Source organism: Streptomyces ortus, from assembly GCF_026341275.1.
Taxonomy (GTDB): Bacteria; Actinomycetota; Actinomycetes; order Streptomycetales; family Streptomycetaceae; genus Streptomyces; species Streptomyces ortus.
In genome coordinates this window covers 6,998,667-7,055,921 of record NZ_JAIFZO010000002.1, presented here as the reverse complement: position 1 = coordinate 7,055,921, position 57,255 = coordinate 6,998,667, and the positions used below count along the sequence as shown (strand labels likewise).

At 71.6% G+C, this 57,255-nt stretch carries 45 protein-coding genes and 1 pseudogene (1 of these 46 cut by a window edge); 21 read left to right on the top strand and 25 right to left on the bottom strand.

Features of this window, described 5'->3' with window-relative positions:
• Positions 1–137: 137 nt before the first annotated feature.
• From K3769_RS34035 to K3769_RS34020, 4 genes are all read right to left on the bottom strand, one after another.
• Positions 138–1,871 (bottom strand): BCCT family transporter, encoded by a 1,734-nt coding sequence (locus tag K3769_RS34035; RefSeq protein ID WP_267030085.1) that lies wholly within the window; start codon positions 1,869–1,871, stop codon positions 138–140.
• Positions 1,872–1,958: 87 nt separating this feature from the next.
• Positions 1,959–3,281, bottom strand: a complete 1,323-nt coding sequence (locus K3769_RS34030; protein WP_267031655.1) for a M14 family metallopeptidase — start codon at positions 3,279–3,281, stop codon at positions 1,959–1,961.
• Positions 3,282–3,295: 14 nt separating this feature from the next.
• On the bottom strand, positions 3,296–5,272 hold the full coding sequence (locus K3769_RS34025; protein WP_267030084.1) for a Xaa-Pro dipeptidyl-peptidase: 1,977 nt from the start codon (positions 5,270–5,272) through the stop codon (positions 3,296–3,298).
• A gap of 241 nt (positions 5,273–5,513) precedes the next feature.
• Positions 5,514–5,993 carry a hypothetical protein gene (locus tag K3769_RS34020; protein WP_267030083.1) on the bottom strand — a complete coding sequence of 160 codons (480 nt, stop codon included), beginning with the start codon at positions 5,991–5,993 and terminating at the stop codon, positions 5,514–5,516.
• 173 nt (positions 5,994–6,166) lie between these two features.
• On the opposite strand from K3769_RS34020, the gene K3769_RS34015 reads away from it, so the two are divergent.
• Complete coding sequence (locus tag K3769_RS34015; protein WP_267030082.1) at positions 6,167–6,871, top strand: MerR family transcriptional regulator; 705 nt, start codon at positions 6,167–6,169, stop codon at positions 6,869–6,871.
• Positions 6,872–6,910: 39 nt separating this feature from the next.
• Here the strand turns inward: K3769_RS34015 and K3769_RS34010 are convergent, their stop codons facing one another.
• The 6 genes from K3769_RS34010 to K3769_RS33985 all read right to left on the bottom strand — a co-directional run bounded on the left by K3769_RS34010 (position 6,911) and on the right by K3769_RS33985 (position 15,471).
• A complete protein-coding gene (locus tag K3769_RS34010) occupies positions 6,911–7,645 on the bottom strand; it encodes an SDR family NAD(P)-dependent oxidoreductase (protein WP_267030081.1) in 735 nt (244 codons plus the stop codon).
• A gap of 84 nt (positions 7,646–7,729) precedes the next feature.
• Positions 7,730–9,355 carry a thiamine pyrophosphate-binding protein gene (locus K3769_RS34005; RefSeq protein ID WP_267030080.1) on the bottom strand — a complete coding sequence of 542 codons (1,626 nt, stop codon included), beginning with the start codon at positions 9,353–9,355 and terminating at the stop codon, positions 7,730–7,732.
• Positions 9,356–9,530: 175 nt separating this feature from the next.
• The gene (locus tag K3769_RS34000; RefSeq protein ID WP_267030079.1) at positions 9,531–11,735 is read right to left on the bottom strand and encodes a 3-hydroxyacyl-CoA dehydrogenase NAD-binding domain-containing protein; all 2,205 of its coding nucleotides are present in this window, start codon (positions 11,733–11,735) and stop codon (positions 9,531–9,533) included.
• 58 nt (positions 11,736–11,793) lie between these two features.
• Positions 11,794–13,008, bottom strand: coding sequence for an acetyl-CoA C-acetyltransferase (locus K3769_RS33995; protein WP_267030078.1), 1,215 nt, complete (start codon positions 13,006–13,008; stop codon positions 11,794–11,796).
• 40 nt (positions 13,009–13,048) lie between these two features.
• Positions 13,049–14,191: an acyl-CoA dehydrogenase family protein gene (locus K3769_RS33990; RefSeq protein ID WP_267030077.1), complete on the bottom strand. Its 1,143-nt coding sequence runs from the start codon at positions 14,189–14,191 to the stop codon at positions 13,049–13,051.
• Positions 14,188–15,471: a CoA transferase gene (locus K3769_RS33985; protein WP_267030076.1), complete on the bottom strand. Its 1,284-nt coding sequence runs from the start codon at positions 15,469–15,471 to the stop codon at positions 14,188–14,190. The genes K3769_RS33990 and K3769_RS33985 overlap by 4 nt, the downstream gene beginning before the upstream one ends.
• A 231-nt stretch (positions 15,472–15,702) precedes the next feature.
• On the opposite strand from K3769_RS33985, the gene K3769_RS33980 reads away from it, so the two are divergent.
• Complete coding sequence (locus K3769_RS33980) at positions 15,703–16,893, top strand: saccharopine dehydrogenase family protein (protein WP_267030075.1); 1,191 nt, start codon at positions 15,703–15,705, stop codon at positions 16,891–16,893.
• 435 nt (positions 16,894–17,328) lie between these two features.
• Here K3769_RS33980 and mmpA read toward each other — a convergent pair whose 3' ends face one another.
• From mmpA to K3769_RS33965, 3 genes are all read right to left on the bottom strand, one after another.
• Positions 17,329–17,517: a morphogenic membrane protein MmpA gene (mmpA, locus tag K3769_RS41215; RefSeq protein WP_372515183.1), complete on the bottom strand. Its 189-nt coding sequence runs from the start codon at positions 17,515–17,517 to the stop codon at positions 17,329–17,331.
• Between the two features lie 61 nt (positions 17,518–17,578).
• Positions 17,579–18,274, bottom strand: a complete 696-nt coding sequence (locus K3769_RS33970; protein WP_267031654.1) for an endonuclease V — start codon at positions 18,272–18,274, stop codon at positions 17,579–17,581.
• A gap of 52 nt (positions 18,275–18,326) precedes the next feature.
• Positions 18,327–19,511 carry a WD40/YVTN/BNR-like repeat-containing protein gene (locus K3769_RS33965; RefSeq protein WP_372515096.1) on the bottom strand — a complete coding sequence of 395 codons (1,185 nt, stop codon included), beginning with the start codon at positions 19,509–19,511 and terminating at the stop codon, positions 18,327–18,329.
• Positions 19,512–19,733: 222 nt separating this feature from the next.
• Between K3769_RS33965 and ssgD the strand changes: the two genes are divergently transcribed.
• Positions 19,734–20,150, top strand: a complete 417-nt coding sequence (ssgD, locus tag K3769_RS33960; RefSeq protein WP_267030072.1) for a spore wall synthesis regulator SsgD — start codon at positions 19,734–19,736, stop codon at positions 20,148–20,150.
• A 200-nt stretch (positions 20,151–20,350) separates the two neighbouring features.
• On the opposite strand, the gene K3769_RS33955 is transcribed toward ssgD, so the two are convergent.
• Positions 20,351–21,019, bottom strand: coding sequence for a GOLPH3/VPS74 family protein (locus tag K3769_RS33955; RefSeq protein ID WP_267030071.1), 669 nt, complete (start codon positions 21,017–21,019; stop codon positions 20,351–20,353).
• A gap of 389 nt (positions 21,020–21,408) precedes the next feature.
• Here K3769_RS33955 and K3769_RS33950 point away from each other — a divergent pair, with 389 nt between their 5' ends.
• From K3769_RS33950 to K3769_RS33940, 3 genes are all read left to right on the top strand, one after another.
• Entirely contained in the window at positions 21,409–23,037 is a 1,629-nt protein-coding gene (locus tag K3769_RS33950) for an ABC-F family ATP-binding cassette domain-containing protein (protein WP_267030070.1), read from the top strand.
• A gap of 306 nt (positions 23,038–23,343) precedes the next feature.
• Positions 23,344–24,120 carry a dimethylargininase gene (gene ddaH / locus K3769_RS33945; protein WP_267030069.1) on the top strand — a complete coding sequence of 259 codons (777 nt, stop codon included), beginning with the start codon at positions 23,344–23,346 and terminating at the stop codon, positions 24,118–24,120.
• 212 nt (positions 24,121–24,332) lie between these two features.
• The gene (locus K3769_RS33940) at positions 24,333–25,313 is read left to right on the top strand and encodes an acyl-ACP desaturase (RefSeq protein ID WP_267030068.1); all 981 of its coding nucleotides are present in this window, start codon (positions 24,333–24,335) and stop codon (positions 25,311–25,313) included.
• Between the two features lie 67 nt (positions 25,314–25,380).
• On the opposite strand, the gene K3769_RS33935 is transcribed toward K3769_RS33940, so the two are convergent.
• From K3769_RS33935 to K3769_RS33925, 3 genes are all read right to left on the bottom strand, one after another.
• Complete coding sequence (locus tag K3769_RS33935) at positions 25,381–25,629, bottom strand: WhiB family transcriptional regulator (RefSeq protein WP_267030067.1); 249 nt, start codon at positions 25,627–25,629, stop codon at positions 25,381–25,383.
• A 356-nt stretch (positions 25,630–25,985) separates the two neighbouring features.
• Entirely contained in the window at positions 25,986–27,017 is a 1,032-nt protein-coding gene (locus tag K3769_RS33930) for a LacI family DNA-binding transcriptional regulator (protein WP_267030066.1), read from the bottom strand.
• Positions 27,018–27,390: 373 nt separating this feature from the next.
• Positions 27,391–28,368: a multicopper oxidase domain-containing protein gene (locus K3769_RS33925; protein ID WP_267031653.1), complete on the bottom strand. Its 978-nt coding sequence runs from the start codon at positions 28,366–28,368 to the stop codon at positions 27,391–27,393.
• A 347-nt stretch (positions 28,369–28,715) separates the two neighbouring features.
• Between K3769_RS33925 and K3769_RS33920 the strand changes: the two genes are divergently transcribed.
• On the top strand, positions 28,716–31,145 hold the full coding sequence (locus K3769_RS33920) for a ThuA domain-containing protein (protein WP_267031652.1): 2,430 nt from the start codon (positions 28,716–28,718) through the stop codon (positions 31,143–31,145).
• An 86-nt stretch (positions 31,146–31,231) separates the two neighbouring features.
• The gene (locus K3769_RS33915; protein ID WP_267031651.1) at positions 31,232–33,400 is read left to right on the top strand and encodes an OmpL47-type beta-barrel domain-containing protein; all 2,169 of its coding nucleotides are present in this window, start codon (positions 31,232–31,234) and stop codon (positions 33,398–33,400) included.
• A gap of 34 nt (positions 33,401–33,434) precedes the next feature.
• Here the strand turns inward: K3769_RS33915 and ligD are convergent, their stop codons facing one another.
• Positions 33,435–34,448 (bottom strand): non-homologous end-joining DNA ligase, encoded by a 1,014-nt coding sequence (gene ligD, locus K3769_RS33910; protein ID WP_267030065.1) that lies wholly within the window; start codon positions 34,446–34,448, stop codon positions 33,435–33,437.
• A gap of 93 nt (positions 34,449–34,541) precedes the next feature.
• Here ligD and K3769_RS33905 point away from each other — a divergent pair, with 93 nt between their 5' ends.
• Together K3769_RS33905 and K3769_RS33900 are read left to right on the top strand one after the other, a co-directional pair.
• Positions 34,542–35,612: an ATP-dependent DNA ligase gene (locus K3769_RS33905; protein WP_267030064.1), complete on the top strand. Its 1,071-nt coding sequence runs from the start codon at positions 34,542–34,544 to the stop codon at positions 35,610–35,612.
• Between the two features lie 345 nt (positions 35,613–35,957).
• Positions 35,958–36,923, top strand: coding sequence for a DUF3048 domain-containing protein (locus K3769_RS33900; protein WP_267030063.1), 966 nt, complete (start codon positions 35,958–35,960; stop codon positions 36,921–36,923).
• A 168-nt stretch (positions 36,924–37,091) separates the two neighbouring features.
• Here K3769_RS33900 and K3769_RS33895 read toward each other — a convergent pair whose 3' ends face one another.
• Positions 37,092–37,577 carry a MarR family winged helix-turn-helix transcriptional regulator gene (locus K3769_RS33895; RefSeq protein WP_267030062.1) on the bottom strand — a complete coding sequence of 162 codons (486 nt, stop codon included), beginning with the start codon at positions 37,575–37,577 and terminating at the stop codon, positions 37,092–37,094.
• Positions 37,578–37,778: 201 nt separating this feature from the next.
• Between K3769_RS33895 and K3769_RS33890 the strand changes: the two genes are divergently transcribed.
• From K3769_RS33890 to pcaDC, 7 genes are read left to right on the top strand one after another with little or no spacing between them, the layout of a single operon-like run.
• Entirely contained in the window at positions 37,779–38,615 is an 837-nt protein-coding gene (locus tag K3769_RS33890) for a CoA transferase subunit A (RefSeq protein WP_267030061.1), read from the top strand.
• The gene (locus tag K3769_RS33885; protein WP_267030060.1) at positions 38,615–39,286 is read left to right on the top strand and encodes a CoA transferase subunit B; all 672 of its coding nucleotides are present in this window, start codon (positions 38,615–38,617) and stop codon (positions 39,284–39,286) included. Before K3769_RS33890 ends, K3769_RS33885 begins: the two co-directional genes overlap by 1 nt.
• A complete protein-coding gene (locus K3769_RS33880) occupies positions 39,283–40,485 on the top strand; it encodes a thiolase family protein (protein WP_267030059.1) in 1,203 nt (400 codons plus the stop codon). The genes K3769_RS33885 and K3769_RS33880 overlap by 4 nt, the downstream gene beginning before the upstream one ends.
• Before the next feature lie 13 nt (positions 40,486–40,498).
• Positions 40,499–41,305 carry a protocatechuate 3,4-dioxygenase subunit beta gene (gene pcaH / locus K3769_RS33875; RefSeq protein ID WP_267030058.1) on the top strand — a complete coding sequence of 269 codons (807 nt, stop codon included), beginning with the start codon at positions 40,499–40,501 and terminating at the stop codon, positions 41,303–41,305.
• A 2-nt stretch (positions 41,306–41,307) separates the two neighbouring features.
• Positions 41,308–41,889, top strand: coding sequence for a protocatechuate 3,4-dioxygenase subunit alpha (gene pcaG / locus K3769_RS33870; RefSeq protein ID WP_267030057.1), 582 nt, complete (start codon positions 41,308–41,310; stop codon positions 41,887–41,889).
• Complete coding sequence (gene pcaB, locus K3769_RS33865; protein WP_267030056.1) at positions 41,886–43,289, top strand: 3-carboxy-cis,cis-muconate cycloisomerase; 1,404 nt, start codon at positions 41,886–41,888, stop codon at positions 43,287–43,289. The genes pcaG and pcaB overlap by 4 nt, the downstream gene beginning before the upstream one ends.
• Positions 43,286–44,443: a bifunctional 3-oxoadipate enol-lactonase/4-carboxymuconolactone decarboxylase PcaDC gene (gene pcaDC, locus K3769_RS33860; RefSeq protein ID WP_267030055.1), complete on the top strand. Its 1,158-nt coding sequence runs from the start codon at positions 43,286–43,288 to the stop codon at positions 44,441–44,443. Before pcaB ends, pcaDC begins: the two co-directional genes overlap by 4 nt.
• 188 nt (positions 44,444–44,631) lie before the next feature.
• Here pcaDC and K3769_RS33855 read toward each other — a convergent pair.
• Positions 44,632–47,301: pseudogene (locus tag K3769_RS33855) on the bottom strand (ATP-binding protein).
• A gap of 335 nt (positions 47,302–47,636) precedes the next feature.
• Between K3769_RS33855 and K3769_RS33850 the strand changes: the two are divergent.
• Both K3769_RS33850 and K3769_RS33845 read left to right on the top strand, forming a co-directional pair.
• Entirely contained in the window at positions 47,637–48,722 is a 1,086-nt protein-coding gene (locus K3769_RS33850) for an anhydro-N-acetylmuramic acid kinase (protein ID WP_267031650.1), read from the top strand.
• Entirely contained in the window at positions 48,670–49,659 is a 990-nt protein-coding gene (locus tag K3769_RS33845; RefSeq protein ID WP_267030054.1) for a DUF2510 domain-containing protein, read from the top strand. The genes K3769_RS33850 and K3769_RS33845 overlap by 53 nt, the downstream gene beginning before the upstream one ends.
• A 180-nt stretch (positions 49,660–49,839) precedes the next feature.
• Here the strand turns inward: K3769_RS33845 and K3769_RS33840 are convergent, their stop codons facing one another.
• The gene (locus tag K3769_RS33840) at positions 49,840–50,463 is read right to left on the bottom strand and encodes a TetR/AcrR family transcriptional regulator (protein WP_267030053.1); all 624 of its coding nucleotides are present in this window, start codon (positions 50,461–50,463) and stop codon (positions 49,840–49,842) included.
• Between the two features lie 194 nt (positions 50,464–50,657).
• On the opposite strand from K3769_RS33840, the gene K3769_RS33835 reads away from it, so the two are divergent.
• Together K3769_RS33835 and K3769_RS33830 are read left to right on the top strand one after the other, a co-directional pair.
• Positions 50,658–51,536 carry a phosphatase PAP2 family protein gene (locus K3769_RS33835; protein ID WP_267030052.1) on the top strand — a complete coding sequence of 293 codons (879 nt, stop codon included), beginning with the start codon at positions 50,658–50,660 and terminating at the stop codon, positions 51,534–51,536.
• Positions 51,533–52,510, top strand: a complete 978-nt coding sequence (locus K3769_RS33830; protein ID WP_267030051.1) for a DMT family transporter — start codon at positions 51,533–51,535, stop codon at positions 52,508–52,510. The genes K3769_RS33835 and K3769_RS33830 overlap by 4 nt, the downstream gene beginning before the upstream one ends.
• Positions 52,511–52,602: 92 nt before the next feature.
• Here K3769_RS33830 and K3769_RS33825 read toward each other — a convergent pair whose 3' ends face one another.
• The 4 genes from K3769_RS33825 to K3769_RS33810 all read right to left on the bottom strand — a co-directional run.
• Entirely contained in the window at positions 52,603–54,654 is a 2,052-nt protein-coding gene (locus K3769_RS33825) for a phosphocholine-specific phospholipase C (RefSeq protein WP_267030050.1), read from the bottom strand.
• A gap of 190 nt (positions 54,655–54,844) precedes the next feature.
• On the bottom strand, positions 54,845–55,969 hold the full coding sequence (locus tag K3769_RS33820) for a 3-deoxy-7-phosphoheptulonate synthase (RefSeq protein WP_267030049.1): 1,125 nt from the start codon (positions 55,967–55,969) through the stop codon (positions 54,845–54,847).
• Positions 55,970–56,050: 81 nt separating this feature from the next.
• Positions 56,051–57,175 carry an acyl-CoA dehydrogenase family protein gene (locus K3769_RS33815; protein WP_267030048.1) on the bottom strand — a complete coding sequence of 375 codons (1,125 nt, stop codon included), beginning with the start codon at positions 57,173–57,175 and terminating at the stop codon, positions 56,051–56,053.
• Between the two features lie 15 nt (positions 57,176–57,190).
• Positions 57,191–57,255: the 3' portion of a GNAT family N-acetyltransferase gene (locus tag K3769_RS33810; protein ID WP_267030047.1), read on the bottom strand. It continues 463 nt past the right edge of the window; only the last 65 of its 528 coding nucleotides appear in the window; its start codon lies off the right edge, out of view; the stop codon is at positions 57,191–57,193.

The following is a 57,255-nucleotide window of genomic DNA, read 5'->3' as shown; positions in this document are numbered from 1 at the left end:
GAAGCGGTAGGTGCGGGTCAGCCGCGGCCGAGGTCGAGCGGTTCCCCGCACCCCTGGTGATTCAGGGGCGCGGGGAACTGCGCAGTCTCAGCCACGACGGGGCCGCAGCCTGTGTGCGGCCCCCGCACGGGGCGCGGTCACGTGTGGTCGTGGCCCAAGGGGTCGCCGTTGATTTCCGTGCCGGCTCCCGGGCCGACCCGGATCTCGAAGTCCCCGTCGTACTTCTTGTGGCCCTCGATCACGGCCAGTTCGACCGCCTCGGACCCCATCTCGTTGCGGACGATGACCGGATCCCGGCGCAGATCGCGCATGAGGGCGATGCACATGCCGATCATCACGAGGACGAAGGGCGCGGCGGCCAGGATCGTGAGGTTCTGCAGACCGGTGAGCGCGTCCCCGTTGCCGCTGCCGACGAGCAGCATGATCGCGGCCACGGCGCCGGTCACGACACCCCAGAAGACCACGACGAACCGCCCGGGTTCGAGTGCGCCCTTCTGGGAGAGCGTGCCCATGACGATGGACGCGGCGTCGGCGCCCGAGACGAAGAAGATGCCGACGAGGATCATCACGAGCAGGCTGGTGGCCGTCGCGATGGGGAACTCCTGGAGGACGCCGAAGAGCTGGCCCTCGGGGGTCGTCACACCCGCGAGCGCGCCGCCCTCCTTCAGCTTCATCGCCGTACCGCCGAAGATCGCGAACCAGACGAGGCTCACCGTGCTGGGCACGAGGATGACGCCGCCGACGAACTGCCGGATGGTGCGACCGCGGCTGATGCGGGCGATGAACATGCCGACGAAGGGCGTCCAGGAGATCCACCACGCCCAGTAGAAGACGGTCCAGCTGCCGAGCCAGTCGGCGACGCCCTTGCCGCCGCTGGCCTCGGTGCGGCCGGCGAGCTGGGTGAGGTCACCGAGGTAGGAGAAGACCGACGTCGGCAGCAGGTCCAGCACGATGATGGTGGGGCCCGCGACGAACACGAAGAGGGCGAGCACCAGGGCCAGCACCATGTTGATGTTGGACAGCCACTGGATGCCCTTCTCCACGCCGGAGATGGCCGAGGCGACGAACGCCACGGTCAGCACGGCGATGATCGAGACGAGCAGTCCGTTGCTCACCGAGTCCAGCCAGTCCAGCTCGGTGAAGCCGGAGCCGATCTGGAGTGCGCCGAGGCCGAGCGAGGCCGCCGATCCGAAGACGGTGGCGATGATGGCGAGGATGTCGATCGCCCGGCCGGCCGAGCCGTTCGCGTGCTTCTCGCCGATGAGCGGGGTGAAGACGGCGCTGATGGTCTGGCGCCGGCGCTTGCGGTAGGTGCTGTAGGCGATGGCGAGGCCCACCACCGCGTAGATCGCCCACGGGTGCAGCGTCCAGTGGAAGAGGGTGGTGGCCATCGCCGTCTCCATGCGTTCCGCGGAGTCGGCGGGCGTGGTGCCCGGCGGGGGTGTCGAGTAGTGCGAGAGGGGCTCGCTCACACCGTAGAACATCAGGCCGATTCCCATGCCGGCGCTGAACATCATCGCCACCCAGGAGACGGTACGGAACTCGGGCTCCTCGCCCTCCGCACCGAGGTGGATCCGTCCGTAGCGGCTGATCGCCAGCCACAGGGCGAAGACCACGAATCCCGAGGCGGCGAGCATGAACGCCCAGCCGCCGTTGTGGATGAGGCCATTGAGCATGGTGGTGGAGGCACTCTCCAGGGAGTCGGTGGCCACCGCTCCCCAGATCACGAACGCGACGGTGAGTGCGGCGGTGACGCCGAACACCACCCAGTCCGTGCGGGGGCGGGGCCCTCCGGCCGCTGGGGCGTCCGGGCCGCCTGGGACGCCCGACGGATCGCCCCGGCCTCCCCTGTCCTTCAGATCTTCGGTCATCGGCGGCACCTTCCCCGGAAAGCGTTCGGCACACATTCCTGATCGTGTGCCTACGACCTACCACAGGTGCCGCCGATCCCAACCGCCTCAGCAGCGGGTGTCGCGCTCCGCGACCGTCAGGTGGTACGGCGCACGCTCGTCGAGCAGCAACGGGACGAGGGCACGCAGGGACTGGCGCAGCGGTACGCGGGCCCCGGCGCCGTCGGAGTCCGGTCGCGCCGTGACCCCGTGCAGCGCCAGCTCGTCCTTGACGTCCGCGTACTGGTCCGCCGTCAGCCGGTAGGCGCAGGGCGGGTCCGCGATGATCTCGGACGGTTCGGCCGGGTCGTTGTCGGCGCCTGACGTGTAGACCGGTCCGGTGTCCCGGTAGCCGGCCAGCCGGGCCGCCGAGGTGGCGGCCCCGATCCGGCCTCGCCGTTCGTCGGTGAAGTCGAACAGCCCTCCCAGCGCGGCGAGTTGGGAGTGGACACGGCGCCGGTTGTTGAGCGCCTCGTCGGCCTTCTCGGCCTCGGTGAGCGGGTCGACCCGGCTCTCGATGAGCAGTCCGACGCCGTGTTTGACGCCGGACATGTTCCGCAGGATCCGCTCCTGCCCGTCACCGGCGACCTGCCGGATCGGGTCGCCGGTCACCGGGTCGGTCCAGATGCCGTACGTCCCGGTCGAGTGTCCGGCGCTCTGCGCGGCGGGCCGCACGTACGCCTGCGAGAGGGTCTGTGCCTCGTCGTGCACGGCCGCGTCGGTGTTGAGGTTGCGGGGCCAGAGATCGAAGAGGTCCTTGTCGTAGTAGGGGGGCGTGGCTCCGTACTCGTGCAGGTCGTAGACCACGTCGGGCCGCCGGTCGCGGACGACGGCGGCCATCGCGCGCGCCTCGGCCGTCCGCAGCGCGAGGTGGTCGCGGTTGATGTCGACGCCGTCGCTGTTGCCCCGGGTGTCGGCGGCGCGGCCGTCCGGGTTGGCGGTGGGCACGACGAGCAGCGTGGTGCGGTCGAGGAACCTGCGGGTGCCCGGGTCCTTCGCGTACGCGAGATCGCGGACGGTGGTGAGGCAGGCCTCGCGGCCGGACGGTTCGTCGCCGTGCTGACTGCAGACGAGCAGCACGGTGGTGGCGGCGTGCGGGTTTCCGACGCGTACGAGCTGGACGGGCCGGTTCTGTTTCGTGGTGCCGATCCGGCTGAGCGAGACCCGCGCGCTCGTCCGGTCGACGGCGGCGAGGAACGTCTGCTCCTCGGGCTGGGTGGTCCAGCGCGCTCCGGAGGTCCGCTCGAAACCGGTGCGGGGCGGGCCTTCGGCCGCGTGGGCGGGCGCCGCCAGGAGAGGCGCGACGAGGAGGGACGCCACCGTCAGGGCGAGGGCCGCGGCCCGGCGGGATGCGGCCGGCCGCCGCCGGGTCACCGGCTGTCGGCGTGTCATCGACTGTTGCCGTGTCATCGGTTGGTGCCTCCCGGGACGTCACCGGGGACGCGGTGGGTGGCGCGGGGTTCGCCGACCCCGTCGAGGATCGCGCCGGGCGTGATGTACGAGGATCCCGAGGTGGCGCGGGCGAACGCGGCGGCCCCGCCGACGAGCGGCACGGAGGCCGACGTACGGGACAGGTCGACCGTGATCGTCGGGGTGGTCGACGGCGGGTCGATGAGGCCCTGGTCGGTACCGGCGACGATCAGCGCCAGTCGGTGGCCCTTCGGGACGACGTGGTCGCTCGCGTGCAGGTCGAGAGTGATGGTGTAGGCCTTGCCCGGGGTGAGCGGCTCGCCCTTCGTGGCGGAGGAGTGGTTGCCGAGGTCGGCCCAGCCACGGCTGAACACCGTGTACTCGACGTCGGTCGTCCTGGCCGCGGTCTCCTTGTAGCAGGAGCTGTCGCCCGTGGTGCTCGGCCCCCAGCAGGTGCGCTCGGTGAGCGTCGTGATGCCCTCGCCGGCGGCGGCGTAGTCACGGATCGTGTCGGGGCCGAGGTCGACGAGGACCGCGGACAGATGGGCGCTCGTGGTGGTCGGCGTGGCGGTGACGGTCACCTTCGAGGAGCCGGAGAGACGGACGTCGTGGGTGAGCGGCTTGGTGGTGGAGCCGGCCTTGGCGGAGGTGGACCGGTCGATCTCGGCGGCCCAGTCGGTCTCGTCCTGGCCCGGGTCGTCGGTGAAGGTCTCGGTGCCCTTTCCGGTACGCAGTCCGAGGGTGCCGACGCCCGCCTGCTCGCCCTTGGCCGGGCGCAGCTTCACGGTGTCGGTGCTCCGGGGCGGCCAGACGGCCGAGGTGGCCCACTGGTCGGGGGCGCGCTCGATGTCGGCCATCGGCTCGTCGTCGACGCCGTTGTCGTAGCCGAGGAGTTCGTGGTCGAACCAGCGGTGCAGGGTGTCGGCCCAGGCGGCGCGGCGGAAGTCGAAGGGGTCGACGTGGCCGGTCTGGGAGAGCCAGATCCTGCGGTCGACGCCGTTCTTCGCGAGGCCGTCCCACCACTGGCCGAAGTGCTTCGGGCGGACGTTCAGGTCCTGCATGCCGTGGATGACGAAGACGCTGGCGTCCACCTTGCGGACGTCCTTCACGTAGTCGCGCTCGGTCCAGAATTTCGTCCAGTCGCCGGTGCGCGGGGCCCCGTCGACGATCTTCTGCTGGACGGCGGCGCACCTGGCGCGGGCGTCGGGGCTCTCCACGTAGTCGGACAGCCATTCGGGGCCGGAGTCGTAGAGGGGGGCGCCCTTGGCGAAGTAGTAGTCGTACCAGGAGGAGATGGCGGCGATCGGGACGATCGTCTCCAGGCCCTCGACGCCGGTGGCGGCGACTCCGTTGGCGATGGTGCCGTCGTAGCTCTTGCCGATCATGCCGGTTCTGCCGTTGGTCCAGCCGGCCTTGGCCTTCGTGGTCCCCGTACGGGAGGTGTAGCCCTTGCCGCGGCCGTTCAGCCAGTCGACGACGGCCTTCGCGGACTGGACGTCGGAGCGGCCCCCGACGTCCACGCAGCCGTCGGAGCGGTTGGTGCCGGCGAGGTCGACGGCGACGAAGGCGTAGCCGCGCGGCACGAAGTAGTTGTCGTAGTACAGCGGCATCTGGACGACGTTCCCGTCGGCGTCGTACGTCTTGCGCTGGCTCTCGTTGCCCCGGCCGCAGCAGGAGTAGTACGGGCTGGCGTCCATGATCACGGGTACCTTGCGGCCCTGCTGGGCGGGCTCGCTCGGGCGGACGATGTCGACGGCGACCCGGTCGGTCCTGCCGTCGCTGTCACCGTCGAGTCCGGTGTCCACCCAGACGGACTCCCGGACGGCGTTGTCGTACGAGTACACGGGAGTGCTCTCCCGCGGAGCGCTGTGGGCGGCGGCCGGCGTGAGGAGCGTGGCCATCAGGGCGGCGGTGGCCGCCGTCGCGAGCGATCTCCAGGTGATGAGGCGCATGTAGCGCGCAGGTGTCCGCATGCGCGGAAGGTACTCCGGACAACTCCTGTGCAACAGGGGGCCGATGAGGGTGTCGGCGTACGGACCGTGGACAGGAGTGGGCCCACAGCGCGTGCACAGGCTGCCGAACGTGTCCGTTCGTCGTCCATGAACCGCGAGCGATTCTGGGCACGAGCACTGCGTGTGCGGCTGGTGCGGGCTGAGTGGTGCGGGTTGGACGTGGCTGGAGTGCGCAGTTCCCCGCGCCCCTGAGGGGGCGCTCCTAAGGGGACCGCCTCTCCTTGCAGGGGCCGTCCGCCGCGAGGTTCGAGGCCAGTTCCGAGACGGCGATGCGGAGCTGGGTCTCGGCGGCGGCGCAGTGGGCCGCGCGGCGGGCCCGGCCCTCGGCCAGGATGGCGTCGCGCGCGCGTTGCCCCTCGGCACGGGTGGCCGCGAGCGCCGCGGCTTCCTCCTCCGGGGCGTTCGGGGCGGCCGGGGCCTCGGTACCCGCCTCAGCACCCGCTTCGGCATTCATTTCGGCATTCATTTCGGCACGTGCCTCGGCGTCCGCTTCGGCACTGGCCTTGTCGCGCGTCTCGGCGTCCGATTCGGCACGTGCCTTGTCGCGCGTCTTGTCGCGTATCTCGTCGCGTGGTTCCTCGCCCGCGTCCGCGTCGAGTGACTGCCGTGTGCGGGGACCTACCCGGCGGCAGAGCAGAACGGCGACGGCGAACAGCGGCAATGCCACGGGGACCATGGCCATCACTTACCCGATCATGTGTGTGCAGCAACGTACATCTGCGCCACTATTGACCGGAACTCACCGTTCGGCGAACTCCGCCGTCACCCCGAAGAGCTTTCACAACACAGGTGAGACAGCAATACTGTTTCACCGGACCAGGTGGTGGACGCGACGCGGAACGCGAAGGAGCAGGCATGGCGGCGGATATCGGGGAGCCGACGCTCACCGTCGACGAGCTGGCCGCCCGGGCGGGTGTGACGGTGCGGACGGTGCGTTTCTACAGCACCAAGGGGCTGTTGCCGCCGCCCGTGATCGGGCCGCGCCGTGTGGGGCACTACAGCCAGGAGCATCTCGCGCGGCTCGCGCTCATCGAGGAGCTGCAGCAGCAGGGGATGACGCTCGCCGGGATCGAGCGCTATCTGCAGCAGTTGCCGGACGGGCTCAGCGCCCAGGACCTGGCCATCCACCGGGCCGTGGTGGCCTCCTGGGCGCCCGACGCGGCGGAGGAGATGGGCGGGGCCGAGCTGGAGCGCCGGGCGGGGCGCTCACTCGGGCCGGAGGACCTGGACCGGCTCGCCGCGATGGGTGTTCTGAGGGAGGCGGCGGGCGCGGACGCGTACCGCGTGGACCTCGGGCTGCTGCGGCTCGGCGTCCAGCTGCTCGACGTGCCGATGGCCCACGAGACGATCCTCGCCGCCCGCAACGTCATGGTGAAGCACACGCGCGCCGCCGCCCACGAGCTGTCCGTGCTGTTCCGGGACGAGGTGGCCGAGCACGAGTCCGTCGAGGCGGTACGGGATCTGTCCGCGCACATGCAACCGCTGGTCGTACAGGCCTTGCTGACGACCTTTCAGCGGTCGCTGAACGGGGAGGTCCGGGAGTGGCTCAACAACTCCTGAACTTCCCGGGCCCCGGCCCGGTCTCTCCACGCCCGCATCTCACCAGCAGGCCGAGCCGCCCGCCACGTCGAGGGTCTGGCCGGTCAGAAAGCCGCTGCCCTCGTCGACCACGTACAGCAGGGTGGAGACGAGGTCGCACGGCTCCTGCGTTCCGGGGACGGCCTGGTGGGCGCGGACGTGCTCGAACCCGCCGCCCGAGCCGACCGCGCCGCCCGTGCGCTCGGCGGTCCGTGTGCGGACCATGCCCGGCGCGATCGCGTTGACGGTGATGTCGTACGGTCCGAGCGCCGAGGCGAGCGCGCGGGTGAGGCCGATCAGTCCGGCCTTCGAGGCGGTGTACGCCACCCTCGTGGGCGGGGCGGTGGGCACGGCCGCCGACGCGATGTTCACGATGCGGCCCCGGCCCGCCGCCTTCAGGTACGGCAGTACCGCGCGGGCCATCAAGAACGGCGCCTCCAGGTTGACCCGCATCACCCGCCGCCACTCCTCGGGCGTGATGTCCTCGACGTCCGCCTCGGGGTCGGCTCCCGCGTTGTTGACCAGGACGTGCAGGGTGCCGAACTGTTCCAGCACCCGCTCCAGGGCACCGCCGATCTGCGCCTCGTCCGTGACGTCGGCGACCAGCTCCACATAGTCCAGAATGCGGTCGGCCGTCTCCCGCTGCGGAACCAGGTCGAGCCCCGCGACCCGGTAGCCGCGCCCCGCGAGTGCCACGGCGAACTCCTGCCCGAGGCCCTGTGCCGCGCCGGTCACCAGGGCGGTACGCGTCTCCATGCGGCGAGTGTGATGACCCGTCAGACTGCCCGCAAGGGTGCCTTTCCGGTCTCCGGAGCTCTGCCGCGGACTCGCCTTGTGCCGCTACCGCAGGGGCACGTCGACGAGCATCGGGCGGGTCAGTTCGGCCGCGCCCGCGACGAGTTCGCGCAGCTGGTCCGCGCAGCCCACCCGTACAGCGTCGACTCCGAAGAACCGGGCCGCCTGGGTGAAGTCGAGCCGTCCCAGCTCGGTGCCGGGGCAGGTCCCGGTGCCGCCTCTCGCGTCGTAGGTGTCCTGGAGGGTCCGGTAGGCGCCGTTGCTCATCACGACGAACAGCACGGGAGCCGCGTACCGTGTCGCGCTCCACAGGCCCTGGAGGCCGAAGAGGGCGGAGCCGTCGCCGAGGACGGCTACCACGGGCCGGCCCGGTTCGGCGAGGGCCCGGCCGACCGCCGCGCCGATCCCCCAGCCGAGGCCGCCGCCCACGGTGTGCGTATAGCTGCCGGGCCGGTCGAGGTGGACGAGGCCGCGGAGCAACAGGCCCACCGTGATGGCCTCATCGACGACGGCCGTGCCGGGCGGCAGGCCGCGTGCCACGGCGTGGGCGGCGGCCCAGGGGGCCAGCGGCACCGGGGAGTACGCGGCGCACGCGGCGGCTTCCGTACGGGCGCGTTCGGCCGTGTGCCGGTCCCCGGCGCGCAGCACCCTGGCCTTCGCGGTGTGCGCCGGGATCCGCTCGGGCAGCAGTTCGGCGAGCCGGTCCAGGGAGGGCCCGAGCGCGCCCACGAGGCCGTGGTCGGCGGGGAAGTTGCGGCCGATCTCGTCCGGGTCCGAGTCGAGCTGGACGACGGTGATGCCGGGCGGCAGCGCGGGGCCCGGGGTGTAGTGGTGCGGCGTGAAGGCGTGCGCTCCCACGATGAGCACGGTGTCGTACGGGTCGAGCGCGGCCCGGATGGCGTCGTGGCGCGGCGGCAGCATCCCCGCGTACAGGGGGTGGGTGGTGGGGAAGTTCAGCTGGTCCGCCATCGGCTGGTGGTGCACGGGTGCCCCGCAGGCCTCGGCGGTGCGGACCAGCGCCGCTGTCGCGTCCTCGCGGCCCACGCCGTCCCCCGCGACGATCACGGGCCGTGCGGCGCCGCCGAGCAGGACGGCGGCCCGGTCGAGTCCGCCGGCCGGTGCGGGCCGGGGCGCCGGCGTGCGGGCGGGGACCTCGACCTCGGTGTCCTCCGCAAGCAGGTCCATGGGCACGCAGACGAGCACGGGCCCGGCGGGCGGCCGGGTGGCCAGCGCGAACGCGCGGCGCAGCGCGAGCGGCAGGTCGCGGGCGTGCTGGATGTCGTACGCGGCTTTCACGGCCGGTGCGGCGAGCGCGACGAGGTCGGCGCTGAGCATGGGGTCCTGCTGGAGGTGGCGGCGGTCCTGCTGTCCGGCCATCACCACGAGCGGGGTGCGCGAGCGGCGGGCGTTGAGCAGGCCGACGAGTCCGCCCGCGAGACCGGCCGCGATGTGCAGGGTGACGAAGGCGGGCCTGCCGGTGGCGCGGGCGTAGCCGTCGGCCATCGAGACGACCGCGCCCTCGTGGACACCGAGGATGTACTCGGGTGCCTGTTCGGTGTCCGCGAGGGCCGCCAGGAACGGCAGTTCGGTGGTGCCGGGGTTGCCGAAGACGCGGTCCACGCCCTCGCCTCGCAGGATGTCGAGCAGGGCGGAGGCGGGACGGCAGCCCATCGTTGGCTCCTCGTGGGGAAAGGGACCGGTCGCGGGCTCTCAGCGTCGGGGCTGCTCCGGGCGGGCCGCAAGGGGGGCGTAGCACTCGGCGGTACGCGGTGGCACCCCTGGCTGACCCCAGGGGCGCGGTCCCCCGCGCCCCTGGAAAGCGGAACCGTGCCCCGGCAGGAGCCCGTCATCCGTCGGTGAAACGCTCCCCGTTCTCTGCCTTCTCCACGAGCAGTGCCGGCGGGGTGAAGCGGTCGCCGTAGCGTTCGGCGAGTTCTCGTGCGCGGGCGACGAACGCGGTCGGTCCGGTGCCGGATCCGTCCCGGCTCTCGTAGCCGTTGATGTACTGCAGGACGCCGCCGGTCCAGCCGGGGAAGCCGATGCCGAAGATGGAGCCGATGTTGGCGTCGGCGACGGAGGTCAGCACGCCTTCCTCCATGAGGCGGACGGTGTCCAGCGCCTCGGAGAAGAGCATGCGTTCTTGCATGTCCGCGAAGGGGATCCGGTGGCCGGCGGTGGTGAAGTGCTCGCGCAGGCCCGGCCACAGGCCCGCCCGAGCGCCGTCCTGCCCGTACTCGTAGAAGCCGGCGCCGCCGCTGCGGCCGGTGCGGCCGAACTCATCCACCATCCGGTCCACGACAGCCTCGGCCGGGTGGGTCACCCACGTGCCGCCGGCTTCCTCGACGGCCCGCCTGGACTCGGCGCGGATCCGGCGGGGCAGGGTGAGGGTCAGTTCGTCCATCAGGGAGAGCACCTTGGCGGGGTAGCCGGCCTGGGCGGCGGCCTGTTCGACGGAGGCGGGCTCGATGCCCTCGCCGACCATCGCGACGCCCTCGTTGAGGAAGTGCCCGATGACCCGGGAGGTGAAGAAGCCGCGCGAGTCGTTGACGACGATCGGCGTCTTGCTGATCTGCCGGACCAGGTCGAAGGCGCGCGCCAGAGCCTCGTCGCCGGTGCGTTCGCCCTTGATGATTTCGACGAGGGGCATCTTGTCGACGGGCGAGAAGAAGTGCAGTCCGACGAAGTCGCTCTGCCGCTCGACGCCCTCGGCGAGTGCGGTGATCGGCAGGGTGGAGGTGTTGGAGCACAGCAGGGCGTCGGGTGCGACCAGGTGCTGGATCTCCTGGAACACCTTGTGCTTGAGCGCCGGATCCTCGAAGACGGCCTCGATGACCGCGTCACACCCGGCCACGTCCTGCGGGTCGGCGGTGGCCGTGATGCGGGCCAGCAGCGCGTCCGCCTTCTCCTGGCTCGTACGGCCCCGGGAGACCGCTTTGGCGCAGAGCTTCTGGGAGTAGGCCTTGCCCTGGGCGGCGGCCTCGGCGGAGACGTCTTTGAGGATGACGTCGAGGCCGGCGCGGGCGCAGGAGTAGGCGATGCCGGCGCCCATCATCCCGGCGCCGAGGACGGCGACCTTGCGGACCTGGCGGGGTGGGATGTCCTTGGGGCGGTTGGCGCCGGAGTTGACGGCCTGGAGGTCGAAGAAGAAGGCCTGGATCATGTTCTTGGAAATCTGGCCCGCGGCCAGTTCCACGAAGTAGCGGGCCTCGATGACCTGCGCGGTTGCGAAGTCGACCTGGGAGCCCTCGACGGCCGCCGCGAGGATGTGGCGCGGCGCCGGGTAGGGTGCGCCGCCGGTCTGCTTGCGCAGGTTGGCCGGGAAGGCGGGCAGGTTCGCCGCGAACTTCGGGCTGGCGGGGGTGCCGCCGGGGATACGGTAGCCGGGCTTGTCCCAGGGCTGGCTCGACTCGGGGTGGGCGTCGATGTAGGCGTGGGCCTGGGCGAGCATCTCCTCCCGGGTTTCCGCCACTTCGTGGACGAGGCCGTTGTCCAGGGCGCGCCGCGGGCTGTACTGGGTGCCCTGGAGGAGCACCTTGAGGAGGGCGTCGGCGATGCCGAGGAGGCGTACGGTCCTGACGATGCCGCCGCCTCCGGGGAGCAGGCCCAGGGTGACCTCGGGGCAGCCGATCCTGGAGCCCGCCGCGTCGAGAGCGACCCGGTGGTGGCAGGCCAGCGCGATCTCGAAGCCGCCACCCAGGGCCGCGCCGTTCATGGCGGCGACCACGGGCTTGCCCAGGGTTTCGATGCGGCGCAGGTCGCGCTTGATCGCGAGGCCGCCGTCAAGGAGGTCCTGGGCGGTCTCGGGGGTGACCCGGATCAGGTCACGCAGGTCACCGCCCGCGAAGAAGGTCTTCTTGGCGGAGGTGAAGATGATGCCGCGGATGGCCGCGGGGTCGGCCTGGACCTCGGCTTCCAGGCGGTCGGCGATCGCGGTGAGCGACTGCCGGAACGCCTGGTTCATGGTGTTCGCGGACTGGCTGGGATCGTCGAGGACCAGGGTGACGACACCGGTGTCGTCCTGCTCCCAGCGGATGGTGGTGCTCTCGGTCATGAGGGTTTTCTCCGTAGAAGTCCGGGGGTCCACTGAAGTCCGGGGTGTCGCCGGGGAGTTACAGGCGCTCGACGATCGTCGCGATGCCCATGCCGCCGCCCACGCACAGCGTGGCGAGGCCGAACCGCTTGTCCTGGCGCTCCAGTTCGTCGACGAGCGTGCCGAGGATCATCGCGCCGGTCGCACCGAGGGGGTGGCCCAGCGCGATCGCGCCACCGTTGACGTTGACCTTGTCCAGGGACAGACCCATGTCCCGGGCGAACCGCAGGACGACCGCCGCGAACGCCTCGTTGATCTCGACCAGGTCGATGTCGTCGATGGTCAGCCCGGCCTTGGCGAGCGCCTTGCGGGTGGCGGGCGCGGGCCCGGTCAGCATGATCGTCGGCTCGGAGCCGGAGACGGCCGCGGAGACGATCCGCGCGCGCGGGGTGAGCCCGTACCGCTCGCCGACCTCCTTGGATCCGACGGCGACGAGCGAGGCGCCGTCCACGATCCCCGACGAGTTGCCGGCGTGGTGGACGTGGTCGATCTTCTCCACCCAGTGGTACTTCTGCAGCGCCACGGCGTCGAAGCCGCCGAGGTCACCGATGTCCGCGAACGACGGCTTCAGTTTCCCCAGCGAGTCGGCGGTGGTGCCGGGGCGCGGGTGCTCGTCGTGGTCGAGGACGACGAGTCCGTTGCGGTCCTTCACGGGCACGACGGACCTGCCGAAGCGGCCGTCCTTCGCGGCCTCGGCGGCGCGCTCCTGGGACAGCGCCGCGTACTCGTCGACATCGCGCCGGGAGAAGCCCTCGATGGTGGCGATGAGGTCGGCGCCGATGCCCTGGGGTACGAAGTCGGTGGCGAGGTTGGTCATCGGGTCGGCGAACCAGGCACCGCCGTCGGACGCCATCGGCACCCGGGACATCGACTCGACGCCGCCCGCGAGGACGAGGTCCTCCCAGCCCGAGCGGACCTTCATCGCGGCCAGGTTGACGGCCTCCAGGCCCGACGCGCAGAAGCGGTTCTCCTGGACGCCTGCCACGGTGTCCGGCAGTCCGGCCGCGATGGCCGAGATACGGGCGATGTCGGAGCCCTGGTCGCCGACCGGCCCGACGACACCGAGCACGATGTCGTCGATCGCGGCCGGGTCGAGTCCGGGGAAGCGGGCCTGGATCTCGTGGATGAGTCCGACGACCAGGTCGACGGGCTTGGTGCCGTGCAGGGCGCCGTTCGCCTTGCCGCGACCGCGCGGGGTGCGGATCGCGTCGTACACGTACGCTTCGGTGGTCACTCGTGAGCCTTTCAGGAGGAGCCCGGGGGCACTGGGCGGGTCAGCCGAGCAGGGAACGGCCGATGATCTCCTTCATGATCTCGGTCGTCCCGCCGTAGATGGTCTGGATGCGGCCGTCGGTGAAGGCTTTCGCCACGCGGTACTCGGTCATGTAGCCGTAGCCGCCGTGCAGCTGGAGGCAGCGGTCCGCGACGCGTTTTTGCAGTTCGGTGGCCCACCACTTGGCCATCGAGGCGTGCACGGCGTCGAGTTCGCCCGCCGTGTGGTCGACGACGCAGCGGTCGATGAACGTCCGGGTGACGGCGCACTCGGTGGCCATCTCGGCCATCTCGAAACGGATGTGCTGGAGCCTGGACAGGGGCCGGCCGAAGGCCTCGCGCTCCTTGACGTACTCGGTGGTGATCTCCAGCAGGTACTCGGCGGCGGCGATCCCGGCGACGGCGATCCCCATCCGCTCCTGCGCGAGGTTCGTCATCAGATGCACGAAGGCGCCGTTCAGCTCACCGAGCAGGTTCTCCTTCGGGACGCGCACGTCGTGGAAGAACAGCTCCGCGGTGTCCTGGGCCTTCTGGCCGATCTTGTCGAGGTTGCGGCCCCGCTCGAAGCCCTCCGTGCCGCGCTCGACGACGAGCAGGGAGAGGCCCTTCGCGCCGCCCTCCGGGGTCGTCCTCGCGACGACGATCACGAGGTCGGCCAGGATGCCGTTCGAGATGAAGGTCTTGGAGCCGTTGAGCAGCCAGTGGTCGCCGCGGTCCTCGGCGTGCGTCCTGATGCCCTGGAGGTCGGAGCCGGCGCCGGGCTCGGTCATGGCGATGGCCGTGATCAGCGAGCCGTCGCAGAACCCGGGCAGCCAGCGGCGCTTCTGCTCCTCGGTGCCCAGCCCCGTCAGATAGGGCCCGATGATGTCGTTGTGCAGCCCGAGGGCGAGCCCGGCGGCTCCCGCGCGGGTGAACTCCTCGGCGAGCACCGCGCTGTAGCGGAAGTCGGCGTCGCCGCCGCCCCCGTACTCCTCGGGGACGGCGAGACCCAGCAGTCCCTGCCGGCCGGCCGCGAGCCAGGCCTCGCGCGAGACGATGCCGTCCTTCTCCCACTGCTCGTAGTGCGGCAGCACTTCCTTCGCGAGGAAGGTGCGGACGGTCTCGCGGAACGCCTCGTGCTCGGGCGTGAAGATCTGCCGCTTCATTCGGGGGTGCCCTTCGGTTCGGGAGCGCCCGTCGGTCGCGGGGTGCCCTTCGGTGCGGGAAGGTCTTGCGGTTCGGGCAGTTCTTGCGGGTCGGGCCGTTCGTGCGGGTCGGGGATGGCTTGCGGGGCGGGGACGGCTTTCAGCAGGTCCGGGACGTCCCAGTCGCGGGCCACGTCGGCGGTGCCGGTGCCGGGCAGGGCGGGCCCGCCGCGGACGGCGGTGGGGGTGACGGAGAAACGGGGTGCGGGGGCGGGCTGGGTGATGCCGCCGTGCTCGGTGAAGGTGCCACGGGCCGCGAGATGCGGGTGGTGCGGCGCCTCGCGCAGCGACAGCACGGGCGCCACGCACGCGTCGGACCCTTCGAAGACCGCCGCCCACTCGTCGCGCGTACGGGTCCTGAAGCGGGCCGCGACCGCCTCGCGCAACTCGTCCCAGCGGGACAGGTCCTTGCGCGCGGAGGCGTACTCCCCGAGGCCCAGCAGATCGGTGAACTCCTCGTAGAACTGGCCTTCCAGCGCGCCGACCGCCATGTACCGTCCGTCTGCCGTCTCGTACGTGCCGTAGTACGGGCAGCCGCCGTCCAGGAGGTTGGCGCCGCGCCGGTCCTGCCAGCCGCCCGCGGCCAGCATGCCGTGGATCATCGAGGAGAGGTGGGCCGTGCCGTCCACGATCGCCGCGTCCACGACCTGTCCCGCGCCGGTCGCGCGCGCGTGGTGGAGTGCGGCCAGGACGCCCACGACGAGGTACAGGGAGCCGCCCGCGTAGTCCCCGACGAGGTTGGCGGGGACGGCCGGCGGCTCGTCGGGAGCGCCGATCATGCCGAGGGTGCCGGTCAGCGCGATGTACGCGATGTCGTGCCCGGCGCGCGGGGCGAGCGGTCCGTCCTGGCCCCAGCCGGTCATCCGTCCGTAGACGAGTCCCGGATTGCGGGCGTGGCAGGCCTCGGGTCCGATGCCCAGGCGCTCGGCGACCCCCGGCCGGAAGCCCTCGACGAGGATGTCGGCGCGCTCCACCAGTGCGAGCACCCGCTCGGCGCCTTCGGCCGCCTTGAGGTCGACGATCACCGAGCGTTTGTTGCGGTTGGTGACGTCGTGGGCGGGGTCGATGGCGAGGGATCCGCCGCCCGGCCGGTCCACCCGGACGACGTCCGCGCCCAGGTCGGCCAGGAGCATGGCGGCGAACGGCCCCGGCCCGATGCCCGCCAGCTCGACCACGCGCACCCCGGCCAGCGGGCCGCGCCCCGCCGTGCCCGGCGTTCCCGCTCCTGTCGACGCCGTCATCGAACCCCCAGCACTGTGACACAACTGATGTAACATCAGTGATGTTAAGAACGTGTTCCTCTTCGCACAAGCCCCCGGCGAGCAAGCGCTCAGTCAATTTCGAATGCCTGGGCCGATCCCCTGGGTCGATCCCCTGGGCTGATCTCCGCGACGGGGCCCTGCTCCGCTCGCTCCTGTCGCGCGCTAACCTCGGCCACCGACAACGGCGCGGGCGAACGGCTGAGGGGTGCCATGAGCAGGCAGGACAGGACCGGGCGCACGTACGACATCGTGCTCTTCGGAGCCACGGGGTTCGTCGGGAGGCTCACCGCGGAATATCTCGCCGCGCACGCTCCCGAGGGGCTGCGCTGGGCGATCGCGGCCCGCGACACCGCGAAACTGGCACGGCTGCGGGACCGCCTGGCGGCGATCGACCCGGCGTGCGCGGAGCTGCCCGTGCTGCGGGCCGACGTCACCGATCCGGTCTCCCTGCGGGAACTCGCGGAGCACGCGCGCGTGGTGGCCACCACCGTCGGCCCCTACGTGGAGTACGGCGAAGGCCTGGTCGCGGCCTGCGCGGAGGCCGGCACCGACTATCTGGACCTCTGCGGAGAGCCCGAGTTCGTGGACCTCATGTACGTGCGGCACGACGCACGCGCGCGTGAGACGGGCGCCCGGCTGGTGCACGCCGCCGGGTTCGACTCCGTCCCCCACGACCTGGGGGCCTACTTCACCGTGCGGCAGCTGCCCGAGGGGGTGCCGTTGACCGTGGACGGCTTCGTGCGGGTGGGGGCGATGTTCTCGGGCGGCACCTTCGCCTCCGCGCTCAACCAGTTCTCCCGCGGGCGGCACATGCTCGCCGCCGCCCGCGACCGCAGGCGGCACGAGCCGCGCCTGGTCGGACGCCGGGCTTCCGTGCCGCCGAGCGCGCCGCGCTACGCGCGGGAACTCGGCGCGTGGGCGCTGCCGCTGCCCACCATCGACGCGCAGATCGTGCAGCGGTCCGCGCGGGCGCTGGAGCGGTACGGGCCGGACTTCCGCTACCGGCATTACGCGGCGGTGGAGACGCTGCCGTCGGCCGTGGGCGGGGTGGCCGGGGCCGGGGCGCTCTTCGCGGCGGCGCAGGTGCCGCCCGTGCGGCGCTGGCTGTCGGGGCGGTTCGCGCCGGGTGAGGGGCCGAGTGAGGAGCGGCGGGCGGCCAGCTGGTTCTCGGTGCGGTTCGTCGGGGAGGGGGGCGGGAAGCGGGTCTTCACCGAGGTGGCGGGTGGGGATCCCGGGTACGGGGAGACCGCGAAGATGCTGGGCGAGTCCGCGTTGTGTCTCGCCTTCGACGAGCTGCCTCGTGTGTCGGGGCAGGTGACTACGGCTGTCGCCATGGGGGATGCGCTGATCGGGCGGTTGCGGGAGGTGGGGATCGTGTTTCGCGTTGCCGCGACGCGCTAACGCTGCGGGTAGCGCTGCGCTGCCGGGGTGGGTTGAGGGTGCGGGGTTGGTCTGTGCTGGAGTGCGCAGTTCCCCGCGCCCCTTGGGGGGGCCCTTGCGTGGGTGGGTTGTGCGGGTACGTCGTGGCTGGAGTGCGCGGTTCCTCGCGCCCCTTAGGGGCTGCCGCTTGGGTGGGTGGGTTGTGCGGGTACGTCGTGGCTGGAGTGCGCGGTTCCTCGCGCCCCTTAGGGGCTGCCGCTTGGGTGGGTGGGTTGTGCGGGTACGTCGTGGCTGGAGTGCGGTTCCTCGCGCCCCTTAGGGGCTGCCGCTTGGGTGGGTGGGTTGTGCGGGTACGTCGTGGCTGGAGTGCGCGGTTCCTCGCGCCCCTTGAGGGTGCCGCCTGGCGGATGGGCGGTAGCGGTGGGTCTGCGCTGGAGGTGCGGTTCCTCGCGCCCCTTACGGGCTGCCGCTTGGGTGGGTGGGACGGGTGGGGGTCAGGAGTGGCCAGGCTATTAGTGTGTAGATCATGGCGGTTGTCCAGGCGGCGCCAGCCAGCACCGCGAGGGCCAGGCCGGCCAGCACGGGCCGCTCGGCGGACTGGGTGGCGGGGCCTGCGGCGGGCTCGGGAGCGCGGTGTGTCGTCATGCGGCTCAGCCTGTCGATCATGGCCGGCCGGAACATCCGTACGCGTACTCAGAAGACGTACTCATCCCCTCGTCGCCTTCAAGGCCCTGCGGCACAGCGCGTCCGCGTGGCGGGTCGTCTCCGGGAGGCGGAAGTGCGGGGCGAGGTGGAGGGTGTGGGCGCAGGCGGTCTCCAGCGTCACCCGGTGGCCGACCGAGACGAACACCGGCTTGACCCCCGCCCGGGTGCGCAGCGCCCGGCCGACCTCCTCCTCGCCCGCGAGCAGCGGCGAGGAGGAACCGCGCGGCGCGCCCGGCTCCTCGTAAGCGAACGTGAACGGGTTCTTGGCCACCCCGATCGTCGCCAGTCCGGTGAGCACACCGAGATGGCTCGCCAGGCCGAAGCGGCGGGGATGGGCCAGCCCGTAGCCGTCGCACACCACCAGACCCGGCGCGCACGGCAGCGCTTCCAGGGCCGCCATGACCGCCGGGAGCTCCCGGAAGGCGAGCAGCCCGGGGACGTACGGGAAGGACACCTGGCCGACCGCCGTGGATTCCGCGACCACGTCGAGGGTCGCCGCGTCGAGCACGACGGCCGCGGCCACGACGACATCGCGCGCGTCGTCGTAGGCCACGTCGACCCCGGTCACCCGGCCGGTTCCCGGCGGCGGGCCGGGTTCGTCGAGGACCACCCGCTCCCGCAACTCGTCCTGCACGGCCCGCGCCCGCTCCTCGGTGGCGGGCCAGCCCGCGGGGACGCGTACGGTCGTCGTCGTCATCGTCATGGTGCCCCGCAGCGTAGACCGGCCCTCCGGGGCACCGGCGCGCGCGTCAGCGTTCCAGGCGGGCCACCCGGCCCTTCTCCCCGGCGGCCCAGCAGGCCAGGTCCGGGGTGCAGTCCACGGTGTCGTACGAGCCGGTGTCCAGGGTCCGCCAGGTGCGGCCACCGTCGGTGGTGAGGTCGGTGCCGGTGGGGCCCACCGCGAGAGCGGCGGTGCGGCTGTGCGGAAGCCAGGCGACGCCCGAGCGGTAGGCCGGCGGCGGTGTGCCGGCCGTCGTCCAGGTGCGGCCCCCGTCCCCGCTGACCGCCGCCGCCTTCGGCGAGGCCTGATCGGCGCGGTAGTCGCCGCCGACCGCGATGCCGTGCGTCCGGTCGCGGAAGGCGAGGGCGAAGACCCCGCGGGCCGGGTCGCCCGCCGGGACCGGGGTGTCGGTGGCGGTCCAGGTACGCCCGCGGTCGGAGGAGTGCAGCACACGCGCGCGCGACGCCCCGCCCGTGGCGAGCCAGACGTCCCGCGGGCCCGAACCGACCAGGCACTGCCCACTGGCCGCGAACCCCGCCTCCCCCTCCTGTGCGGCGGGCATGCCGTCGGTGGGCAGCACCTTCCAGGAGCGACCGCCGTCGCCGGTCGACAGGATGCGGAACTTTCCGTCCACCGGGTCGCTCATCGCCAGGCCGTGGCGTCCGTCGAAGAAGGTCACGCAGTCGTAGAAGGCCTTGGCGTCGGTGTTGCGGAAGGACTCGGTCCAGCTCGCGCCGCCGTCCTCGGTCCGCAGGATCCTGGACGCCTCGCCCTCCCCGATGGCCAGCACCACGGCGCGCCTGCCGTCGAAGGCCTCGACGTCACGGAACTCCAGGTCGGCGGCCCCGGGCGGCGAGACGTTCCGCCAGTTCGCGCCGCCGTCGGTGGTCCGCAGCACGGTGCCCTTGGAACCCGCCAGCCAGGCGGTGTTCCGGCTCACTGCGGCCAGACCGCGGAACCGCGCGTCCGTACCGCTGCCCTTCAGCTCCCAATGCGCCTTGCCGTTCGGTTTCCCGTCCGGCTTCGTCTGCTGTTGCACGTGCGGCTTCGCGTGCGGTGGTTTTGCGCCACCCAGCCCTTGGTCGAGGGCTCCGTCGGCCCGCGCCGGGCCCGTGAGCGCGGTCGCGAATGCCGCGCCGCACACCCCCACGGCCAACAGGCGCCTTGCGAATCCCTTGTTACTCGTGCGTCGCGTCTTGCCCAAGCCCCTCATGGCGGGCGAAGCTAGCCCACTCCCCGGACCACGTCCAGATGCCCCAGGAGACATCAGCGGTCACTCAGGAAATCAACGATCACTCCCGTGATTGAAGGCGGTGACGGAGGTCACTAGGACTTCATGCGTTTTCGCAGGCACGGATTGGCCGGTTCCGACGTCCTTACAAGTGCCCGGCTCATCCGTCCGCAGTTCGTCCGCACGTCACAAGGGAGCAAGGCGTTGTCCACCGTTATCGAGCAGCCCGTAGAGGCCCGCCTCGTCGCCGCCGCGCCGCGGATGCCGAGTATTCCCGCGACGCTCAGCTACGACCCGCACGATCCCTTCGCCGTCCGCATGTCCTTCCCCGCCCCGTCCACCCTCGAAGGCGTGGAGGTGTGCTGGACCTTCGCCCGCGAGCTGCTCGCCTCGGGTCTGGAGGAGGAGGTCGGCCACGGCGACGTGCGCGTGCGGCCGTACGGATACGACCGCATCGTCCTGGAGTTCCACGCTCCGGAGGGCACCGCCGTGATCCACGTGCGCGCCGGCGAGCTGCGGCACTTCCTGGCGAGTTCGACGGAGCTGGTGCCCGTCGGTCTGGAGCACCTGCACCAGAACCTGGACCACGACCTCGCCGAACTGCTGCGCGACTCCTGCTGACCGGCTCCTGCTGAGCGGCTGTTCCTGAGCGGCTGCTGCGGAGTCGGTGGCGCGTCCCCCGCACTCCGGTTCTTACAGCGCGTCCTGACGGTCCGGCAGGCACACCTGAGGCAGGTGTTCGCCCTGGCCGGGGCCGCCGACGCGCCTGTCGTACGTTCCCGTGTCCGGCAGCGTTCCCGTGTCCGGCAGCAACCGCGCCCTCAGTCACCCGGCGCTCCGGGTGCCGCCATCGTCACGGACACCGCCGACCGCACCTCCTGGACCGCCTGACGCAGCACCGGCACCGCCGTGCCGCTGCGCTCGGTCAGCGCCGCGATCCGCCCTTCGTACCGCCGCCGCTCCCTGCTCGACACCAGCGTGCGCAGTTCGGCCGCCGCGGCGAGGGCGACGAGCGCCGCGTCCCGCTCGGACACCTCGTGCACGGGCAGCGGCCCCTCCAGCACCTGCCGGGCCTCCGCCCGCAGTCCCTCGACGACGGCGACGCGGCCGATCTCGTACTCCACGGACGGGAAGACCCCCAGCACGCGCTTCTTCTCGGCGCGCAGGTATCCGTCCGCGGCGAGCTGCGCCTGTACGGCGTCCAGCGTGATGCGTGCCCGCAGGCCGACCCACGTCTTCCACTTGTGCGGCCGGGACTCCTCGATGAGTTCCAGGAGCCCGTCGAGGGCCGGGTCCCCCGTCCTGCCGTCCGGGTCGGTGGGGGTGGCGACGCCGTCCACGTCGGCCAGCAGTCCGCGCTGCGCCAGCTCGGTGAGGGCACCGGCCCGGACCAGGTGCGGGAGCTGGGAGGAGCTGGTGACCTTGAGCTTCGAGGGGTTCCAGGCCAGCAGGCAGAGACGGGCGGGCAGCGAGAGCGGGCCGATGGGCACGGGGTCTCCTTCGAGCGGTCGGGGGCGGAGGACTCGGGGTTCGACGGACTTGGGGTCGCGGGACTCGGGGTCGGCGGACTCGGGGTCGGCGGACTCGGGGTCGGGGGCGCGTTAATTCGTTGACAGCGGCTGGGTGCCCTCCTACGGTGTAAAGCGGTCCTGTTGTCGCCGAATGGAGTAGGACGTTGCTCGTCTGAGGTCTTGAGACACCGCGTCACCCACGCATCCGTGTGTGCGCAGCGTGCGACCTCGGCTCCGAGCCGTCCCGCGGAACAGGGCTTTTCCCGTGTTCCGCGATCGCCCCGGCGGACTCCGTCCTTCCGGCCGTCGCCGCCTCCCGGTGTCTCGATACGTGTCGCCCTGACCGCATCCAGCCCTGCGAGGCCTGTATGTCCAGTACCCCCACTTCCATCACCTGCACCTCCCTCTCCTTCGCCTGGCCGGACGGCACTCCCGTCTTCGAGGACCTCCAGGTGGCCTTCGGTCCCGGCAGGACCGGGCTCGTCGGCGTCAACGGATCGGGCAAGTCCACGCTCCTCAAGCTGATCTCGGGCGAACTCGTCCCGGCCGAGGGCACCGTCCGCGTCGCCGGCGAGGTCGGCCGCCTTCCCCAGAACGTCACCCTCGACACCGGGATGCGGGTCGACGAGGTACTGGACATCGCGGCCAAGCGCGCCGCGCTGCACGCCATCGAGTCCGGCGACGTGTCCGAAGAGCACTTCGAGGCCGTGGGCGACGACTGGGACGTCGAGGAGCGCGCCGTGGCGACGCTCGGCGAACTCGGCCTCGGCCACATCGGTCTCGACCGCACCATCGGCGAGGTCTCGGGCGGCGAGTCGGTCCTGCTGCGTCTGGCCGCGCTGCTGCTGCGCCGGCCCGACGTACTCCTCCTCGACGAGCCCACCAACAACCTCGACCTGTACGCGCGCCGACGGCTGTACGCGGCCGTCGAGGGCTACTCCGGGGTCATGGTCGTGGTCAGCCACGACCGCGAACTCCTCGACCTGGTCGACCAGATCGCCGATCTGCGCTCCGGGGAGGTCACCTGGTACGGCGGCAACTACTCGGCGTACGAGGAGGCCCTCGCCACCGAACAGGAGGCGGCCGAGCGGATGGTGCGCGTCGCCGAGTCCGATCTCAAGAAGCAGAAGCGCGAACTGGCGGACGCGCAGGTCAAGTTGGCCCGTCGCAAGCGGTACGGGCAGAAGATGTTCGAGCAGAAGCGCGAGCCGAAGATCGTCATGGGGGCGCGCAAACGCGCGGCCCAGGAGTCCGCGGGGAAGCACCGCATCATGCACGAGGAGAAGCTCGCCGAGGCCAAGGACCGGCTCGACGACGCCGTGGAGGCCGTGCGGGACGACGACGAGATCCGCGTCGACCTGCCGTACACGGCCGTGCCGCCGGGCCGTAACGTCCTCACGCTCCTGGACCTGGAGCTGGCGTACGGGGCGAGTGCGGGCTCCTTCGATCTGCGCGGGCCCGAGCGGGTCGCGCTGATCGGGCGCAACGGGGCCGGCAAGACGACGCTGCTGCGGACCATCGCCGGGGAGCTGGCACCCGTCTCCGGGGAGGCGCTGACGCATGTGCCGCTGCGGTTCCTGCCCCAGCGCCTCGACGTGCTCGACGACGAGCTGACGGTCGCCGAGAACGTGGCGCGGTTCTCGCCGGGCGCGACCAACAACCGGATCCGGGCGCGGCTGGCCCGCTTCCTGTTCCGGGGCGGGCGGGCCGATCAGCGGGCGGCGACGCTCTCCGGTGGCGAGCGGTTCCGGGCGGCCCTGGCCGCGCTGATGCTCGCCGAGCCCGCGCCGCAGCTGCTGATGCTCGACGAGCCGACGAACAATCTCGACATGGCGAGCGTGCGGCAGCTCACGACGGCGCTGGAGTCGTACGAGGGGGCGCTGATCGTGGCCAGCCATGATGTGCCGTTCCTGGAGTCGATCGGGATCACGCGGTGGTTGTTGCTGGACGGGGAGCTGAGGGAGGGCTCGTCCGAGGGGGTGGGGTTGCCGGGGTAGCGGGGGGGAGCGCCAGAGGGGGGAGCGGCCGGGAGGGTTGCTTGTACGGTGCGGGCGCGTCGGTGCCGGCCGCGCAGTTCCCCGCGCCCCTAAAAGCAAAAGACTGCGCCGTTCCCTGCGCCCCCAAAGACAAAAGACTGCGCCGTTCCCCGCGCCCCCAAACGCAAAAGATTGCGCCGTTCCCCGCGCCCCTAAACGCACAAGACTGTGCCGCTCCTCGCGGCCCTGGGAGATTGGGGCTGTTGTGGCGTGGGTGGGGGGCTGCATGATGTGCGGGACGCACCCTGCCGAGACGGAGACCCGCACGTGCCCAGCCAGAAGGCCCTCATCCGCCGTCCCAGCCCCCGCCTGGCCGAAGGTCTCGTCACGCACCTGGAGCGCACGCCCGTCGACCTCGGCCTGGCGGTCGACCAGTGGGAGGCGTACGCGGACGCACTGCGTACGCACGGCTGGGAGACCGTCGAGGCGGAGCCCGCCGACGACTGCCCGGACTCCGTGTTCGTGGAGGACGCGGTGGTCGTCTTCCGCAACGTGGCACTGATCGGCCGCCCCGGCGCCGAGTCGCGGCGCGGCGAGACCGCAGGCGTCGAGGAGGCGGTCGCCCGGCTCGGCTGCTCGGTGAACTGGGTGTGGGGACCGGGCACGCTCGACGGCGGCGACGTCCTCAAGGTCGGCGACACGATCTACGTGGGCCAGGGCGGACGTACCAACGGAGCCGGCATCCAGCAGCTGCGGGCCACCTTCGAACCGCTCGGCGCCCGGGTCGTCGCCGTGCCGGTCAGCAAGGTGCTGCACCTGAAGTCGGCCGTCACGGCGCTGCCGGACGGCACGATCATCGGGTACGAGCCGCTGGTGGACACCCCTTCCCTCTTCCCCCGCTTCCTGGCGGTGCCCGAGGAGGCCGGTTCGCACGTGGTCCTGCTGGGCGGCGGAAAGCTGCTGATGGCGGCGAGTGCGCCCAAGACCGCCGACCTGTTCGCCGGGCTCGGTCTCGAACCCGTCCTCGTCGACATCGGCGAGTTCGAGAAGCTCGAAGGCTGTGTGACGTGCCTCTCGGTCCGGCTGCGGGAGCTGTACGTCTGAGTCCCCGGAGGCCGCGGCTACGGGCCCGGGACCTGCGCATCCGCCGGACGGGGGGCCTCCGTATGCACGCGGAATCGATCTTTCCGGAGATCGCTGCTGCTCAGGGCTCTTTACAGCGCGCTTAACCTACGGCACCGTAACCTACGGATACGTAGCCTACGATGCCGTAGGTTTGTTTTACCGCTCAGCACATACGTCCCCCTGGAGCCCCCGTGACGATCACTTCTCCGCAACTCGGCAGCCCGTCCTCCGACTGGACCGACGCCAGGCTGCTGTTCGCTCTGGAAGAAGTGGTGGAGACCGAACTCAACCGGCACCTCAAGGTCGCCAAGGACTGGATGCCGCACGAGTACGTGCCCTGGTCCGACGCCCGCAACTTCCCCGGCATCTTCGAGGACGGGGAGGCCTGGGGCAAGGAGCAGTCCAAGGTCACCGAGCTGGGCCGCATCGCGCTCGTCGTGAACCTCCTCACCGAGGACAACCTCCCCAGCTACCACCACGAGATCGCCTCCCTCTTCGGCCGCGACGGCGCCTGGGGCACCTGGGTGCACCGCTGGACCGCCGAGGAGGGACGCCACGGCATCGTGATGCGCGACTACCTGCTCGCGTCGCGCGCTGTCGACCCCGACCAGCTCGAAGCGTTCCGTATGCAGCACATGAGCGAGGGCTTCGAGTCGGACAACCGGCACTCGATGCTGCACTCCGTCGCGTACGTAGCCTTCCAGGAGCTGGCGACCCGCGTCTCGCACCGCAACACCGGACACCAGTCGGGCGACCCCGTCTGCGACCGCATGCTGGCGCGCATCGCGACCGACGAGAACCTGCACATGGTCTTCTACCGCAACCTCCTCAAGGCCGCGTTCGAGCTGGCCCCCGACCTGACCATGCAGGCCGTGCGGGACGTCGTCGTCCAGTTCCGGATGCCCGGACACGGCATGCCCGGCTTCGAGCGCGCCGCCGCGCAGATGGCCATCGGCGAGGTCTACAACATGCGGATCCACCACGACGACGTGCTGATGCCGGTACTGCGTCACCTCAAGGTGCTGCAGATCGACGGCCTGGGCCCCGAGGGGCTCAAGGCGCAGGAGGAGCTCGGCCTGTACATGGGCGGTCTGGACGCCGAGGCCGCCAAGTTCGACGAGAAGCTCGCGGCCCGCAAGGCCCGCATGGCGGCCCGCGCCGCCGCGGTCTGATCCGCCGCGCGTCCAGCTCGTACGCGTACGCCGCCCCGCACGGTTTCCCGTGCGGGGCGGCGCCGCGTCAGTGCTGGGCGCGTCGGAGGCTGAGGCGCTCCTTTTCGGAGAGGCCGCCCCAGACGCCGAAGCGTTCGTCGTGGTTGAGCGCGTATTCGAGGCACGCGGAGCGCATCTCGCACATTCCGCAGATCTGCTTCGCCTCACGCACCGAGCTGCCCGGCTCGGGAAAGAAGAAGTCGGAGCCGGTCTGGGCGCACAGTGCCTGTTCCTGCCAGGAGAGGTCGGGCGCGGCGGCGGCGGTGTCATTGTGCATGCCGGGATCGTGTCGCGCGCCGAAAAACGTTCGATCAACGCAAGCTCAACGCCGAGGGCAAGCCCCCGCCCCGGCCCCCGATGATGCTCCGGGCACCCCCCCAGAAGCACAGCGGCGCGCGGCGCAATCTTTTAAGGGCGCGGGGAACGGCGCAGTTTTGTGGGGGCGCGGGGAACGGCGCAGTCTTTCGTCCTTGGGGGCGCGGGGAACGGCGCAGTCTTTTAGGGGCGCGGGGAACGGCGCGAGGCCGACCACCACTTGCCCGCACCCGGCAAAGAGCCCGCTTCTCCAGGGGCTCGGGGAACGGCGCGGTCACTGGCGAACCCACACCCACAAACGCACCCCCCGCGGAGCGGTTACGCGGAGCCCCTCCGCACCAGCGTCGTCGGCAGCACAACGCTGGCCGGCACGCCCACACCCACAGCCCCACCCCGCTCCAACCCCCGCAACAACAACCTCGCCATCAGCCGCCCCATCTCCTCGATGTCCTGCCGGACAGTCGTGAGCGGCGGATCGGCCTGCTCGGTGAACGGCAGCATGTCGTCGAACCCGATCACGGCGACATCCTCGGGCACCCGCCGCCCCCGCTCCCGCAGCACCCGCATCGCACCGACCGCCATGAGGTCGTTCGCCGCGAACACCGCGTCCACATCGGGGCACCGGTCGAGAAGTTCCCGCATGGCGCGCTCGCCGCCGCCCGGCGTGAAGTCGCTCTCCACGATCACCCTCGGGTCGGCGTCCCCCATGACGTCACGGAACCCGTCGAGCCGGTCGACCGCCGAGGTCTGGTCGAGGGCGCCGGTGATGTGGGCGACGCGTTCGCGTCCGAGCCCGACCAGATAATGGACTGCCTCGCGGGCGCCGCCCCTGTTGTCGCAGTCGACGTAGACCACGCCGCGTGAGCCGTCGCTCCAGCCGGGGCGGCCCCCGTACACCGTCGGTACGCCGTGGATCAGGCTGGGCAGCGGGTCGTCGAGGTGCAGCGAGAAGACGAGCGCGCCGTCGACGTGGCCGCCGGCGAGATAGCGCGCCACGCGGGCGTGGTCGTCGCGGCCCTCCGTGAGCAGCAGGACGAGTTGTGAGTCGTGGACCGTCAGCTCCTTGCTGATGCCGCGGAGCTGGAGCGCGAAGAAGGGGTCCGCGAAGACGCGGGTCTCCGGTTCGGCGATGACCACGGCGACAGCGTCGTGGCGTCGGGTGACGAGGCTGCGGGCGGCCTGGTTGGGGACGTAACCGAGTTCCTCGACGGCCCGGTTCACGCGCTCCACGAGGGGTTCGCGGACGCCTTCACCGCCGTTGACCACGCGGGACACGGTGGCTCGGGAGACTCCCGCCCGGGCGGCCACGGCCTCAAGTGTGGGGCGTGGCTGGGTCGACGGGTCGGTCACCTCGGGGCTCCTCTGGGCGGCGGTTGCCGATCAGGATAGCCGTGGTTCGCTTCATTGCTGAGAGCGCTCCCTTTTTGGCCGGGGGGCCGTTGGGGGGGGCCGTAGTTGCTCGCGCAGTTCCCCGCGCCCCTGGAGGAGCGGGCTCTTTGGCAGGTGCGGGTATGTGGTGGCCGGCCTCGCGCAGTTCCCCGCGCCCCTTAAAGACTGCGCCGTTCCCCGCGCCCCTGGAGGAGCGGGCTCTTTGGCAGGTGCGGGTATGTGGTGGCCGACGTCGCGCAGTTCCCCGCGCCCCTAAACGATTGCGCCGTTCCCCGCGCCCCCAAAAAGACTGCGCCGTTCCCCGTGCCCCTGAACGACCCCGCCCCTCCCCCAGTCAGTGTTCGTGTGGTTCGTAGCCTGGGATTGTGCCGTCCGTTTTCTTGACCAGGAACAGGCCTGCCATTCCCATGTCGGAGTGGCTCTGGATGTGGCAGTGGTACATCCACGCGCCCGCGCCGACCCCCTCCCCCGCGATGACCTGGAAGCCGAACGAGTCCGCGGGGCCCACGATCAGGTTGTCGACCACCCGGCTGGGGTCGTCCGGGCCCGTCAGCAGGCCCGTGCGGTTGTCCGCCCAGCGGTGACCGTGCACATGGAACGTGTGGTAGTACTCGCCGTGCGTGATCGAGACGAACTCGACCCGATCCCCCACCGTGGCCTCGAAGTTGGGGCTGTCGTGCCCCGGCCTGTTGTTGATCGTCATGTCGTTGAAGACGATGGTGTGGGTCTTGTCGGGCAGGATGTCGCCCTGCCGGCGCACGATCACCGGCCCGTACAGGCCCTTGCGGATGCCGCCCGTGCCGTGCTCGGTGCCGACGACATGGTCGTGGTAGTGCCAGTAGCCCGCGCTGCCCGCCCGCCAGGTGCCGTCCTTGCGGCGGCCGGGGGCATGGGTGCGCCAGGTGTACGTACGGGTGTCCCCGGGCTCGACATGCGAGTTGCTCAGCTTCGTACCGTCGCTGGACACCTCGTAGTCCAGGCCGTGGACGTGCAGGCTCGCCGCCACGTCCAGCGTGTTCTCGACCTCGATGTACGCGGTGTCGCCCTCGTTGAGTTCGATCAGGGGGCCGGGGATCGTGGCCGCGCCCTTCTCGAACCCGTAGCCGAGCTGGCCGTCGGCGAGCTTCTCGATGTACAGCTTGATGCGTCTGACCTCGCCGCCGGCGGGGGCGGTACGGAGCGCGGTACTCGCGCTCGCCGCACTGTCCGCGGACGTCGCGTCCTTCGCGGCGACAAGTGACAACGATGTCGCGACCGTGGCGACCGCGGCCCCGCCCATCATCATCCGACGGCTGAAACCACGCCTGTCCATCGCGTCACCGGTGCCCACACCCGTGGTGTGCATGTCGTCCGTGGTGCTCATGTCGAACTCTCCCAATCTGCAGCGCGATCAACCGGGTTGATGGGTCTGACGGAACCGAGTGACAGAGACGAACTGGTGAGACGGTAGTGGCATCGGCTTCGTTTATCCACACTCAGGACAAAGTTCGTCGGATATCGGTCGTACCTATTGGCGAGTTCCGAGAAAAGGTCTAGCTTCCATGGCGCTGTTGCTGTGACCGAGGAGGATGGGGTGACCACATGCGGCCCACACCGCATCGAACGCCACTGACCGTACGGACGTTGGGCAGAGCGAGACGGAGAGGCTGGGCAGCCACGCTGGCTGCCGGAGTTGTCGCCGCCGGTGTCCTCTCGGGGCCGGCCGCGAGCGCGCGCCCCGCACCCGAGCCGCCCATGACAACGATGTCGATCAAGTCGCCCCCCGGCGGCTCCGATGTACGCGTGCTGATCTACCACGGGTCCGCGGCAGGCGGCGAGGAGTCGCCCGTCGTCAACGCCGGTATCGAGGCGATCGAGGACATCGGCCAGACGGGCGCGGCGGCCGGGCGCTTCAAGGTGACGGCCACGGACGACGCCTCGGTCTTCACCGACGAGACGAAGCTCGGCCTCTACAACGCGGTCGTCTTCCTGACCGGCGGCGGCGACATCCTCGACCCGGAGCAGGAGGCCGGCCTGGAGTCGTACATGGAGGCCGGCGGCGGTTTCCTCGGCATCCATGACGCGGCCCGCGCCGAGCCGTACTCGGACTGGTTCACCGGACTCGTCGGTGCCCGTCCCGCCGCGAACAGCCCAACCACCGTGCAGCGGGCCACCGTTGAGGTCGGCGACCGGGTGCATCCGGCCACCAAGGACCTCCCCCTGCAGTGGAAGCGCTTCGACCAGTGGCCGAACTGGACCAAGAACCCGTCCGGCGACGTGCACACCGTGGCCCGGGTCCGCGAGTCGACGTACACGCCGGGCACGGGCGCCAACGGCGCCGACCACCCCGTGTCCTGGTGCCGTGACTACGACGGCGGCCGGTCCTTCTACACCGGCATGGGCGGCACCGAGTCCTCGTACGACGAGACGGAGTTCCGCTCGCACCTGCGCGGGGCGCTCGCGTGGACGACCCGGATCTCGCGGGCCGACTGCAAGGCCACGATCAACGCCAACTACAAGGCGGAGCGGCTGACCCAGCCCAACCAGCCGGGCCAGAACGACCAGATCGGCGAGCCGCACGGCCTGGTGACCGCGCCCGACGGCCGCGTGTTCTACATCGGCCGCGGCGGCGCCGACTCCTCGCAGCCCGTCGTCACGGACTGGAACAACCCGGACGTCGGCAAGGGCAAGGGCGAGATCCACGTCTACGACCCGAAGACCAAGAAGGTCACGCTGGCCGGCACGCTCAACGTCTTCGGCAACAAGGGCGGCGGCGACGAGCTGATCAAGGTCGAGGAGGGTCTGCTCGGCATCGAGCTGGACCCCCGGTTCGAGGACAACGGCTGGGTGTACCTGCACTACACGCCGCACTCCCGGATCGACCGCGACAAGCAGATGGCCGAGCGGTACGTCTCCCGCTTCACCTACAACTCGAACACCGGCAAGCTGGATCTGAACAGCGAGAAGGTCCTGCTGAAGTGGCCGGTCCAGATCCACAGCTGCTGCCACGCGGGCGGCGGTCTGGCCTGGGACTCCAAGGGCAACCTCTACATCGCCACCGGTGACAACAACTCCAGTGGCTTCAGCGACGGTTACTCGGGCAACAACCCGCAGCCGAACTACAAGGGCGTCTCCTTCGCCGACGCGCGCCGCACGGCGGGCAACACCAACAACCTCAACGGCAAGATCCTGCGCATCCACCCGGAGCAGGACGGCACGTACACCCTGCCCGAGGGGAACCTCTTCACGGGCAAGGAGACCGCCGAGGGCGGCGGCAAGACGCGTGGCGAGATCTATGTGATGGGCGTCCGCAACCCGGCGCGCATCTCGATCGACAAGAAGACCGACACGCTGTACGCGGGCTGGGTCGGCCCGGACGCCGGGTCACCGTCGACGACCTGGGGCCCGGCGAAGTACGACACGTTCGCCGCGATCACCAAGCCGGGCAACCACGGCTGGCCGTACTGCATGGGCAACAAGCAGCCCTACCGGGACCGCAATCTGCCCGATCCGTCGAAGCCGCTCGGCTGGTACGACTGCAACGCGCCGAAGAACGAGTCGCCGAACAACGACGGTCTCGTGAACCTGCCGCCGGTCACCTCGAACACCATCTGGTACTCGCCTCAGGGTGGCGGGCCGGACTACCCGCGGGACGCCAACGGCATCCCGTCGTACAAGACAGCTGAGCAGAAGTTCCTGCTGCCGTGGCTCAAGGGCGGCGGCCAGGCGGCCATGGACGGACCCGTCTACCGCTACGACGCCAACTCGGCGAGCACCGCCAAGTGGCCGGCGTACTGGGACGGCAAGTGGTTCGTGGGCGACTTCTACGACGCCGACCAGCCGCGCCACGCCGTGCTGCTGGACCCGAAGACGGCCGGACAGGGCGGCATCCCGGTGCACGCCGAGTCCCTGAAGAAGATCATTCCCATCGGCAACGACGGCATCAAGAACCTGATGGACTGGAAGTTCGGCCCGGACGGCACGCTGTACGTCCTCGACTACGGCCGCGGCTTCTTCACCTCGGACTCCAAGTCCGCTCTGTGGCAGGTGACGTACAAGGGCGGCGGCCCCACTCCCGCCGCCGATCAGCTCGCCAGGGAGGCGCAGTGACGAGCGTGACGACCGCCCGGGACAACCGAGGCATCCGCAGGCGAAGAACTGGACGGCTGTGGACGGCACTTGCCGCCGCGCTGCTGATGGTGCTGGGCCTCGCGACCACCTCGGCCTCCGGCCAGACCGACAACACCCCGTCCAAGGCGGCTGCCGCGGCGCAGACGCTCACCTGGACGGCCGGTGACGACATCACCAAGTACGCGTCCGCGCCCACGACGGCGGTCGCGGGCCCGACCACGATCGTCTTCGAGAACAGCGAGGCGACCGGCAACACCATAGGCATGCCGCACACGTTGACGTTCGACGTGTCGGACCCGGAGTACCAGAACGACGTCCCGCTGAACATCCTGGCCAACCCGAACGACGACCAGGGCGGCAGGCACACCGCCGAGGTGACGCTCTCACCCGGCCGCTACCGCTACTTCTGCACGATCCCCGGCCACGGACAGATGCAGGGCATCCTGGTGGTCACAGAGGGCACCGGCGAGGACACCACCGCGCCGGAGACGGCGGCCGAGGTCACCGGCACGAAGAACGCGGACGGCGCGTACGTCGGTTCGGCGACCGTGGCTCTCAGCGCCACGGACGCGGGCGGTTCGGGCGTCGAGCGCATCGAGTACGCGATCGGTGACGCGGGTGCCTGGCAGCCGTACACCACGCCCGTCGTGGTCGACCAGGTGGGCGCCCAGAAGGTCCGCTACCGGGCCCTGGACAAGGCGGGGAACACCTCCGCGGAGAAGGCGGCGGAGTTCACCGTCGTCGCCCCGCCGACGGACGACACCACCGCGCCGGAGACCTCGGCCACGGTCACCGGCGAGAAGAACGCGCAGGGCGAGTACGTCTCCATGGCGACCGTCACGGTGACGGCCTCCGACGCCGGTTCCGGCGTCAACACCATCGAGTACGCGCTCGGTGACGCCGGTGCCTGGCAGCCGTACACCGCTCCGGTGATGGTCCACGAGGTGGGCGCGCACAAGGTGCGGTTCCGCGCCACGGACAAGGCGGGCAACGCCGCCGCCGAGAAGTCCGTGTCGTTCACCGTCGTCGCGCCGCCGGTCGAGGACACCACTCCCCCGGTGACCGGTGTGAGCGTCGAGGGCACGAAGAACTCGTCCGGCGCGTACATCAACACCGCCAAGGTGACGGTGACCGCGACCGACGCGCACGGCGGCTCGGGGGTCGACAAGATCGAGTACTCGCTCGACGGCGGTCCCTACCTCGCGTACACCGCTCCCGTGGTGGTCGACCGCGTCGGCGCCCACTCGGTGGTCTACCGGGCGAGCGACAAGGCGGGCAACACCTCGGACGCCCGGACCGTGAGCTTCACGGTCGCCCCGGGCGGCGGTGTGCCGGCGCCCAACTGCGCCGAGTACGACGAGCGGTTGACCGTCATCGTCGGCACGGTCGACACGGGTGTACCGAACCGGATCACCAACAGCCGGTGCCGCATCAACGAGTTGATCGAGGACGAGAAGGAGTGGACGTCCCACGCGCTGTTCCTCAAGCACGTGACGGCGGTCCTCAAGACCCTCCTCAAGGACGGCGTGATCGTCCAGCGCGAGTACGACCTGATCGCCGAGGCGGCCGACGAGTCGGGCATCGGTGATCCCGGCCAGACCGAGGGCTACCGCACGATCCTGGACGGTACGCGGGACACCTTCGACAAGTGGCAGCACGTGGGCGGCGGTTCGTTCGGCCTCAACGGCGACGGCACCATCACGTCGGGCACGTCGAAGGACGGTCTCGGCATGCTGTGGTTCCCCGAGCGCAAGTACGCGGACTTCTCGCTGAAGCTCCAGTGGCGGGACGACGCGCCGGGTACGGGCAACGCCAACTCCGGTGTTTTCGTGCGGTTCCCGCAGGTCCACAACCACCCGGAGGAGTCCCGGCCGGAGTGGGTCGCCATCAAGTACGGGCATGAGATACAGGAGTTCGACAGCCCCACCGGCGACATGTACAAGACCGGTTCGGTCTACGGCTTCGACCGGGTGGGCCTGGCCGGTGCCGGTGTCACCCAGAAGGGCACCTGGAACGACTACGAGATCCGCGTGGTGGACCAGCACTACTCGATCTACCGCAACGGCGTGCTGATCAACGAGTTCGACAACACCGGTGGGCAGGAGTTCGTTCCGACTCGCTCGGACGACCCGGGCACGGACGGGCGGCGGTTCTCCTCCGGCTACGTCGGGCTCCAGGTGCACAGCACGACGGACGTGGTGTCGTACCGGGACGTAAGGATCAAGGAGCTGTGACGCCCGGCTAGTTGTTCGGTCGGACAGTCTCAGGTCAGCTCTCCTTCTTGGCCCTGCTCGGCTGTACCCGCTTCGGCTCGCCCGGCATCTTCGGGTACTCGGGCGGGTACGGCAGATCGCCCAGCCCGTGATCGTGTTCGTCACGGGTGGCGAGTTCGAGCAGGGCTTCGAGGGAGTAGGCGTGGTCGTCCATGTCCGCGTGCACATCGCCGAGTTCGGCGAAGCGCGCGGGCATGGTCGCGAGATCGAAGTCCCTGGGCACGGCCTCGCCGACCTCGTCCCAGGTGAGGGGCGCCGACACCGGCGCGTGCGGCCGGGGGCGTACGGAGTAGGCGGAGGCGATCGTGCGGTCGCGGGCCGTCTGGTTGTAGTCGACGAAGATCTTCTCGCCCCGCTCCTCCTTCCACCAGGCCGTGGTCACCCGGTCCGGCATCCGGCGCTCCAGTTCACGTCCGACCGCGATCGCGGCCCGGCGGACCTGGGTGAACGTCCAGCGGGGCTCGATCGGTACGAAGACGTGCAGGCCCCGGCCGCCGGAGGTCTTGGGAAAGCCGCGCAGCTCCCCGTACTCGTGCAGCACCTCGCGCAGCTCATGGGCGGCGTACACCGCGTCGGCGTAGTCCGTGCCCGGTTGCGGGTCCAGGTCGATGCGCAGCTCGTCCGGCCGGTCGACGTCGTCCCGGCGTACGGGCCAGGGGTGGAAGGTCAGCGTGCCGAACTGGGCGGCCCACAGGACGGCGGCGACCTCGGTGGGGCACATCTCGTCGGCGCTACGGCCGCTGGGGAAGGCGATGTGCGCGGTGGGGATCCAGTCGGGCATGTTCTTGGGCGCCCGCTTCTGGAAGAAGGACTCGCCGCCGACCCCCTCGGGGTAGCGCTCCAGGGTCGTGGGCCGGTTGCGCAGCGCGCGCAGGATCCCGGGCCCGACCGACAGGTAGTACCGGGCGAGGTCCAGCTTCGTGAAGCCGCGCTCCGGGAAGAAGACCCTGTCGGGGCTGGACAGCCGTACCGTCCTGCCCGCCGCCTCCAGCTCCACCGCATCCGCCATGCGAGCCACGGTAGGCGCACCGCGTACACCTCGCATATCCGAATGGAGTGCGCATACCGGGCGCACAATCGCGAATCACCGCAGAATCGGTGTATGGATCTGCCGGTGATGCCGCCCGTGAAGCCCATGCTCGCCAAGTCCGCGGCGCGGATTCCGCCGGGCATGCACTACGAGGCGAAGTGGGACGGGTTCCGGGCGATCGTCTTTCGTGACGGGGACGAGGTCGAGATCGGCAGCCGTAACACGAAGTCGCTGGTCAGGTACTTTCCCGAGCTGGTGGAGGCCCTGCGGGAGCGGTTGCCGGAGCGCTGCGTGGTGGACGGCGAGATCGTGGTCGCGCGGGGCGGACGGCTCGACTTCGACGCTCTCTCCGAGCGCATCCATCCCGCGGCCTCCCGGGTGAAGACCCTCGCGGAGCGCCAGCCCGCGTCGTTCGTGGCGTTCGACCTGCTGGCGCTGGCCGACGAGTCGCTGCTGGACGTCCCCCTGTCCGACCGGCGGGCCCTGCTGGAGACGGCCCTGTCCGGCAGCACGCCTCCCGTGCACCTGGCGCCGGCGACGACGGACATCGAGGTGGCGCGGCGGTGGTTCGAGCAGTACGAGGGCGCCGGACTCGACGGAGTGGTCGCCAAACCCCTCGTCCTGCGCTACGGGCAGGACGAACGCCTGATGTTCAAGATCAAGCACGAGCGCACCTCGGACGTGGTGGTCGCGGGCTACCGGCTGCACAAGAGCGGGCCCGTCGTCGGCTCGCTGCTGCTCGGCCTGTACGACGGCGAGGGCACGTTGCAGCACGTGGGGGTGTGCGCGGCCTTCACGATGAAGCGGCGCGAGGAGCTGATCGCGGAGCTGGCGCCGCTGCTCATGGAGTCGCCCGCCGGGCATCCGTGGGCGGCCTGGGCCGAGGAGTCGGCGCACGAGTCGGCGCGGCTGCCGGGCGCGCCCAGCCGCTGGACGGGCAAGAAGGACCTCTCCTGGATTCCGCTGCGGCCCGAGCTGGTGTGCGAGGTGGCGTACGAGCACATGGAGAACGGGGAGCGCTTCCGGCACATGGCGCGCTTCCGCCGCTGGCGCCCCGACCGTACGCCGGAGAGCTGTACGTACGCCCAGCTGGAGGAACCGGTCGGTTACGATCTCGCGGACATCCTGGGACCGCGGGACTGAACCGGCCCGGACGTGCTCCCGTCACGCAACACCCTTGTGCGGCTGTCCTGTTGGGTACGTCTTCCGCGTACGGCCCGTGCCTCGCGGTGCGGTACCGCCGGCCGGGCGGCGGTGCCCTCCCGCCCGCGCCCGTGACCCGCTCGGACCAGTGCGCGCCTTCGATCTTGGCGCATTGGGTACGTACTCGTTGAACCTATAACCTGAAAAACGACGAAACGGGGCACGGTGGCCACGGTACGCGGGAGACGGATGGGGCGGACGGGTCGAACAGGGCGGGCAGGGCAGGCAGGGCAGGCAGGGCTGCCGGGGCGGACGGGACGTTCGAGGCGTTCGATGCGTTCGGCCATGAGGGCGACACTGCTGGCCACCCTGCTGGTGGGTGTCACGGCGACGGCCTGCACGAGCGGTGAACCGCTCGACGACAAGCAGCGCGGGAACATGCCGCCCCGCACCGCCGGCACGGCGGGCACCAGCGCCCCGGCGAGTCCGGCGCCCCGGGCCGCCTCCCCGCTCGTCGTGAAGATCGACAACGTGCCCGGCGCCCGCCCGCAGACGGGCCTGGACGCCGCCGACGTGGTGTACGCCGAGCAGGTAGAGGGCGGCCTCAGCCGACTGATGGCGGTGTACGCGACCCGCCTGCCGAAGGCCATCGGCCCGGTACGCAGTGCGCGCGAGTCGGACCTGGAGCTGCTGCGCCAGTTCCACCGGCCGACGCTCGCCTTCTCGGGGGCCCAGAAGAAGCTGCTGCCGCTGATCGACAGCGCGCCGCTGCAGACCGCCCTGCCGGAGGAGAGGACGAGCGCGTACTACCGGGGCACGGACAGGCCCCAGCCGCACAACCTCTATCTGCGCCCGCAGCGGCTGCTGACGGCCACGCCGGGGGCCGACGCGCTGACCACGGGTTTCCGGTACGGTGCCGCGCCCGCGGGAGGCACGGCCGAGAGTACGCGCACGGTCCGCTTCCCGCAGGCCCGCTTCACCTTCGACTGGTCCCGGGACCAGCGGCGCTGGCTGGTGTCGATGGACGGCACGCCGACGGTGACGACGGGCGGACAGCGGGTGGCGGCGTCGACGGTCGTCGTGCAGTACGTGAACATCCGTGAGTCCAGGTACCACGACTACCTCGGCAACATCACGCCCTACACGGAGACGGTCGGGTCGGGCACGGCGAAGGTTCTGCGGGACGGCAAGGCCTTCGACGCGGCATGGCAGCGGCCGCTCGCCAAGGGCGGCACCGAGTTCACGACGGCGGACGGCACGCCGATGAACTTCGCCGAGGGCCAGGTGTGGGTGGTCTTCGCGCGGGCGTGACCCACCGCTCGACGGCGGCCCGGCGCCTTCGGGTGGGGGCGCGGGTGCGTCATGGCCGACTGCGCGGTTCCCCGCGCCCCTTCAGGGGCGCGGGGAACGGCGCAGTCTTTTAGGGGCGCGGGGAACTGCGCAGTCTTTTGAGCCGGCCACGGCCCCGCCCGCAGCCCGTCAAGGCGCCCGGCCGGCAACCGGTTCCCCCGGCGTACCCGGGGCGACCGGATTGCGCAATCCCTCCGCCGCGTCCGAGACCCGTTGGATCAGGTCGAAGAACAGAGCCTGCTCCTCTCCGGAGAGGGGAGCGAGGAAGACCTGGTTCATCCGGGCCGTCCGCACGGTCAGCTTGCGGTGGACGCGCAGACCGTCGTCCGTGAGGCGCAGCAGGAAGCGCCGGCCGTCCCGGGGGTCGCGGACCTTGTCCAGCAGGCCCCGCCGGCCGAGCCGAGTGATGACCTCGGCGATGGTGGACCGGTCGAGGCCCACCCGCTCCCCCACGGTGCGCTGGTCGAGGCCCGGCTCGGCGACGAGCGCGTTCAGGACCGCGAACTGGGGCGAGGTGATCTCCTCGGAGACCATCGTGTTCCACAGCAGGTAGTGCGCCTGCTGCAGCCGCCGGGCCAGGTGCCCGGGGTGGGTGGAGAGATCCACCGCGGCCATGAGCACTCCTTAACGTCGGTGCACTGAACAATAGCGGCCCGGTACTGCGCTGTCTCTTCTCCGCGAGCAACCTCTCAGCCCGCATCACGTGGAGGTCTTGACGGTGGACTGCCTCGATGGCAGCGTGTTCGAAGCCTCGCGGACATACTCAGTGCCCTGAGTAATCGGGGTGCGGAACGCTCGGGAAGAGGGGCTTCACAGATGGACAAGGTGGTCTCCACAGCCGCCGCCGCGGTGGCCGACGTACCGGACGGCGCGACACTGGCCGTCGGCGGTTTCGGGCTCAGCGGTGTGCCGAACGTGACGATCCAGGCGCTGTACGAGCGCGGTGTCACCGGCCTCGGCGTGGTGTCCAACAACTGCGGGGCGATGGAGTCCGGCCTGGCGGTCCTCCTGGCGGCGGGCCGCATCGCCCGCGTCACCGGCTCGTACATCGGGGCGAACAAGGAGTTCGCGCGGCAGTACCTGGGCGGGGAGCTGGAGGTCGAGATGATCCCGCAGGGCACCCTGGCCGAGCGGCTGCGGGCCGGCGGCGCCGGGATTCCCGCCTTCTACACGCCGGCCGGGGTGGGCACGCAGGTCGCCGACGGCGGACTGCCCTGGCGCTACGACGGCGAGGGCGGCGTCGCGCTGGCCTCCCCGCCGAAGGAGGTACGGGACTTCGACGGCACGCCGTACGTGCTGGAGCGCGGTATCCGTACCGACTTCGCGCTGGTGCGGGCCGCGAAGGGCGACCGGCACGGGAACCTCGTCTTCAACAAGTCCTCCCGCAACTTCAACCCCCTGGCCGCGATGGCCGGACGGGTGACCATCGCGGAGGTGGAGGAGCTGGTGGAGCCCGGCGAGATCGATCCGGACGCGGTGCATCTGCCGGGCGTCTTCGTGCAGCGGGTCGTCGCGCTCACCCCGGCGCAGGCGGCGGACAAGAAGATCGAACAGCGCACGGTCTCCGCGCCCCCGACACGGGAGACACCCATGGCACGAGAGACACCTGCGGCACGAGAGACGCCCGCGGTACGAGGCTCGGTGAACGGCTGATGGCCTGGACGCGGGAGCAGATGGCCGCGCGGGCCGCGCGCGAGCTGCGGGACGGCCAGTACGTGAATCTCGGCATCGGCCTGCCGACGCTGATCCCCAACTACCTCCCGGCGGCCGTGGAGGTGATCCTGGAGTCGGAGAACGGCATCCTGGGCACCGGCCCCTACCCGACCGAGGAGCAGGTCGACCCGGACCTGATCAACGCGGGCAAGGAGACCGTCACGGTCCTGCCCGGCGCCTCCTACTTCGACTCGTCGCTGTCGTTCGGGATGATTCGCGGCGGACACATCGACGTCGCGGTCCTCGGCGCGATGCAGGTCTCGGCGGGCGGCGACCTGGCGAACTGGGCCGTGCCCGGCAAGATGATCACCGGCATCGGCGGGGCCATGGACCTGGTGCACGGTGCCCGTACGGTGATCGTCGTGATGACCCACACCGCCAAGGACGGCTCCCCGAAGATCCTCAACACGTGCACGCTGCCCCTGACCGGCAGAGCCTGTGTCGACCGCGTGATCACCGACCTGGGTGTCCTGGACGTCACGGACGACGCGCTGGTACTCGTCGAGACGGCGCCCGGTGTCACGGTCGACGAGGTCGTGGCGAAGACTGCCGCCGAGGTCCGTATCGCCGACGAGCTGGTCGAAGAGCTCACCGAGGAGAAGCAGCCGTGAAGGACGTCTACATCGTCGACGCCGTCCGTACCCCGTTCGGCAAGTACAACGGCAGCCTCGCCGCCGTCCGCCCGGACGACCTGGCCGCCCACGCTTTGCGTGAACTCCTCGCCCGTACACCGGACTTGGACCCCGCCCGGATCGACGACGTGTACTTCGGCAACGCGAACGGCGCGGGCGAGGAGAACCGCAACGTCGCCCGCATGGCCGCTCTGCTCGCCGGCCTGCCCACCTCCGTGCCGGGCGTCAGCGTCAACCGGCTGTGCGCCTCCGGCCTCGAAGCGGTCATCCAGGCCGCGCGTGCCATCGCGCTCGGCGACGCCTCGATCGCCCTCGCCGGCGGTGTCGAGTCGATGACCCGCGCCCCCTACGTCCTGCCGAAGAGCGACCGGCCCTTCCCCGCCGGGCACACCGAGCTGTACTCCACGACCCTCGGCTGGCGCATGGTCAACCCGCGGATGGACCCGCAGTGGACCATCCCCCTCGGCGAGTCCGCCGAACTCATCGCCGACAAGCACAAGATCAGCCGTGCGCAACAGGACGAGTTCGCGCTCGCCAGTCACCGCAAGGCCGTCGCCGCCCAGGCCGCGGGCCTGTTCGACGGCGAGATCGCGCCGGTCCCCCTGCCGCAGCGCAAGGGCGACCCGCTGTCCTTCGCCACCGACGAGTGCGTACGCGCCGACGCCTCCCTCGCCGCGATGGCCCGCCTCAAGCCGTCGTTCCGCCCGGACGGCGGCAGGGTCACCGCGGGCAACGCCTCACCCCTCAACGACGGCGCGGCGGCGCTGCTCCTCGTCGACGAGGAGGGCCTCGCCGCCACCGGTCGCGAACCCCTCGCCCGGGTGTCCTCGTCCGGTGTCTCCGCGCTCGACCCCGACTACTTCGGTCTCGCGCCGGTGGAAGCCGTGAACCGCGCGCTCGCCAAGGCGGGCCGAACCTTTGACGACCTGTCAACTCTGGAACTGAACGAGGCGTTCGCCGCGCAGGTCCTCGGCTGTGTCGCCGAGTGGCCCGAGTTCGACCCGGCCGTCCTGAACCCGCAGGGCGGCGCCATCGCGCTGGGCCATCCGCTCGGCGCCTCCGGTGCGCGCCTCGCGGGGACCGTCGCCCATCAACTGGCCCGCAAGGGCTCGGGAGTCGGCGTCGCCACCCTCTGCATCGGCGTCGGCCAGGGCCTCGCCCTCGTACTGGAGCGTTAGGAACCCACCTGTCATGGCTCTCACCCCCATCCCCGCGCAGCCACCCGCCCCGGCGCTCGCCCAGGCGGACATCGACGTCGAGATCAGGGACCAGCAGGACGCGTACGACAAGGCGGTCGCCGGTGGCGCGCCGGTCCTGCACCACCCGCGGCGCGACTACGCCCCGTACCGCAGCTCCCTGTTGCGCCATCCGAAGCAGCCGCTGGTCGCCGTGAGCGGGGGTGATCCGGAGACCGTCGAGCTGTCGGGGCCGGTGTTCGGCGTCACCGACATCACCGAGCACGACAGCGATCTGACCGTCCAGCACCGCGGTGAGCCGATCGGTGAGCGGATGACCGTCTCGGGACGGCTGCTCGACCGCGACGGCCGCCCCGTGCGCGGCCAGCTCGTCGAGATATGGCAGGCCAACGCCGCCGGCCGGTACGCGCACCTCCGCGAGCAGCACCCGGCGCCGCTCGACCCCCATTTCACCGGCGTGGGAAGGACGCTGACGGATGATCAGGGCCGGTACTCGTTCACCACGATCAAGCCGGGCCCCTACCCGTGGGGCAACCACACCAACGCGTGGCGGCCCGCGCACATCCACTTCTCCGTCTTCGGGACGGCGTTCACCCAGCGGCTCGTGACCCAGATGTACTTCCCGAGCGACCCGCTGTTCCGGTACGACCCGATCCTTCAGTCGGTGACCGACACGGCGGCCCGCGAGCGGCTGGTCGCCGCCTACGACCACGACCTGTCGCAGCCCGGCTTCTCGATGGGCTACGCCTGGGACATCGTCCTCGACGGTCCCTCCGCCACCTGGACCGAGGAAAGCCGGTGACCATGGCCGAGCGACCGCTCCCCACCCCGTCCCACACCATCGGCCCGTTCTACGGCCACGCGCTCCCCTTCCCCGACGGCGACCGGATCGCCCCGCAGGGCCACCCGGACGCGATCAGCCTGCACGGTCACGTGTACGACGGCGCGCGCAGGCCGGTCCCCGACGCGCTGCTCGACTTCTGGCAGGCCGCGCCCGACGGCTCGCTGACGGGCGCCCCGGGCTCCCTGCGCCGCGATCCGTCGACCGGTGGTTTCCTGGGCCGCAACGGCGTCGACTTCACGGGGTACGGGCGGGTACCCACGGACGCCGACGGGCACTACGCGCTCCACACGCTGCGGCCGGGCAACTCCGGGCTGCCGTACATCAGTGTGTGCGTGTTCGCGCGCGGGCTGACGCACCACCTCTTCACGCGCGCCTACCTCGCCGACGGCCCGGACCCGCTGCTCGACTCGCTGCCCGCCGAGCGGCGCGCCACGCTGGTCGCGGCAGAGGGGGTGAACGGGATGAAGGGTACGAAGGGGGCGTACCGTTTCGACATCCGTCTTCAGGGCGAAGGCGAAACGGTCTTCCTGGAGTTTCAGTGACAGCGGTCGGACCTGAAGAACCCGGTGAGCCCGGGCGGCCCGTCGGGCCTGTCGCATCCGGCTGCCTCGACGCGGGGCTTCTCGCGCCCGGGCGGGCGGGGTCGGCCGCCGAGGCCGCGACGGGCGACGCCGCGTTCCTGCGGGCGCTGCTCGACGCCGAGGCGGCCCTCACCCGGGCCCAGGCCTCGCTGGGTCTCGCCCCGGCCGCCGCGGCCGACGCCGTCACCGCCGCCGCTGCCGACGCGGCGCGTTTCGACGTCCACGCGCTCGCGCTGCGTGCGCGGGCCGGCGGCAACCCGGTGATCCCGCTGGTCGCGGACCTGGGCGCGGCGGTCGGCGACGAGCACTCCCCGTACGTCCACCGGGGCGCGACCAGCCAGGACATCATGGACACGGCCATGACGCTGGTCTCGGTACGGACGCTGGACCTGGTCCTCGGCGACCTCGCCCGTACGGAGCGCGCGCTGGCCCGTCTCGCGCGCGAGCACCGCGACACGGTCATGCCGGGGCGCACGCTCACCCAGCACGCCGTCCCCACCACCTTCGGCCTGAAGGCGGCAGGGTGGCGGTCGCTGGTGCTGGACGCCCGGGACCGCGTCCGCGTCGTACGGGACGGGCTGCCGGCGCAACTCGGCGGCGCGGCGGGCACAGCGGCGGCCTTCGCCGTGTACGGAGCCTCGGACACGGCGGCACTCGTGGCGGCGTACGCCCGTGAACTGGGCCTGTCCGCACCGCTGTTGCCGTGGCACACCCTCCGGACTCCGGTCGCCGACCTGGCGGGGGCCCTCGCCTTCACCGCGGGCGCCCTGGGCAAGACGGCGGTGGATGTCCTGACCCTCTCCCGTACGGAGATCCGTGAGCTGAGCGAGGGCACGGGGGGCGGGTCCTCCGCCATGCCGCACAAGGCGAACCCGGTGCGGGCCACGCTGCTCGCGGCCTCGGCCCGCCGGGCGCCGCAGCTCGCGGCGACGCTGTACGGGTCCATGGCGGCCGAGGACGAACGGCCGGCCGGCGCCTGGCACGCCGAGTGGGAGCCGCTGCGCGACCTGCTCCGCCTGGTGGGCGGGGCCGCGCGGGACGCCGCCGAGCTGGCCGAGGGTCTGCGGGTCCACGCGGACGCGATGCGGGCCCACCTGGACCTCACGCACGGCCTGATCGTCTCCGAGCGGCTGGCGGCCGAACTCGCGCCGGTGCTCGGGCGGGCCCGCGCCAAGGACGTACTCACCCGGGTGGCTCGGCGGGCCACCGCGGAGGATCGGCCGCTCCTGGAACTGCTGGCGGCGGAACTCGACCTGAACGAGCCCGAGTTGAAGGACCTCGATCTGGTGGCCCTGACCGATCCCACCCGGTACGCGGGCTCCGCCGGAGTCCTCACCGACCGTGCCCTGGAGCGACGTTGACCAGTCTGACCGACCACATCGTGCCGAACGAGGGCGCGTTGCTGCACCATCGCGTGGAGGGGGCCGCCGCCGCTCCCCCGCTGCTCCTCGGTCCCTCCCTCGGGACGTCGCTGGCGCTGTGGGACGCGGTCGCGCCCGAGCTCTCCGTCACTCATCGGGTGGTGCGCTGGGACCTGCCGGGGCACGGCGGGTCGTCCGCGTCGCTGATCGGTCCGGGGGCGACCGTCGGCGACCTCGCCGCCCTGGTGCTGGCGCTCGCGGACTCGCTGGGCATCGACCGGTTCTCGTACGCCGGTGTCTCGCTCGGCGGGGCGGTGGGGCTGCATCTCGCGGTGCACCATCCGGAGCGGGTGGACAGGCTCGCCGTGATCTGCTCCTCGGCGCACTTCAACGGCTCCAAGCCGTGGGAGGAGCGGGCCGCGCGTGTACGGGCCGAGGGGCTCGCCGGGCTGGCGGCGGGTGCCGGTGCGCGGTGGTTCACGCCCGGGTTCACCGTGCCGGGGCTGGTCGAGGACCATCGGACGGCCGATCCGGAGGGGTACGCGGCGTGCTGTGACGCGCTGGCGGCGTTCGATCTGCGTGAGCGGTTGCCCCGCGTCTCCGCGCCGACGCTGCTCGTCGCCGGGCGCGAGGATCCGGCGACGCCGCCGGCGCATCTGCGGGAGATCGCCGACGCGGTGCGGGGCGCCGGGCTCGTGGAGATCCCGGGCGCGTCGCATCTGGCGCCGGCGGAGCGGCCGGAGGCCGTGCTCACCGCGCTGCGCGCGCACTTCGTCGGTGACGCGGGGCGGGGGATGTCGGTGCGGCGGCAGGTGCTCGGGGACGAGCACGTGGACCGGGCGCAGGCGGGGCAGTCGGCGTTCACGGCGCGGTTCCAGGACTTCATCTCGCGGTACGCGTGGGGGGAGGTCTGGACGGACGAGACACTGTCGCGGCGCGAACGCAGCATGATCACCATGACGGCGCTGGTGGCGCACGGGCACTACGACGAGCTGGCGATGCATGTGCGGGCGGCTCGGCGTAATGGGCTGACGCCGGAGGAGATCGGGGCGGTGTTGCTGCAGACGGGGGTGTACTGCGGGGTTCCGGCGGCGAACTCGGCGTTCGCGGTGGCGCGGGCAGTTCTCTCCGAGGAGGGTGGGCGCGGGTCGTGAGGTGCACGGGGCCTGTGGCCGGCCGCCCCGCGCCACACGTACCTGCGGTTGAAGGCCGGAGCGGCGCTGTCCTGGCACCCTGCCGAATCGGTGCGGGTACCTGGATGCTGGGCGCGCAGTTCCCCGCGCCCCTGAAGGGGCTTCGCCCCCTGAGCCACGTGCCTGCAGGGCGCGGGGCTCCCTGGGACCTACGGGGTCTCCGGGCCCAGTGCCTCTTGGGCTCGGGTGGCCAAGGTGTCGGCTCCGCAGGATCGGGCCAGGGTCAGGCCCTTGGTGATCTCCGTGCGGGAGCGGGACGCGATGCCGTACTCGACGCGGGCCAGGGCGTGTTCGTAGGCGCACGGGGACGCCTCCAGGTACGTGACAGCCTGGGCGTGCAGCGCGACCGAGCGCTGGCCGGTCTCCAGCGCGGCGGCGCAGCGCAGGGCCTCGCCGATCGCCGTGTCGGTGCCGAAGCGCTCGGCCTGGACACGGGCGTCCGCCGCCACCTCCGCGGCACGGCGCGGGTCCGAGACCGCGAGGGTCCTCGCGAGGTCGCCCGCCCAGGGAGCCATCACCGTGTTGTGACCGCCGCGTGCCTCGGACATCTTCTCCGCGGTCTCCAGCTCGTTCACGCCCTCCTCGACCCGGCCGGTGGCGATGAGCAGGCGGCCCCGTATCGAGTGGGTGTCCGGCAGGACGATCGTGGACGGGTGCGGCGGTTCGAAGGAGTACCGCTCGGCGATCTCCTCGGCCTCGCCCACATGCCCGCGGGCGAGCAGGGTGTCGATGAGCATGCACGCCGCCGACCAGTGCATGGGCAGTCCGCGGCCCACCCGGTCCGCGAGCCGCAGCGCCTCGCGCAGTGACTCGTCCGCTTCCTTGAGGCGACCCCGCCTGCGGAGCACGTACCCGCCGAAGGCGTGCGCGAGGGCCAGATGGCCACCGCTCCAGCCGGCGGACTCGTACGACCGCCGGGCCTCCGTGAAGAGGCTCTCGGCACGGTCGAGCCGGTCCGCGTACGTGTAGGAGATGCCGAGCATCATCAGGAGCTCGAAGCTCCACTCGGTGTCGGTCCAGCCGAGGCCGGGCGCAAGGCGGCCGTTGACGAGCGAGCGGTCGCAGAGCTCGACGACCTCTTCCGCGTTCTCCCCGCGGGTCATGGCGTCGAAGGCCCGCAGTATGAGCACCGCGCGCTCGGAGTTGTCACGGCCGGTGAGCGGTTTGGCCAGCTCGGTCAGCCGGCGGGAGCGGCCGGGCGCGTCCTCCTCACCGGCATGGATGCCCTCCCACATGTAGTGCACGGCCTGCAGCCGCATCCGCCCGGGACCCGGTTCGAGCCGGTCGGCCTCCGCGTCGACGACCGCGACCGCCTCCTCCAGCTGGTCGTTGTGGACGAGCGCCGAGGACAGCCGGCAGACCGCGTCGACCCGCAGTTCCTCCTCCAGGCCGTGCACGGTGAGCGCCTGGCGCAGATAGCCGATCGTGGTCGCGGGCGAGGTCAGCAGCGTGGCGCAGCCCAGTTCGTAGAGCACCAGCGCGTGCACCTCCGGCAGCGGCGGCTCCAGCAGGGCCCGCTCCAGACACCGGCGGGCCGCGTCCGGGGCACCGACGGCGAGGTGTTCGCCGGCGGCCTCACGCATCTACTCGACGAGTTCGGGGTCGTCGTCCGGATGCACCTCAAGGAGGTGGCGGGAGGCCGCGGCGGCGCCCAGACCCGACGCGGTGACGACCGCGGCGGCCACGCCGTGCATCGCGGTGCGCAGCGCGTCCGGGATCGAACGGTAGACGGCGGTGGCGATGAGCGGATGGACGAACTCCAGCTCGCCGTCCGCCCCATGACCCGTCGTCCGGTCGGCCACCGTGAGGATGCGGGCCGCGCTCAGCCGCGCGGCGCAGCGCTCGGCCTCCTCCCGCTGCATCCCGGCCAGTTCGGCCGCGAGGTCCACCGAGATCTGCGTACCGAGGATGGCGGCGGCCCAGGCGAACTTCGTGGCGTCGACGCCGAGTCCCTCCAGCCGGTCGACCAGTCCCCGGCCGCGCGCCGCGCGGTTCAGCGCGCGCAGTTCGGTGGCCGAGTCCTCCACCGGCTGCAGTTCGCTGTCCTGGACCTTGGCCAGGAGTTCCACGCTCTCGTAGGGGTTGCCGCCGGTGACCGCCCAGACCTCGCGGCAGAACGGGGCGTCGGCGTGCGCGCCCAGCGTGGCGCGGGTGAGTCCGGCGGTGGCCTCCGGGGTCAGCGCGCGCAGATCGGGCATGGGGCGGGACAGCGCGCCGAGCGTGTCGAGGTGACGGGCGCTCTCCCCGGTGGCGTCCCCGGGGCGGCTGGCCACCACGACGAGGACGGGCAGGTCGTCGAGACGCTCGGCGAAGGCCGCCAGCCAGTGCAGCGTCTCCTGGTCGGCCCAGTGGGCGTCGTCGATGAGCAGCACCAGCGGCCACTCGCGCCGGGCGAGCCTGCGCACCGCGGCGACCAGTCCGTCGCACACGCCCTGCGGGTCCACCTGCCGGCCGCCCGGTTCGGCGATGCCCAGTGCGGGTCCGGCGATGTCGTACCAGTCGCCGAAGTACTCGCGCGCCTCGTCCGGCATCAGGGCCACCAGCGCGGGCTGGAGCAACTGCCGGACCACGTTGAACGGAACGGATGTGATGGTCTCGCCGCCGCGGGCCGCCCAGACCGTGCAGCGGTTCTCCGCGAGGACGCGGACCTGGGCGAGCAACGCGGTCTTGCCGATGCCCGCCTCGCCGGTGAACACCAGCAGGGTGCCGGCGGCGGAGCCGGCGCACAGGGCGTCGACGGCCTCCGTGACCGCGGCGAGTTCCGCGTCGCGCTCCCAGAGCGGTGCCGAGGCGGCGTCACCGGGCCGTGCCTCTGTCATCCCGCTGCCTCCCCAGGTCGGCCCAACGACGTGCAGACTTCGAGCCTAGTCCTCCGGACGGCGCGATGGAGTCCGGTCCGGACACCAGTTGCCTTCCCGGATACAGGCAGTGGACAGGAGTCGGCCGACGTGCCCGCCGACCGGCGTGGGTGAAAGTTATTGACTGTCAGCAACCGCAAACTGGAACTTACTTTCAGCGAATTCGTCAGAGGCCGACAGAGGTAGGCCGAGGCCGGCCCGGTCCGGAGCGACAGCGGTGCGGGAGGAACGGTACGGACACCCCTGCGCACGGCTCCGGCCGGCGGACCGACCGGCCGGAGCGTTCCCGAAGAGCGCTGGTCGCGGGGTCGGTCGGCAACTTCATCGAGTGGTACGAGTTCGATGTCCACGGCTACTTCGCGACGGTGATCGCGGCCCGGTTCTTCACCCCGGAGGGCGGCTCCGAGGCCGAGGCCCTGGTCAGGACGTACGCGTCGTTCGCGCTCGCGTTCTTCTTCCGGCCGGCCGGCGCCGCGCCGTTCGGCCTTCTCGGCGACCGTGGCGGCCGGCGGCCCGTGCTGATGGTCGTCTGGCCGCGCGGCAGGCCGGGCACGCCGGTCGCGCTGAACCTCGGCGGCATCGCCAACCTCACCGCGCCCGACGGCACCGCGTTCGGCACAGGCCCCGCGGGCGCGCTGATCGACGCGGCGGTACGCCGTTCCACCGGCCGGGACTTCGACGCCGAGGGGGCGCCGGCCGCCCGCGGCATCGTGCGCGAGCCGCTGCTGCGGCGCCTGCTCGACGAGCCGTACTACGCGCGGCCCGCGCCGAAGACGACCGGCAAGGAGCTGTTCCACGAGGGCTGTCCGCTCGCCGCGCCGGCGGACTTCGCCTCATCGGCCCACGGGGACGCGGCACTGAGCGACGAGGACGTGATCGCGACCCTCACCCGGCTCACCGCCCGCACGGTGGCGGACGCCGTCCGCTCCCTGAGCGCCACCGGGTCCTCCCGCGGCACCGGGTCCCCACCCGTCACCGAGGTGACCGTCCCGGGCGGCGGGACGCACAATCCCGTCCTCATGGCGATGCTCCGTGAGGAACCGCGAGGAGTGCCGCTGCGCCTCTCCGACGGTCTCGGGCTGCCCGCGGCGGCCAAGGAGGCGTACGCCTTCGCCGTTCCGGGGTTTCTGACGGTGCACGGACTTGCGGGCACCGACCCGAGGAGCACCGGCGCCCGGCACGCCCGCGTACTTGGCTCGCTCACTCCGGGGCGGAGCGGTTTCCCCGCAAATCCGCGCAGGCGCGCGACAGCCGGTGCGCCTGGTGCTGAGGTGACCGGAAACGGGGTCCTCTCATACGGCTTTCACCCACACCTCATACGGTGGGCACATGACGCAGGCGACTCCCCCCGGCTGGTATCCCGACCCCGGGCAGACAAGTGACGGTCCCGCCACGCAACGCTGGTGGGACGGCAGTACATGGACGGACCAGACCCGCCCCGCGGAGTCGGCCGCCGCATGGAATCCCCCGGCGTACCCGCCGGGCACCCCGTACGGGGGCGCGAAACCGGGCGGGCCCCGGCGCGGAGTGCGTACGGCGATAGCCGTGGCCGCCGCCGTCGCGGTCCTCGCGGGCATCGGCGGCGGTGTGTACGCGCTGACCGCCGACGACAGCACGGACAGCGCCGGGCAGAGCGACGCCCGGCCGACACCGTCGCTGCCGGGCGGCCCGCAGGGCCAGGACGGCGGCGGTCAGGGCGGTCCGGGCGGGCAGGACGGCGGCCAGGGCGGTCCCGGCGGGCAGGACGGCGGCGAGAGCGGGGTCCCGCAGCCGCAGCAGTCCGAGGAGGGCTTCGCCGCCGACCCGGTCAACGGCATCAGCCTCCCCGTGCCCGACGGCTGGAGCGGCTCGACCATCCAGGTGGGCGCCCAGGTGACGTCCAAGGACTCCTACAAGTGCCCGGGCGACGCCACGGCGACCTGCACGCGCGGCGGCGCCTACTCCGCCCCCGCGCTCGCCCTGGAGCTCAAGGCCACCACCGTGGAGGCCGCGGCCAAGGAGGACATCTCCAAGAACGCCGAGGAATCCTACGGCGGCAAGAGCTACGGCAAGATCACCTCGCACGACGAGCTCTCCTCCGAGGCCGTCACGGTGGCCGGGCAGAAGGGCTACGCGGTCCGCTGGAAGGTCGTCACGAGCAAGGGCGCCGACGGCTACGTCGAGTCGCTGGTCTTCCCGGCACCGGCCAACACCAAGCAGCTCGTCGTCGTGCGCTTCGGCATCGACGTCGGCTCCGGCGCGCCGAAGCAGTCCGTGATCGACGACATCACGGAGGGCATCAAGAAGTCCGCCGGCGGCGGCAACGGCCAGGACGTCTAGGACACATCCCCGCCGGGACACACCGCCGCGAACGTCCCGCGGCGACAGCAGTCGGCCGGGTGGAGCGCCTCTCCGCTCAAGAGGAACCCCACCCGGCCGGGGGGTGCGCGCCGCCCCCGTCCCCACGGTGCGGCGCGATCAGGTCACCGTCCAGTCATCCCTTGGACGGCGGCCTGAGTTCTAAGGGGGCTCGGTGAGCCCCAGGGCGGGCAGCAGGGCCACTTCCACGTAGCGCAGCAGATACTCCGCGTCCGCGGGCCGCCCTTCCAGGAGGGGCCTGACCCGGAGCACCCCGAGCAGCTGCGCGGGGATGAACTCCAGCACCGGATGGTCGGCGGTGATCTCGCCCCGCTCGACCGCGCGCCCGATCATCGCCCGCAGCGCGGCCAGTTCGGGTTCCACGAGGGCGTCGCGCAGCGCGCGCTTCAGTTCCTCGTCCTGCATCACGGACTGGCCGAGCGCCTGCATGAGCCGGGTGTCCTCGTCGGACCGCTCGCCCGCCGTACGGGCGACGGCACGCAGGTCCCCGGCGAGCGAGCCGGTGTCGATCCCGATGAACTTGGGGCAGTGGTTGGCACGCAGCGCCGCCGCCACGAACTGCGGTTTCGTCTTCCACTGCCGGTAGAGCGTGGACTTGCTGCACCGGGTGCTGGCGGCCACTCCCTCCATGGTCAGCGCGTCGTAGCCGCACTGGCGGACCTGGTCGAGCACGGCGTCGAAGAACTCCTGCTCACGCTCGGGCGTGAGCTTGGAGCGGCGCGAGGCGGCGACCGTCTGCGGTCCCTCCGCTGCCTGCGACGTCATGGCTCTTCTCCTCGCTCGTCCCCGGGGCTCGTCCCGGCACCCTATCGATACGCCAGTGTACCGGAACGGCTTCGTATCGGTACACTGGCGTATCGATGAGCCTTGGACAGGACCCACCCCTGTGTCGAGTGGATCCCCTCCTGGGCTCACCACGCATCAGCACCGTTGAGACCGTCAAGCAAAGGGGCCGGGGGATGGAACTCCCAACCGAGCCTGCACAGAAGGGATCCGCCGCGATACCGCGGCCACCCCTCGTCCGTGAGGTCCTGCTCGTCGCGGGACTCTTCCTCGTCTACAAACTCGGCCGGCAGCTGGCCACCGGCCACACCGCCGCGGCCTTCGGCAACGCCCGTCACGTGTGGGACCTCGAACGGTTCCTGCACCTGCCCGGCGAGGGCCACGTGCAGTCCGCCGTGCTGCACGGCGACACCGTCGTACACGTCGTCAACACCTATTACGCGACCGTGCACTTCCCCGCCACGGCGGCCTTCCTGGTGTGGCTGTATCTGCGCCGTCCGGGGCACTACGTGTGGGCCCGCCGGGTCCTCGCCGCGATCACCGCCGCCGCGCTGGTGGTGCATCTCACATTCCCGCTGGCGCCTCCCCGGATGCTCGCCGCGACGGGGCTCGTGGACACCGGCCAGGTGTACGGGCCCACGGTGTACGGCGCCTCGCCCGAGACCGACTCCCTCTCGAACCAGTTCGCCGCGATGCCCTCGCTGCACTTCGGCTGGGCCCTGATGGTCGCGGTCGGCCTGATCGCCGCGACCAGGACCCGCTGGCGGTGGCTGTGGCTGTTGCACCCGCTGCTGACCCTGCTGGTGATCGTCGGGACGGCGAACCACTACTGGCTGGACGCGATCGTGGCGGCCTCCCTCCTCGGTATCGCCCTCGCCGTCGTCCGCCCGCCCCGCGCGGCACCTGCCCCCACCGGGCCGGGCTTCAAGGCCGGGGACTCCGAGGACACCGGGAACACGGAGGGCGCCGACAGGCCCGTACCGCATGCGTCCGGTGGGCAGGACGCCCCCGGCGGCGTGGCGGACGCGCCCGCGCTCGTGGGAGCGCGGCGATGAGCGCGACCCTCCTCGCCGTCGTCCTGTCGCTGGTCTCCGCCGTCGCCTACGCGGGCGCCGCGGTGGCACAGGAGAGGCTGGCCTCGCGGACCACGGAACCCGGAGTACTGCGCCTGCTGGGCCGCGGCGCCTGGTGGTGGTCGGTGGGTCTCAACGCGGGGGCCGCGCTGCTGCACGTGGCCGCCCTGAAGTACGGCACCCTCACGCTCGTCCAGCCGCTCGGCGCGCTCACGCTCGTCGCCGCGGTGCCGCTGGGCGCGCGGCTGGCCGGCCGCCGGGTCACCACGGTCGAGTGGCGCGGTACGGCGCTGACGCTGATCGGGCTCTCGGCGGTGCTCATGACGGCGTCCGGGCCCGCCCCCGACGACGTGCTGAGCGTCCCGCAGGCGCTGGCCGTGACGGGTGCCACCGCGACCCTGATCGGCGTCCTGGCCCGGCCTGGCGCCCGCCCCGGACTCCGGCACGCGTCCGCGTCCGGCTTCGCCTCGGGGGTCGCGTCCGCGCTCACCCAGACCGTGACGGTCGCCGCGACGGACCGTACGGGTCCGCTGCTCAGCGGGCAGGTGATCGTGGTGGCCCTGCTGGTCGCGGCCTTCGCCGCGGGCGGCCTGCTGCTGTCGCAGACCGCCTACAAGGGCGGACTCGGCGCGCCGCTGGCCGTCGTGACACTGGCCAATCCGATCGCCGCCGTGGTCATCGGCCTGACACTGCTCGGTGAGCGGTTGCAGGGCGGGGCGGCGGGGCTGCTCCTCGCGGGGGCCGGGGCGGCGGTCGCGGCCTGGGGTGTGGTGACGCTGTCGCGTTCCACGCCGGAACCGGAACCGGAACCGGTGCCGACGCCGACGCCGGTGCCTCCGGCGGTGGAGGAGCAGCATCCGGTGGCGGCGGTCCTGGCACTGGAGGCCGACTCGGCGGCATACGAACCCTCGATGCTGCCGCGGCAGCCGAAGCCGGGGCATCTCACCTCGCTGTGACACCACCACCCGGGCATACGGGGGGGGCGGCCACGGATGTCCGTGGCCGCCACCCCCTTCGTCGGTCGGCGCGGTGGCGGTGGCGGTGGCGTCTAGGCCGTCGCGATCGCCGGGTCGCTGACGCCCGCGCGGCCGTTCTCGACATGCCCGGCGAACCGGCGCAGGAACGAGGCGTCCGCGTCGGAGACGACGGTGAGGTCGTACCAGCGCCTGCTCGCCCGCAGATCCACGGTGTGCCGCACGGTCGCGCCGGGCCGCACCCTGAACGACCTGGGCTTGCCGCCGTAGCCGTCGGTGAGCTTCAGATTCACCGTGCGGGAGCCCTTGTTGGTGAGGGTCAGCTCGATGTCCTCCCCGTCGTGGCGGGCGGTGACCTCGGGTCCGGCGGCCTTGCCGGGGCCCTTGAAGACGCGGACGAAGCCGTTGGGCCCGTGCACGGTCAGGTCGTACGAGCCGTTCGAGTACGCGGAGTTCCAGGTGTCCGAGACGTTCTTGCCCGCCTCGGTGGTGTACGTCCAGGGGCCGTCGGCGCGGCTCCCGGAGGTCACATGGAAGGAGGCGCCGGCCTTCTTGCCCGAGGCGAAGGTCAGCGTGAACTTCCCGGCCTTCGCGTCGGCCGAGCCGTCGATCCAGGGCGCGTACCGCAGCGGACGGGCGGGCCGCAGACCGCGCTCCTGGCGGGGCAGTTTCGGGTCGGCGGGCGGGGTCGGCCTGTAGTCCGGGTGCCGGTCCTTGTCCTGCGGCTCGTACGCGTCGGTGTCCGGGAGGCGGGCCGGCTCGCTGTCCTTGCGGGAGAAGTCGAACGCGGCGGTCAGGTCGCCGCAGACTGCCCGGCGCCAGGGCGAGATGTTGGGCTCCTCGACCCCGAAGCGCCGCTCCAGGAACCGGATGATCGAGGTGTGGTCGAGGGTCTCGGAGCAGACGTAACCGCCCTTGCTCCAGGGCGAGACGACGAGCATCGGCACGCGCGGGCCGAGGCCGTAGGGTCCCGCGACGTACTTCGAGCTGCCCGCGAAGAGGTCCGGGCCGACGTCGACGGTGGACTTGCCCCGGTCGGGGGAGCCCGGCGGCAGCGGCGGCACGAGGTGGTCGAAGAAGCCGTCGTTCTCGTCGTACGTGATGAACAGGGCCGTCTTCGCCCATACCTTCGGGTCGGCGGTGAGCGCCTCCAGGACCTGGGAGATGTACCAGGCGCCGTAGTTGGAGGGCCAGTTGGAGTGCTCGGAGAACGCCTCGGGAGCCGCGATCCAGGAGACCTGCGGCAGCCTGCCGCCCGTGACGTCGGCGCGCAGCTGGTCGAAGTAGCCCTCGCCCTTGCGCGCGTCGGTGCCGGTGCGGGCCTTGTCGTGGAGCGAGTCACCGGGCTTGGCGTTGCGGTACTTGTTGAAGTACAGGAGCGAGTTGTCGCCGTAGTTGCCGCGGTAGGCGTCCGGGATCCAGCCCCAGGAGCCGGCCGCGTCCAGGCCGTCGCCGATGTCCTGGTAGACCTTCCAGGAGATCCCGGCCTCCTCCAGCCGCTCGGGGTAGGTCGTCCAGTCGTAGCCCAGCTCGTCGTTGCCGAGGACCGGGCCGCCGCCCTTGCCGTCGTTGCCTGTGAAGCCCGTCCACATGTAGTAGCGGTTCGGGTCGGTGGAGCCGATGAACGAGCAGTGGTACGCGTCGCAGACCGTGAAGGTGTCGGCGAGCGCGTAGTGGAACGGGATGTCCTCACGGGTCAGGTACGCCATGGTCGTGGCGCCCTTCGCGGGGACCCACTTGTCGTACTTGCCCCCGTTGTAGGCGGCGTGGCCGTCGGGCCAGCTGTGCGGCAGGCCCTCCAGGAACTGCATGCCGAGGTCGTCGGCCTCGGGGTGGAAGGGCAGGAGGTCCTTGGTGCCGTCCGACTGGTGCCACACGGACTTGCCGTTGTCGAGCGCGACCGGGTGCGGGTCGCCGAAACCGCGGACGCCTCTGAGCGCACCGAAGTAGTGGTCGAAGGAACGGTTCTCCTGCATGAGGACGACGACGTGCTCGACATCCTCGATGGTGCCGCGGTGGTACCCGGCGGGGATCGAGGCGGCCTTGGCGATGCTCTCCGACAGCGCGGTGAACGCCGCGGTACCGCCCGCGAGTTGCAGGAAACGGCGCCGATTCACTTCGGTCATGACTGGGTGACCTCTCGTCCTGACGGGTACGGGGCGGCTGACGGACGGACCTGCGCAAGCCGGAACGTGCGCTCTCGGAGTGTTCCAAGAGCAACAAACGTCAGGGAAGGGGCGCGTGGCGTCCGTGTGAAAGACGGCGGTACGTGAGGTGCCGGCGGAGGCCTGTCCGGACCGGAGGTGACGACAGGGTCTAGCCGCTCCGGCCGGGGGCCGTCGAGGCGAGCGCGAAGACCAGGTCCAGTGCGCCGGGAAGGCCGGCGGTCCCGTCGTGCGCGGGCAGGTGGAGGCCGCCCGCGTGGGTGCCGAGCGTCCGGTGCAGTCGGACGAAGGCGGCGGCCTCGGCGAGGACGGCCGCCGGGTCCCGGCGGTTGCGGTGCCAGGGGTCGCAGGCCCAGACGACCTCGGCCTCGGTGGAGGCGACCTTCTGCACCAGTTCCGGCAGGACGTCGGTGATCCGGTCCGCGCCGAACCGGGTGAGGAAGGTGAGCCGTCCCGCCGAGCGTTCCGGGTCCAGCCGGTCGATCAGGGTGAGGACGGCGTCGTGGGTGGTGTCGGCCTCCACCACCACGCCGACCGGGTTGCCGGTCCCGGCGGCGGCACCGGCCGGTACGTGACCGACCCCGGCCGAGTGGTGCAGCCAGACCAGGTGGCCCGCGAGGTCCCACCGGGCGCCGCCGGGCTCGCCGGTCGGGGGCGGGGCGGAGTCGTCCACGGGGGCGGGGCGGCTGACGGCGGGCCTCGGCAACACCGCGGACCTGCCCGCGCAGGCGTGCAGGAAACTCAGCGCGGAGCCGATCCTGCCGGTCAGCGGCTCGTAGCGGGCGCGCTCGGGGGAACTCGCGACGAACGCCCGGTTCAGTTCGTGCGCCCATGACACGTCCGGGCGGACACCGCCGCCGAACGCCCTGACGAGGTTGAGGGCGACGGCGGACGCGGCCGTCTGGTGGATGTCCGGGGCCGCGGCGGGTCCGGCGGATCCGGTGTGCCGGGTGTGTCCTTCGGCGGGGGGCGCGTGGAGCTCGGCGACGGGCACGACCGGGACGCCGAGCGCGTAGGACAGGACGACCACGCCCTGTGCCAGCAGGGTCAGTTGCCGGGTGACGTGCTCGGTGCGGGGGAACGCTCCCGGCGGGGTGCTGCTGCCCGCGTGGAGCAGGAAGGCCTCACCCCGAGCGGCGGCGGCCAGCTTGCCACGCAGTTCCTCGGCCTCTCCCGGCCACAGCAGGGGCGGGTGCGCCTCGGCGTCGGTCCCGGCCCCGGTCCCGGCCCCGGCCCCGGCCCCGGCCCGCGGGGACCACGGTGGCATCGGCGACATGGGCGGTATCGGTGGTATCAGCGGTATCAGCGGTATCGGTGTCAACAGAACGGAGTCCCCCCTCCTTTCGCGGCCGGCCGTTCACAGCAGCGAGAGGCGGCCCCCGCTCAGCCACGCGTCCAGCGGCTCCCGCATGGTGTGCTCCGACGGAGGGTGGAAGGCCAGGGCGCGACTGGCGGCCAGCAGGTCCACCCCGTGGCCGTCGCGCACGAAGGACATGCCGCCCATCAGCTCCAGGACCCGGTCGGTGGCCTCCGCGATCGCCCGCTGGGCGGTGTACCGGACCAGCAGGATGCGGCCCATGAGCGCTTCCTCCGGTGAACCGTCGTCCAGCTCACGGGCGAGCGCCTCGACGGCGGCCGACACCGTCTCCAGGGGGCCGAAGGCCGCCACCCGGTCGCCGGCCTGTCCTCGTCCGTCGGTGAAGACCCGCTCCACCTGGCCGGTCGCGATGCCCACGTACGCGGCGGTGATCAGGATCAGGAAACGTGCCATGAGCGAGTTGAGCCGGCCGGCCGCCTGCTCCGGGCCGCCCAGCGGGACGATCATGTGGTCCGGGACGAACACGTCGTCCAGCACCACGGCGTCGGTCTGTGCGGCCCGTAGGGCGTGGTTGCCCCAGAACGGCTCCCGGCGCAGCCCGGCCGTCCCGGCGGGCACCATCACGATCAGCAGGTCGCCCGCGTACGGCGAATCCGGCGGCCCGGGCGCCAGCAGGGTCAGCAGGCCCATCGACCCGACCAGGGAACAGGGCCGTTTGGAACCGGTGAGCCGCAGACCGCCGCCCCTCGCCGCGGCCACCTCGATGCCGGGTGCGAAGAGCTGTTTGCCGGAAGCGCCCTCGGCACCGCAGGAGGAGACGAGCAGCCGCCGGCCGACGATCTCCGAGAGCACGTCGGCCGCCCCCTCGCCCAGCACGTGCGCCAGCCAGGCCACCTTGTAGTGGTGCATGGTGGACGCCACGGCCAGCGAGGGGGCCCGGCTGCCCACCGCCCGCTGGAGCCGCGCCCCGTCCAGACAGTTCAGGCCGCCGCCGCCCAGGGCGACGGGGATGAGGACGTTGCCGCCGCCGGCTTCCCGGAACTCCTCGATGACGTGGGTGCCGGGGTCCTCGACGGCCGCCGTGCCCAGTTCGGCCAGCCGGGCGTCGAAGCCGGGCAGCGCCTTGTCGAGGACGGCCCGCTCGGTGATGAGTATGTTCGGCATGGGTGACTCTCCTCGTCACAGTGCGTACGAGAACCGGACGCGGTCCTCCCCCGGGCCGTCCCAGTCCTTCCAGACGGGCA

What these genes read in the sequence shown, in the direction of transcription:
- K3769_RS34010 (WP_267030081.1), bottom strand. Translation starts at nt 7,645, where the DNA reads ATGGAGACGCGTACCGCCCTGGTGACCGGCGCGGCACAGGGCCTCGGG.
- K3769_RS34005 (WP_267030080.1), bottom strand. Translation starts at nt 9,355, where the DNA reads ATGGGCTGCCGTCCCGCCTCCGCCCTGCTCGACATCCTGCGAGGCGAG.
- K3769_RS33890 (WP_267030061.1), top strand. Translation starts at nt 37,779, where the DNA reads ATGGACAAGGTGGTCTCCACAGCCGCCGCCGCGGTGGCCGACGTACCG.
- mmpA (WP_372515183.1), bottom strand. Translation starts at nt 17,517, where the DNA reads ATGACGACACACCGCGCTCCCGAGCCCGCCGCAGGCCCCGCCACCCAG.
- K3769_RS33985 (WP_267030076.1), bottom strand. Translation starts at nt 15,471, where the DNA reads ATGACGGCGTCGACAGGAGCGGGAACGCCGGGCACGGCGGGGCGCGGC.
- K3769_RS33990 (WP_267030077.1), bottom strand. Translation starts at nt 14,191, where the DNA reads ATGAAGCGGCAGATCTTCACGCCCGAGCACGAGGCGTTCCGCGAGACC.
- K3769_RS33980 (WP_267030075.1), top strand. Translation starts at nt 15,703, where the DNA reads ATGAGCAGGCAGGACAGGACCGGGCGCACGTACGACATCGTGCTCTTC.
- K3769_RS33885 (WP_267030060.1), top strand. Translation starts at nt 38,615, where the DNA reads ATGGCCTGGACGCGGGAGCAGATGGCCGCGCGGGCCGCGCGCGAGCTG.
- K3769_RS33935 (WP_267030067.1), bottom strand. Translation starts at nt 25,629, where the DNA reads ATGCACAATGACACCGCCGCCGCCGCGCCCGACCTCTCCTGGCAGGAA.
- pcaH (WP_267030058.1), top strand. Translation starts at nt 40,499, where the DNA reads ATGGCTCTCACCCCCATCCCCGCGCAGCCACCCGCCCCGGCGCTCGCC.
- K3769_RS33895 (WP_267030062.1), bottom strand. Translation starts at nt 37,577, where the DNA reads ATGGCCGCGGTGGATCTCTCCACCCACCCCGGGCACCTGGCCCGGCGG.
- ligD (WP_267030065.1), bottom strand. Translation starts at nt 34,448, where the DNA reads ATGGCGGATGCGGTGGAGCTGGAGGCGGCGGGCAGGACGGTACGGCTG.
- K3769_RS33950 (WP_267030070.1), top strand. Translation starts at nt 21,409, where the DNA reads ATGTCCAGTACCCCCACTTCCATCACCTGCACCTCCCTCTCCTTCGCC.
- K3769_RS33825 (WP_267030050.1), bottom strand. Translation starts at nt 54,654, where the DNA reads ATGACCGAAGTGAATCGGCGCCGTTTCCTGCAACTCGCGGGCGGTACC.
- K3769_RS33915 (WP_267031651.1), top strand. Translation starts at nt 31,232, where the DNA reads ATGGTGCTGGGCCTCGCGACCACCTCGGCCTCCGGCCAGACCGACAAC.
- K3769_RS34035 (WP_267030085.1), bottom strand. Translation starts at nt 1,871, where the DNA reads ATGACCGAAGATCTGAAGGACAGGGGAGGCCGGGGCGATCCGTCGGGC.
- K3769_RS33845 (WP_267030054.1), top strand. Translation starts at nt 48,670, where the DNA reads ATGACGCAGGCGACTCCCCCCGGCTGGTATCCCGACCCCGGGCAGACA.
- K3769_RS34020 (WP_267030083.1), bottom strand. Translation starts at nt 5,993, where the DNA reads ATGGCCATGGTCCCCGTGGCATTGCCGCTGTTCGCCGTCGCCGTTCTG.
- K3769_RS33965 (WP_372515096.1), bottom strand. Translation starts at nt 19,511, where the DNA reads ATGAGGGGCTTGGGCAAGACGCGACGCACGAGTAACAAGGGATTCGCA.
- K3769_RS33970 (WP_267031654.1), bottom strand. Translation starts at nt 18,274, where the DNA reads ATGACGACGACGACCGTACGCGTCCCCGCGGGCTGGCCCGCCACCGAG.
- K3769_RS34030 (WP_267031655.1), bottom strand. Translation starts at nt 3,281, where the DNA reads ATGACACGCCGACAGCCGGTGACCCGGCGGCGGCCGGCCGCATCCCGC.
- K3769_RS34025 (WP_267030084.1), bottom strand. Translation starts at nt 5,272, where the DNA reads ATGCGGACACCTGCGCGCTACATGCGCCTCATCACCTGGAGATCGCTC.
- K3769_RS33905 (WP_267030064.1), top strand. Translation starts at nt 34,542, where the DNA reads ATGGATCTGCCGGTGATGCCGCCCGTGAAGCCCATGCTCGCCAAGTCC.
- K3769_RS34015 (WP_267030082.1), top strand. Translation starts at nt 6,167, where the DNA reads ATGGCGGCGGATATCGGGGAGCCGACGCTCACCGTCGACGAGCTGGCC.
- pcaG (WP_267030057.1), top strand. Translation starts at nt 41,308, where the DNA reads ATGGCCGAGCGACCGCTCCCCACCCCGTCCCACACCATCGGCCCGTTC.
- K3769_RS33835 (WP_267030052.1), top strand. Translation starts at nt 50,658, where the DNA reads ATGGAACTCCCAACCGAGCCTGCACAGAAGGGATCCGCCGCGATACCG.
- K3769_RS33830 (WP_267030051.1), top strand. Translation starts at nt 51,533, where the DNA reads ATGAGCGCGACCCTCCTCGCCGTCGTCCTGTCGCTGGTCTCCGCCGTC.
- K3769_RS33820 (WP_267030049.1), bottom strand. Translation starts at nt 55,969, where the DNA reads ATGTCGCCGATGCCACCGTGGTCCCCGCGGGCCGGGGCCGGGGCCGGG.
- K3769_RS33815 (WP_267030048.1), bottom strand. Translation starts at nt 57,175, where the DNA reads ATGCCGAACATACTCATCACCGAGCGGGCCGTCCTCGACAAGGCGCTG.
- K3769_RS33925 (WP_267031653.1), bottom strand. Translation starts at nt 28,368, where the DNA reads ATGGACAGGCGTGGTTTCAGCCGTCGGATGATGATGGGCGGGGCCGCG.
- K3769_RS33840 (WP_267030053.1), bottom strand. Translation starts at nt 50,463, where the DNA reads ATGACGTCGCAGGCAGCGGAGGGACCGCAGACGGTCGCCGCCTCGCGC.
- K3769_RS34000 (WP_267030079.1), bottom strand. Translation starts at nt 11,735, where the DNA reads ATGACCGAGAGCACCACCATCCGCTGGGAGCAGGACGACACCGGTGTC.
- K3769_RS33900 (WP_267030063.1), top strand. Translation starts at nt 35,958, where the DNA reads ATGAGGGCGACACTGCTGGCCACCCTGCTGGTGGGTGTCACGGCGACG.